A 57671-nucleotide genomic window follows, 5' to 3' on the forward strand; every position below is an offset into this window, starting at 1 on the left:
GCGCCCGGCAGACCGTGGTCGAGCGTCACGTCCACGGCGAGCCCCGGCCCGGTGACGTACTGGACGATCACATCGTCGGCGCGCGAGACGAAGACCCGGCTGCGCCACGACTCGCAGCCGGCGGTGATCTCACCGGTGGCGAAGTCGACCGCCCGGCGGTAGCCCGCGGCCGGGTCGGCGGCGTTCCCGGGCACCGGCCGGACGCGGGTTTGGAAGGCCGGGTGGAAGGGCTGCACCCACACCAGCGGCCGGCCCGCGCCGAAGTGCTCCGCCGCCCCGGTGTCCCCGGCGAGCAGCGCGCTCTGGACCCGGCCCAGCCGGTCCGCCAGCTCCGGCGGCCGGACGTGCCGGCTGCCGTTGGGCCGGACCAGGGTGTGGTGGTTGACGATCACGCGGTCGTCGGCCGGGTCGCCGTACACCATGGCGCCGTGCCGGCCGTTGCCGCCGAGGAAGGCGTCCTCCCAGCGGGCGGCGGGGCGCGGCTCCCAGGTGGAGTCGATGTCCGTACGCGCGGTCACGGCGCGGCTCTCCGCAGCACCGCGACGCCGTAGCGGCCGAGCGCGATCCGGTCCGTCACCGCGCGCCCGGTGAGCAGGTCCTCGTACCCGCCGGGCACGGTGACGGTGACCATCTCGCGGCGGTGGTGCAGCAGGAACAGCAGCTCGCCCCGGCGCACCGCCTCCACCCCCTCGGGCAGCCCGGCGAGGACCGGCTCCACCCCGGCCTCCCGGACCACGCCGGACAGCAGGGCCCGCAGCGCCGGGGGCTCGGGGAGCGTCGACACGTACACCGCGCGGCCCCGGCGCAGCACGGCGGGCAGCCCGGCCAGCTCGCCGTCCCGGTAGGCGGCCAGCACCTCGGTGCCCTCGGCCGCCTCCAGCTCCTCGGACCACAGGGTGCCCCGGAAACCGTCGCACTCCACGGTCTCGTCCGCTTCCAGCGGCCACCACTCGTGCAGGGTCGCGATCCCGAACAGCTCCCGCAGCCGGGCGTCCATCCCGCCCGGCCGGATGCGGTCGTCCACGTCCGCGATGCCGCTGAAGAACCCGCACACCAGGCGCCCGCCGCCTCGTACGTACGCCACGAGGTTGCCGACCGCCGTGTCGTCGAGGAGGTAGAGGTGCGGGACGAGGACCGCCTTGTACCGGCTCAGGTCGGCGTCGGGGCGGGCGAAGTCCGTGGGCGTGCCGTTCTCCCACAGCGCCCGGTGCCAGCTCCGGATCACCTCCGGGTAGTCGAGCAGCGCGGACGGGCCGCCCTCCTGGGCGCCCGCCCACCAGGCGTCCCAGTCGTGCAGGACGGCCACCTCGGCGGCCACGCCCGTACCGGACACGGCGGCGCCGATCGCGGCCAGCTCGCCGCCCAGCCGCCGGGTCTCGCGGAAGGCGCGGCCCTGCTCACCGGCGTGGCCGACCATGCCCGAGTGGAACTTCTCCGAGCCCTGCCGGGACTGCCGCCACTGGAAGTAGCAGATCGCGTCGGCGCCGCGCGCCACCGACTGGAGCGACCAGAGCCGGTTCAGCCCCTCCGGCTTCGGGTGGTTGACGCCCCGCCAGTTCACCGCGCCCGCCGCCTGCTCCATCAGCATCCACGGGCCGTCCGCCTGCGAGCGCGTCATGTCGGCGAGCATCGCGTTGTACTGCCCGCCCCACGGGTCGCGCGGGTCCGGGTAGACGTCGACCGAGACGATGTCCTCCTCGGCCGACCAGGCCCAGGCGTCCTGGCCCGACCACAGCGGCATGAAGTTGGTGGTCACCGGGATGTGCGGGGTGTGCCGGGCGACGATGTCGCGTTCGGCGGTGAAGCACTCCATCAGCGCGTCGGACGTGAAACGTCTGAAGTCCAGCACCTGGGTGGGGTTTCTCATGTACTGCGCCTTGCGCGGCGGCAGGATCTCCGTCCACGCGTCGTACCGCTGGCTCCAGAAGGCCGTACCCCACGCCTCGTTGAGGGCGTCGAGCGTTCCGTACCGGGCACGCAGCCAGCGGCGGAAGTGGCCCGCCGTCTCGTCGCACCAGCAGTGCGTGCAGTACTCGTTGTTGATGTGCCACACGGTGAGCGCCGGATGCTCCGCGTACCGCGCGGCCAGGTCCTCGGTGAGCGCGGCGGCGTAACGGCGGTAGACCGGTGAGCTGGCGCAGAACTGCTGGCGAGAGCCGTACCAGACGATGGACCCGTCCTCCGCGCGCGGCAGCGTCTCCGGGTGCCGGGCCCCCATCCAGGGTGGCGGGGACGCGGTCGGGGTGGCGAGCACGACGCCGATGCCATGGGCGTGCATCAGGTCCATCAGCCGGTCCAGCCAGTCGAACTCCCTCGCCCCGGGGCGGGGTTCGATCTTCGCCCAGGAGAAGACGCCGAGGGTGACGGAGTTGACGCCGGCCTCCTTCATCAGCCGGACGTCGTCCTCCCACACCTCCTCGGGCCACTGCTCGGGGTTGTAGTCGCCTCCGAAGAGGATGCGGCCACGGGCCGCGTCGCGCAGGGACGGCATGGCGTCTCCGGTTCTCCTGGGTGGGGGTTCAGGGGGGTGTCTTGCCGATCAGGGCCGGGTCCACGACGCTGATCGACAAGACACCCCCCAGGGGTGCGGGGCCGGTCAGCCCTTCACGGCGCCGGTGAGCATGCCCTTCTGGAAATGCTTCTGGACGAACGGGGACAGCACCGCGACCGGGATCAGCGCGAGGATCATCACCGCCATCTGCACCGCGAGGCTGTTGATCTGGCCGCTGCTGACGGCCGCGCCCATCGCGCCCGGCGGTACCTGGTGCTGGAGGACCAGCTGACGCAGGATCATCTGCAAGGGGTATTTGTCGCTGTCCTGGATGTAGAGCATCGCGTTGAACCACTGGCTCCAGTAGCCGACCGCGTAGAACAGCGAGATCACCGCGATCACCGCACGTGACAGCGGCATGATGATCTGTAGCAGGATGCGCCACTCACCGGCCCCGTCGATGCGGGCCGCGTCGATGAGTTCGGGCGCGGTGTCCATGAAGAAGCCGCGCAGCACCAGCACGTTGAACACGCTGATCGCGCTCGGCAGGATCATCGACCAGTAGCTGTCGCTCAGCCCGATCCCGGTGACCAGCAGATACGTCGGGATGAGGCCGGCGCCGAAGAACATGGTCGCCATCAGCGTCATCAGCAGCGGGCGGTGCGCGTACGAGTCGCGGCGGCTGAGCCCGTACGCGCAGAGGATCGAGACCGCCATGCTGACGGCCGTACCGACGACGGTCAGACCGACGCTGACGGCCGCCGCGCGGGTCACCGCGCCCCCGCTCAGCAGCTCCTTGTACGCGACGAAGGTGATGTGCTTCGGCCAGACGACCAGGCCGCCCGCGTCGTTGATGGTCCTGGTGTCGGAGAGGCTGGTCACCAGCACCACCCAGATGGGGACGATGATGACCGCGCAGATCGCGACGAGCCCGAAGCCCTTGAAGGCCAGCCCGGCCTTCGTCGGCTCCTCCTCCCACACCGGGCGCGGTTCGATGCGCAGGGCGCGCTGGAGGCATGTCTCGGTGTGGGGCGCCGGCTCCGCCCGCTGGTCCAGGAGAGTTGTCATTTCTTGGAGTACACCCCCTGCTCGCCCAGCATGTGGGCGACCTTGTTGGCACCCAGCACCATGGCGACGCTGAACAGCCCCTTGAAGATGCCGGCGGCGGCCGCGTAGCCGAAGTCGCCGGTCTTGATGCCCGTCCACCAGATGTAGGTGTCCAGGATTTCCGAGGCCCCCGCGCCCACCTGGTCGCGCTGGAGCAGGATCTGTTCGAAGTCGAGGTTGAGCGCGCTGCCCACCCGCAGCACGAGCAGCAGCGCGATGACCGGGCGCAGCGCGGGCAGCGTGACGTGCCACATGCGGCGCCAGCGGCCGGCCCCGTCGACGGCGGCGGCCTCGTACAGATCGGTGTTGACGGCGGCGAGCGCGGCCAGGAAGACGATGACGCCCCAGCCGGCGTCCTTCCACACGGCCTGTGCGCTGACCAGGAACTTGAAGAAGCCCGGATCGGTCATCAGGTCGAAGCCCTCGTGGCCGTGCTCGCGCAGCCACTGGGCGACCAGTCCGGCGCCGCCGAACATCTGCTGGAAGACGGTGACGACGAGCACCCAGGAGAAGAAGTGCGGCAGATAGACGACCGCCTGCACCCAGGCCCGGACCCGGGTGCTCATGATCGTGTTGAGCAGCAGCGCGATGGCGATCGGGATCGGGAAGAACAGGACCAGCTGGGTCACGAAGATGACCAGCGTGTTCACGAGGACTTCCCAGAAGCGGTAGTCCTCGAAGATCCGGGTGAAGTTGTCGAACCCGACGAACGGGCTGCCCGTGATGCCCAGGTCGTACACGTCGTAGTCCTGGAAGGCCACGATGTTCCCGAGCAGTGGGATGTAGTTGAAGATCAGCAGCAGCGCGATGGCCGGCATCGTCATCAGGATCAGCGTGCGGTCGCGCCGCAGCCGCTGCCGCCAGGTGATCCCGTCCCGTTCCCGCCGGGGCCCGCCCCCGGCCCGCGTCCTGCCCGCGCTCCTCGTCTCCCCGTCGTCGCCGTCCCCGGCGCCGCTCCCGCCGCCCGGGACGCCCGCCCCGCCGGCGGGGCGGTCCGGGGCGGCCGCGACCGTGGCCCGTGCCTTCACCCTGTGCTCCCCATGTCGTGCTCGTGACCCCGGCCGCCGGGCTGTGCGTGCCCGGCGGCCCTACCTCTCGTACGTACGCGTCAGTTGCCGGAGCCGTTCTTGTCGAGGATGTCCTGGTACCAGTCGCGCAGCTTGTCGCCGCCGCTCTTCTTCCAGGTGTTCACCGCGTCCTCGACGTCGGCGACCTTCTTGCGCCCCCGGCGGATGTCCTTCTGGAGGTCGTCGAAGGGGGTGTACAGGGAGGCGTAACGCTGCGGCTCGACCACCTGCATGCCGAAGAAGAGGGGCTTCTTGATGTGCGGCGCCTGGCGTGCCATCCAGCCCGCGTAGTCCCTGGCCAGCTGCGGCTGGTCCGGGTAGGCGATGGAGGTGGGCGGCGAGGCCACGAACAGGAAGGTGGAGGGCTGCGCCTCCTCGACGCCCTGCGGGGTGTACGTCGGGGTGCCGTCCTTGATCGTGTAATGGGTGCCCTTCACCCCGTAGTTGGTGAGCATGAACTCCTCGGTGCCGAACGGCGCGGCCGCGTAGTCGGCGATCGCCAGGAACTCCTGGATCCTGTCCTTGGAGAGGTTCTTGCTGAGGAAGGTGAAGATGCCCGCCGGGTCGTCCTGCCACAGGACCGGCTCGCCGCCGTCGTGGTGGAAGAAGTCCAGCGCCTGCATGTCGAACTTCGGGTTGGCGGCGGCCTGTTCGGTGACCATGCCCTTCCAGCCGCCGGTACCGTCGTTGTACATGACGACGTGTCCGCTGGTGAAGCGGATCTTCGCGTCGGCGTCCTTGTTGGCCTCGGCGTCCGGGTGGACGTACCCGCCGTCGTGGAGCTTACGGGCGAAGGCCAGCGCCTCCCGGTACTCCTGCGTCTCGATCTTGTGGACCAGCTTGCCGTTCTCCAGCTGCCAGTAGTGCGGCGCGTCCGGGAGCAGCCCGAATATCTTCTGGATGCAGGTCCACAGGTCGTCGAAGGCCCACACCTTCTTCCTCGGGGCGGTGTACTCCTTGCCGAAGGACAGCAGGTCGTCGGCGCTCGCCGGGACGGCGCCGGAGCCGGTCAGGTCCTTGCGGTAGAAGATCGCGTTGCCGATGACCGGCGTCGGCATGGGCAGTCCGCGCAGCTTGCCGCCGAAGACCGAGTACTGCCAGGCCCCGGTGGGGATGTTGGCCAGGTTGGGGTACTTCTTGACGGCGTCACCCGCGAGATACGGGGAGAGGTCGGCGAACTTCGCGGTGATGGCGTTGCGGATCTGCCCCTGCATGTTCCAGCCGGGGATCGTCATGACGTCCGGGATGTCCGAGCCGGCGAGGACCGCGCCGATCTTGTCCTGGTACGTGTTGCCGTCCTGCGGGTCGAAGTTCAGCGTCGCCCCGACCGCCTTGTTCACGGCCGTGTAGTACGGGTTGTTCTTCTTCGGGACCGTGCCCCACAACGGGGTCATCACCCGGAACTCCGAGCCCTTGCCCGGCACCGACTTGACCGACACCACCAGCGGGTCGGGGAGCTTGGTGAAGCCCGGGCTGGAACCGTTGACGCCGGGGACGTCCGGCTCGACCAGATTCAGCGGCGCATAGCTCGGCACGACCTTCTTCAGGGCCTTGCCCGTGGTCGTGCCCTCCTTGCTTCCGGCGCCGGAGCCGGACCCGCCGCACGCGGCGAGCAGCGGCACCCCGCCGGCCACGGCGACGGCCGCCACCGCGCCCGTGGCGAGGAAGCTTCTCCGGCTCGGGGCGGAGGCGGAGGGGGAGGAATGTGGCGTCATTGCGTCAACCCTTCGAGGCGCACCAGGTGCGGCGGTTCAACGGGGAGGCGTCCTACGGTGTCGCCGTCCCGGGGGATCAGGGGCGAGGGAGCCCCTTCGCAAGTCGGTCGAAGCTCTGTCGAAGCGCTTCGATGTTGCAGCGAGGTTAAGTGAAGGGTCCCGGCCGCACAAGAGTCCGTTTACAGATTCCTCCGACCTGTTTTCCCGCCTCCCCTGGTGCAACGAGGGCGTGCAGGCGGCGGAGACCGGGGGCGGCCCCTTGACATGCGCGGGGTCGTCCGTCGAGCATCGAAGCGCTTCGAAAGATCGTCCGAGGCTGCTCCGTGGCCCGCACGACGCGCCGGCACCGCCATACCTCCCACCTTTGACGAAGGACCCGCACGTGACGGAACAACCGCAGCCCTTCCGCGACCCGCGACTGCCCTTCGCGGAGCGCGTCGACGACCTGCTCCGGCGGCTGACCCCCGACGAGCGCGTCGCGATGCTGCACCAGTTCGCCCCGGCGGTCGACCGGCTCGGGCTCGCCGCCTTCCGCACCGGCCAGGAGGCCCTGCACGGCGTCGCCTGGATGGGGCAGGCCACGGTCTTCCCGCAGGCCGTCGGGCTCGGCGCCACCTGGAACGACGACCTGGTCCGCCGCGTCGGCGAGGCCGTCGGCGACGAGGTCCGCACCAAGCGCGCCCACGACGACCGGGTCGGGCTCAACGTCTGGGCCCCCACCGTCAACCTGCTGCGCCACCCGCTCTGGGGGCGCGGCGAGGAGGGGTACTCCGAGGACGCCGGGCTCACCTCCGCCATCGCCGTCGCGTACACCCGGGGCCTGCGCGGCGACCACCCGCACTACTGGCGCACCGCCCCCGTCCTCAAGCACTGGCTCGCCCACAACAACGAGACCGACCGCGACACCTCGTCCTCCTCGGTCCGCCCGAGGGTGCTGCACGAATACGACCTCCGGGCCTTCCGCGACGCCGTCCGCGCCGGCGCGGTGGCCGGGGTGATGCCCGCGTACAACCTGGTCAACGGCCGCCCCAACCATGTGTCGCCGCTGCTCTCCCGGCATCTGCGCACCTGGACCGAACAGCCCCTGGCCGTCTGCTCCGACGCCGGAGCGCCCACCAACCTGGTCGACTCCGAGCACTACTTCGACACCCACGAGGAGGCGACCGCCGCCGCCCTGCGCGCCGGCGTCGACAGCTTCACCGACCACGGCCAGGACTCCTCCGTCATGACCGCCCGCATCCAGGGCGCCCTGAAGCGCGGCCTGCTGGACGAGCAGGACATCGACACCGCCGTCCGCCGCCTGCTCCATATGCGCTTCGCCCTCGGCGAGTTCGACCCCGGGCTGGACCCGTACGCGGACACCGGCGCACTCGACACCGAGGAGCACCGGGCGCTCGCCCGGGAGGCCGCCGAGCAGGCCGTCGTGCTCCTCAAGAACGACGGGCTGCTGCCGCTCGCCCCGGACGCCGGCCGGACCGTCGCCGTCGTCGGGCTCCTCGCGGACGCCTGCAAGCTCGACTGGTACAGCGGCACCCTGATCCACCGCGCCACCCCGCTCGACGGACTCCGCGAACGCTTCGGCGCCGACCGGGTGATCCACGCCGAGGGCGCCGACCTGGTCCGCGTCAAGTGCGCGGACGGCTGGCTGCACATCCCCGAGGCGGACCCGGCCGGTGACGCGGCGCGGGGCGCGGAGGGCGCGCTCGACCCGGCACTGCTCGCGGGCCGCACCGACCTGCCCCCGCTGACCTGCGCCGACACCCCGTCCGAGCTGGCGCTCGTGGACTGGGGCGGCGGTGTGATCACCCTGCGGGAGCCGGCCGGCCGCTATCTCTCGGTCGCCGAGGACGGCTTCGTACGCGCCTCCGCGGACGAGCCGGGCGGCTGGATCGTCCAGGAGACCTTCCGGCGGGAGGCGGTGGAAGGTCATGCCGGCGGTCACCGCCTTCTGCACATCGGAACGGGTGGGTATGTCTCAGTCGCCGCCGACGGCGTAAAGGTTGCCGCCCCGGACGAGAAAAATTCCGCGGCCGCCGCCACCGTCTTCGAGACCGAGATCACCGAGCGCGGCGAGGACGCCGTCGCCCGCGCCGCCGCTGCCGCCGACACCGTGATCGTGGTCGTCGGCAACGACCCGCACATCAACGGCCGCGAGACCGAGGACCGGGCAACCCTCGACCTGCCCGCCCAGCAGGAACGCCTCTGGCGCGCCGCCCACGCCGCCAACCCGCGCACCGTCCTGGCGGTCACCTCCGCCTACCCGTACGCCCTGACCGACGCCGCCGCCACCCTGCCCGCACTGCTGTGGACCGCGCACGGCGGCCAGGCGGCGGGCACCGCGCTGGCCCGCGTCCTCGCCGGCGACGTCTCCCCGGCCGGCCGGCTCCCGCAGACCTGGTACACCTCCGACGCGGAGCTGCCCGGCCTCCTGGACTACGACATCATCGGCTCCCGGCAGACCTACCTGTACTACGAGGGCACCCCGCTGTACCCGTTCGGCCACGGGCTCACCTACAGCGACTTCACGTACAGCGACCTGACCGCCGTACGCGAGGGCGAGCTGCTGCACGTCTCGCTGAACGTCACCAACACCGGCGCCGTCGCCTCCGACGAGGTCGCCCAGCTGTACGCAAGGGCCGTGGCCCCGTCCGTACCCCGGCCGCTGCGCCAGCTCGTGGGGCACCGCAGGCTGCACCTGGCCCCCGGTTCCGCCGAGCGCGTCGCGTTCACCGTGCCGGTCGAGGAGCTGGGCCACTGGGACGTGGCGCACGGCCGCTGGGCCGTCGAGCCCGGCGCGTACGAGCTTCGGGCGGGCGCCTCCAGCACGGACATCCGGGACGTCACGGTCGTCACCGTCGGCGGCGAACCGGCCGGGCCGCGCCCGGTCCTGGTCCGGGGACTGGAGGCGGCCGACTACGACGAGCAGCTGGGCACCGCGATCGTGGACCGGGCGAAGACGGACGGCGACGCGGTCACCACCATCGCCGAGACCAACGAACTCCTGTACCGCCGCTGTGACTTCGGCGCCGGTACGAGCGGCGTCGAGGTGCTGGCCGCCGGTGAGGGGGCCGTCCTGATCACCGCCGACGGCGCCACCGTCACCGTCCCGGTGCCCGCCACGGACGGACCGTACGACCACCGCACCCTCCGCGCCGGTCTGACCGCCTCCGGCACCGGCGACCTGCGCATCTCCCTGCGCGGCACGGTCCGGCTGGCCCGGCTCGGCTTCACCGGGGCCGGCGCGTGAAACGCCGCAGCCTCCCCGTTCCCCCTTCCGATGCCCCCGGCAAGGAGTCCGCATGAAGTTCACCGACGGCTTCTGGCTCATGCGTGAGGGCGTACGCGCCTCCTACGCGACCGAGATCCGCGATCTGCGTGTCAGCGCCGACCGTTTCACCGCGTACGCGGCGGTGAAACGGGTGGCCGCGCGCGGTGACACCCTCAACACCCCGCTCATCACCGTCGACTGCTTCTCCCCGGCCGAGGGGATCATCGGCGTCCGCGCCACGCACCACGCAGGAAAGGCCCGCCGGGGACCGGACTTCGCCTTCCCCGGGCTGGACCCGGCGGGCTCCGGCGCCCGCACCCGGCAGGACGGCGGTGTCACCGAACTCACCAGCGGCCCGCTGACGTTGCGCATGGACGGCGAAGGGCCCTGGGGCCTCTCCTTCCTCGACGCCGAAGGCCGCCGCCTCACCGGAGCCGACGCCAAGGGCACCGCCTTCGCCACCGCTCCTGGCGGCGCCCACCACATGATCGCCCAGCTCACCCTGGACGTCGGCGAGAACATCTACGGGCTCGGCGAGCGCTTCACCCCGTACGTGAAGAACGGCCAGAGCGTCGACATCTGGCAGGCCGACGGCGGCACCAGCAGCGAACTCGCCTACAAGAACATCCCGTTCTACCTCTCCTCGCGCGGCTACGGCGTCTTCGTCAACCACCCCGGCAAGGTCTCCTTCGAGGTCGGCTCGGAGTCGGTCGGGCAGGTGCAGTTCAGCGTCGAGGACCAGTCGCTGGAGTACTACATCGTCGCCGGTCCGACCCCGAAGGAGGTGCTGGCCCGCTACACCGCGCTGACCGGCCGCCCGGCGCTCCCGCCGGCCTGGTCGTTCGGCCTGTGGCTGACGACGTCCTTCTGCACCTCGTACGACGAGGAGACCGTCACCTCGTTCGTGGAGGGGATGGCGGAACGCGACATCCCGCTCTCCGTCTTCCACTTCGACTGCTTCTGGATGCGCGAGTACCAGTGGTCGGACTTCCTCTGGGACCCGGACGTCTTCCCCGACCCGGAGGGCATGCTCGGCCGGCTCAAGGAACGCGGGCTGCGGATCAGCATGTGGATCAACCCGTACATCGCCCAGAAGTCGGCGCTGTTCGCGGAGGGCGCCGAACTCGGCCATCTGGTCCGCCGCCCCAACGGTGACGTCTGGCAGTGGGACCTGTGGCAGCCCGGCATGGCCCTGGTCGACTTCACCAGCCCGGCCGCGCGCGAGTGGTACACCGGCAAGCTGCGGCTGCTGCTCGACCAGGGCGTCGACTGCTTCAAGACGGACTTCGGCGAGCGCGTCCCGACCGATGTCGTCTGGCACGACGGCTCGGACCCCGAGCGGATGCACAACTACTACGCGCAGCTCTACAACAAGACGGTCTTCGAGCTCCTGGAGAAGGAGCGCGGCCACGGCGAGGCGGTCCTCTTCGCCCGGTCCGCCACGGCAGGCGGCCAGCAGTTTCCCGTGCACTGGGGCGGCGACTGCTTCGCCTCGTTCACGGCGATGGCCGAGTCCCTGCGCGGCGGCCTCTCCCTTTCGCTCTCCGGTTTCGGCTTCTGGAGCCATGACATCGGGGGCTTCGAGGGCACCCCGGACCCGGCGGTCTTCAAGCGCTGGCTCGCCTTCGGGCTGCTCTCCTCGCACAGCCGGCTGCACGGCAACGTGTCCTACCGGGTGCCGTGGGAGTTCGGCGAGGAAGCGGTGGACGTCGCCCGCGAGTTCACCCTCCTCAAGCACCGGCTCATGCCGTACCTGTACGGTGCCGCCGCCACCGCCCACCGCACCGGCATCCCCGTGATGCGGCCCATGCTGCTCGAATTCCCGGACGACCCGGCCGCCCGCACCCTGGACCGGCAGTACATGCTCGGCCCCGACCTGCTGGTCGCCCCGGTCTTCACGGAGAGCGGCGAGGTGGAGTACTACGTCCCCGAGGGCACCTGGACCCACCTGCTCACCGGTGAGACGGTCACCGGCCCCGCCTGGCGCCACGAGACCCACGGCTTCGACAGCCTCCCGGTCCTCGTCCGCCCCGGCGCGGTCCTGCCCTGGGGCGGCGACGACCGGCGCCCGGACGGCGACTGGCTCGACGGGCTCACGCTGCGGGTGTTCGGGGAGGGCGACGGTACGGAGGTGACCGTGCCGGACCACACGGGTGCCACGGCCGCCACCTTCCGGGTGGCGCGCGACGGCGACACCCTGACCGTCGCCTCCGAGCGCATCGACCGCCCGTACCGCGTGGTCGCCGAGGCGACGGGGGCGACGGGGGAGGGGAGGGGGACGGTGACGGTACGGGGGGCGTAACCGTTCCTTGAGCCCTTTCGTATTTGCCTAAGGCCCTTAGGTGCGCGCATCATGGCCGTCCCCGGACGAGGAGGCGACCATGGTGCGCGCGGGTCTGACCGCCGAACGCCTGACCAGGGCGGGAGCCGAGCTGGCCGACGAGGCCGGCTTCGACCGGGTGACCGTGTCGGCGCTGGCACGGCGGTTCGACGTCAAGGCGGCGAGCCTCTATTCGCACCTGAAGAACTCCCACGACCTGAAGACCCGGATCGCCCTGCTCGCCCTGGAGGAGATGGCCGACCGGGGCGCCGCCGCCCTCGCGGGCCGGGCCGGCAAGGACGCGCTGAGCGCCTTCGGCGATGTGTACCGGGACTACGCCCGCGAGCACCCCGGCCGTTACGCCGCGGCCCAGATGACGCTGGACCCCGAAACGGCGGCCGCGAGTGCCGCCCCGCGGCACTCGCGGATGACCCGGGCCATCCTGCGCGGCTACGACCTGACCGAGCCGGACCAGACGCATGCCGTACGGCTCCTGGGCAGTGTGTTCCACGGATTCACCACCCTGGAGGCGCAGGGCGGGTTCAGCCACAGCGCCCCCGACTCGCAGGAGTCCTGGTCCCGCACCCTGGACGCGCTGGACGCCCTCCTGCGTAACTGGCCGGCGCCGGGGTCCTCGTGACCGTGACTCGGGGTGGGGTCACCCCAACCCCCGTAACGCCGCCGGACCGGCCCCCGGGGCAGGGGCCGGTCCGGCGGTGGGTGCGCCGTCAGGCGCCCGGCGGCAGGTGGGCCGGGCGGCCCCGGCCCCGCGTCACCGAGTAGCCGAAGACGCCCGCGAGGGCGGCGAGTATGCCGCCGCCGGCCGTCCACAGCCAGCGGCTGGTCCACCAGCCGGATGACCAGCCGTCCTCGGGCTCACCGGCCATGGCGACCGGCTCGGCGGAGGCGTCCGTGCCGTCGTCCGAAGCCTGCTCGGCCGAGGAGATCCCCGGGACCAGCGGCTTCGACAGGCTGCCGTCCACATCGGCGGACCCGCCCTGGTCCTTCGAGTCGACCTCCACCTCGGCGCGCACCGGCAGACCGAGGTCGGCCTGGGCCAGGTCCACGACCGTGAGGCGGACGTAATAGCTGCCCGGCAGCGGGTCGTTGGCCCACGGCTCGGCGTTGGCCCGGACGGTACGCAGCACACAGGTCAGCTCGACCGTGGCGGCGTCGGCCGCGGCGGTGCCGGTCTGCTTGCCGTACATGCACGCCTGGCGGCGGCGCAGCCCGTCGTACACGTCGACCTGCCAGGTCTGCGCCCCGTGCCGGGCGGCGCTCTCGGGCAGCGTGACCTTCGCCGTCACCGTGGCACGCTGCCCGGCGTCGGCCGGGAAGACCCAGTACAGGTAGTCACCGGTCGAGGCCCCGGCGGTGGCGGTCTCGCCCTGCTGGAGCGCCGTGGCGGTACGGAAGGCGGTGCCGGCCTCCGTGGGGCCCGAAGCGTCGCCGGAGGCGCTGGGGCTCGGCGACGCGTCGTCGGCCGCGGCGGCGCCCGCCCCGGACAGCACGGCCAGGCCGGTCAGCAGCGCGCCCGCGAGCACACGTCTCGTACGGGACATCAGCGGGTCCTCCAGACAGCGATACGCCAGCGTGAGATCCAGCCGAAGAGCAGACCCACGATCAATCCGGTCAGGGCGAGCAGGCCCAGCAGCCACCAGCCGTGGCCAAGACCGAACGCGGCGACGTCCGCCGCCTCGTCCGGCGCGTCCACCACGTCGACGGTCAGCTCAAGCGGCATGCCGGGGGCGGTCTTCACCGAGGCCGGGGCCGAGAACGAGTTGCCGACCTGGAGGCACACGGTCTCCGGGGTCTGCTCGTCGTCGTCCTGCTCGGGCTTCGGATAGCGCAGCCCGGACGAGATGGCGTCGGTGCGCCCGGTCCCGGACTCGGAGCCCCGGACGATCTCGCGGCCGTGCGTGGTCACCGCGCGCAGCAGCATCCCGTAGTCGTTGTTGACGGCGCGGTCGGCGAACACGCTGACCGAGGCGCGCAGTTCCTGACCGGGCTTCACCTCGACCTTGTACCAGCGGTGCTCGGCGAACTTCTCGCGGTCGGTGTAGAGGCCCGGCTTCAGCTCGGGCGCGTCCGTGCAGCTGTCGGCGCCCTTCGTGGCGACCGGGGTGACCACGGGCTCGGCCGCCCGGTCCACCAACTGCTTCACACGGCCCGACAGTTCGTCGGTGTGCTGGACGGCCGTGTAGGTGCCGCCGGTCGCCTCGGCGATGCAGGTCAGCTGCTGACGGATCTTCGCGTTGGGCACCAGGCCCAGCGTGTCGATGACCAGGTGGATGCCGCGCGCCGCGATGTCGCGGGCGACCTCGCACGGGTCGAGCGGGCCGCAGGTGTCCTCGCCGTCGCTGATCAGCACGATCCGGCGGGTGGAGTCGCCGCCCTCCAGATCGTCGGCGGCGCCCAGCAGCGCGGGGCCGATCGGGGTCCAGCCGGTGGGGGCGAGCGTGGCCACGGCGGTCTTCGCCTCGGTGCGGTCCAGCGGGCCGACCGGATACAGCTGCTTGGTGTCCTTGCAGCCCACCTTGCGGTCGTCGCCCGGATAGTCGGCGCCGAGGGTGCGGATGCCGAGCTGCACCTGATCCGGCACCGCGTCCAGCACCTCGTTGAACGCCTGCTTCGCCGCGCTCATCCGGGACTGGCCGTCGATGTCGCGGGTCCGCATGGAACCGCTGACGTCGAGGACCAGTTCGACCTTGGGGGAGGCTTGGGTGGGGGTTTCGTCGGCCGATGCGGGCAGCGCCGAGCCGAGCCCGGCGGTCAGGGTGGCGAGCAGGATGCCCACCCCGACCGTCAGCCTTCTTCTTATGATCATCGCCGGATAGTAGTGAACATCAGTTCGCTATCCAAAACGGCTGGTGGCCGCCGTGCCCGCGCACAGCTGCCTTTGACGGCCGGTCAGCCGGTACGGTCCCCGCCGAGCAGCGGCCCGGCCGCCCGTTCCAGTACGGAGCCCACTCGCTCCCACGCCGTCAGATCCCGCTCCACCGCCTCCAGAAGCAGGTCCGCGCCGGTGTCCCAGCCCGCCGCGACTGCCACCGGGTCCGCCCCCGTCGCCGCCGAAGCGGCGAGCGCCGCGGCCCCGAGCGCCACCAGCTCCCCGGCCCCCGGCACGATCACCGGCCGTCCGGACAGCCGGCGTACGGTCTCCACCCACACGCGCCCCTGCGCCCCGCCGCCGATCAGCCGCAGCGGACGGGCCGCCACCTCGGGGTCCGCCGGGTCGAGCCCGCAGGCCCGGGACAGCTCGTCGAGCGCCCGCAGCACGGTCACCACCGCGCCCTCGTAGGCGGCGCCGAGCAGCTGCCGCGGGGTCGTGTCGTGCCGCAGTCCGGTGAGCAGACCGGCCGCCGTCGGCAGGTCCGGGGTGCGCTCGCCGTCCAGGTACGGCAGCAGCACCGCCTCGCCGCCGGGCACGGCGTCATCGCGGTCCAGGCCCAGCAGGGCGGCCACCTTGTCCACGGCGAGCGTGCAGTTGAGGGTGCAGGCCAGCGGCAGATACGTACCGTCCGCCGCCGCGAACCCGGAGAGCGCGGCCGAGGCCGGCCGGGTCCGGGAGGCCGCGAAGACCGTGCCCGAGGTGCCCAGGCTCAGCACCGGGTGGTCCAGCAGCCCGGCGCCGCCCAGGCCCAGCCCGACGGCGGCGCTCATGTTGTCCCCGGTGCCCGCCGCGACGGCGATCCCGGCGGGCAGCCCCAGCGCCTCGGCGGCCGCGTCCGTCAGCGAGCCGACCCGCGCCCCGCCGCTCGGCGCCACCTCGGGGAGCAGCGCCGGGTCGAGGCCGATGAGCGCCAGCAGCTCCGGGTCGTAAGAGCCGGTCGCGGTGGAGTACCAGCAGGTGCCCGAGGCGTCGCCCGGATCGGTGACGGCCCGGCCGGACAGCCGCTCGGTCAGGAAGTCGTGCGGGAGGCGTACGGCGGCGGCCGCCTCGGCGGTCTCCGGCTCGTTCTCCCGCAGCCACTGCCACTTCGACGCGGTCATCGCGGCCACCGGGACCGAACCGGTGCGCGCGGTCCAGGCGTCCGGTCCGCCGAGCGCGGCGGTGAGCGCGGCGGCCTGCGGGGCGGACCGGGTGTCGTTCCACAGCAGGGCCGGGCGCAGCGGACGGCCCCCGGCGTCCAGGACGACCAGGCCGTGCTGCTGGCCGGCGACCGCGATGCCGATCACGTCCGCCGGGGCGGTTCCGGACTCCTTCAGCCCGGCGGCGACCGCGTCGCGCAGGGCCCGCCACCAGACCTCGGGGTCGCTCTCGCGCGCACCGCCCTCGCCGGTGACCACATGCGGGGCGCGGCCGACGGCGAGCAGCCGGCCGGTGGCGGTGTCGGTGAACGCCGCCTTGGTGGACTGGGTGGAGCTGTCCACACCGATGACGACGGTATGCGGCGGCATGGCTGACCTCATTCGCTGATGTATTTGATCGTACGCAAAACAAATTACGTGATCGAGCCCGTCCGGAACAGGCCCGGTTCCGGGTTCGCGGCGATCGCGTGCGGACGTCTCCGCTCCGGGGGCTTTACGTCGCCCGGGGTGCCCGTGCATGATTAGTCATGACAGTGAACAAATTGAGGTTCGGCCGCCCGACCGGCTGCGGACCCAAGGCCCCGAAGGCGGCACCACCATGACGGAACGCTTCGCACCGACCCCCGAGGACAAGTTCACCTTCGGCCTCTGGACCGTGGGCTGGCAGGGCCGCGACCCCTTCGGTGACGCGACGCGCGCCGCGATCGACCCGGTCGAATCCGTCCAGCGCCTCGCCGGGCTGGGCGCGTACGGCGTGACCTTCCACGACGACGACCTGATCCCCTTCGGCTCCTCGGACACCGAGCGCGAGGGCATCGTCAAGCGCTTCCGTCAGGCGCTCGACACGGCCGGTCTCGTCGTTCCCATGGCCACGACGAACCTCTTCACGCACCCCGTCTTCAAGGACGGCGCCTTCACCGCCAACGACCGCGACGTCCGCCGCTACGCCCTGCGCAAGACCATGCGCAACATCGACCTCGCCGTCGAGCTGGGCGCCACCACCTACGTCGCCTGGGGCGGCCGGGAGGGCTCCGAGTCCGGCGCCGCCAAGGACATCCGCAGCGCGCTCGACCGCATGAAGGAAGCCTTCGACCTCCTGGGCGACTACGTCACCGAGCAGGGCTACGACCTGAAGTTCGCCATCGAGCCCAAGCCCAACGAGCCGCGCGGCGACATCCTCCTCCCCACCATCGGCCACGCCCTCGCCTTCATCGAGCGCCTGGAGCGCCCCGAGATGGTCGGCGTCAACCCGGAGGTCGGGCACGAGCAGATGGCCGGGCTGAACTTCCCGCACGGCATCGCCCAGGCCCTGTGGGCGGGCAAGCTCTTCCACATCGACCTCAACGGCCAGTCCGGCATCAAGTACGACCAGGACCTCCGCTTCGGCGCCGGCGACCTGCGCCAGGCGTTCTGGCTGGTCGACCTCCTGGAGAACTCCGACTACGCCGGCCCGCGCCACTTCGACTTCAAGCCGCCGCGCACCGAGGACTACGACGGCGTCTGGGCCTCCGCCGCGGGCTGCATGCGCAACTACCTCATCCTCAAGGAGCGCGCCGCCGCCTTCCGCGCCGACCCGGCCGTCCAGGACGCCCTGCGCGCCTCCCGCCTGGACGAGCTGGCCCGGCGCACCGCCGAGGACGGCGTGGCCGGCCTGCTCGCCGACCGCTCCGCGTTCGAGGACTTCGACGTGGACGCGGCCGCCGAGCGCGGCATGGCCTTCGAGGCCCTGGACCAGCTGGCGATGGACCACCTGCTCGGCGTCCGCTGACCCCACGGGGCAACAGGAGAGGGGGCGGACGCACCGTGCGTCCGCCCCCTCTCCTTTGTTACGTGTCTCAGGTCATCTGTTACGTGTCTCAGGTCATCGCCGGACGCGCGTACGCCACCGGGTCGGCCAGCACATCCGTCATCACCAGCGCCGCCGCACCCCGCGCCGCGTCCCCCGCGACCGACGACGCGCGCAGCCGCCCCCCGCCGGGCGCCCAGAGCCCGGACACCACCCGGCCCGTCAGCTCCTCGTCGGCCGGAGCGGCCAGCCACGGCATCAGGTTCCGGTAGATCCCGCCGAGCACCACCGCGTCCGGGTCCAGCAGATTGACCGCCCCCGACAGCACCCGGCCCAGCATCCGTCCGGCCTCCGCGACCGCGCCGACCGCCCGCTCGTCGCCCGCCCGCACCCGCTTCTCCAGCTCCGCGACCCCGAGCCCGCCGCCCCCGTCGACCCCGGCCGCCCGCAGCAGCGCCGCCTGTCCCGCGTACTGCTCCAGGCAGCCGCGCGAACCGCACCGGCACCGCGGACCGCTCGGGTCCACCACCACATGGCCGATCTCCCCGGCGAAGCCGTGCGCCCCGCGCAGCAGCTCGCCGTCGATGACCAGCGCACCGCCCACGCCGATCTCACCGGTCAGATAGAGGAAGCTGCGGATGCGCTCCAGGCCGCCGAACCACAGCTCGGCCAGGGCCGCCAGATTCGCCTCGTTCTCCGAGCGGACCGGCAGCTCCTGACGACCGGGGTGCTCCGAGGCCAGCGCGGCGGCGAACAGCTCCTCGGCCGGGACCTGGTTCCAGCCCAGGTTCGGCGCCTGGCGCACCGCGCCGCCCGAGACCAGGCCCGGCAGTGCCAGGGCCACACCGACCGGATACAGCTCCTGCTCCCGCGCCGAGTCCAGGGTGCGCGCGGCGATCCGGGCGGCCCGGGCCAGCACCTCGGCGGGCGGGGTGCCCCGGTTGTCCAGATGCTCGGTGAGACGGACCCGGCCGGTCCCGGCCAGGTCGACCACGCACACCGACACGTAGTCGATGTTGACCTCGACCCCGAGCCCGGCCGGCCCGGTGCGCGCCGTCTTGAGCGCGGTCCCGGGGCGGCCGGCCTGCCCGCTGAACGTCTTGCCGGACTCGGTCAGGAACCCGGTTTCGAGCAGCTGCTCGACCAGCGAGGACACGGCGGCCCGGGTCAGCCCCACGCGCGCGGCGACCCCGGCCCGGGTCGCCTCGCCCTCGCCCTCGTCGCGGACGGCCCGCAGCACGAGGCTCAGATTGCTGCGCCGGACGGTGTCCTTGTCGGCCTTGGGCCCCAGCGGTGTGAGGTTGCTCTTCATATCGGTCCTGAGCCTATGCGATTCCGTACGCCAGTACGGTCGTGCAAGGCCGGGGCCACCCGGCCCCGGCCCGCCTCAGGACGCGGACGCCCCACGCTCCTTCAGCATGTCCGCCATGAGCGCGATCTCCGACTTCTGGGCCAGGGCCATGCCCGACGCCAGATTCCGGATCTGCTCGGTCTTCGCCGCCGAGGCCGCCGCCTGGGCCATCTCGGCGCCGGACTCGTGGTGCGCGGTCATCAGCTTCAGGAAGAGGATCTCGGCGTCCCTGCCCTTGGCCGCCCGCAGCTTGTCCAGCTCGGCGTCGGTGGCCATGCCGGGCATCAGCGCACCGTCACCGCGCGGGGTGAAGGTGTGCCCCATCCAGGCCATGGGCGGCCCGGGGGAGCTCTTCGCCCGGCCCCACATCTCCAGCCAGCCGAGCAGCATGCCGCGCTGGTTGGCCTGGGTGTTGATGATGTCGAACGCCAGCCGGCGCACCGCCTCGTCCGAGGTGCGGTCCCGCACGATGAACGCCATCTCGACCGCCTGCTGATGGTGCACCGCCATATCGCGCGCGAACCCCACATCGGCCGAGGACTCGGCCGGCGCGGACACGGAGGCCGCCGCGGGAGCCGACGTCGACGGGCGTACGAAGGTCAGCGCGATCAGCGCGAGCGCCAGCAGCAGCACCGCACCGCCGGCCAGCACCAGGGGCCGCGAGGTGCGCGGGCCGGCCGTCACTTGGCGATCCCGCCGGTGCAGGCGGCGCCCGGCTCCGGGGTCTGCGGGCCCTGCACGTACTTCGTGAAGAACTGCGCGACGCGCGCGTCCGTGGCGCTCTTCACCGTGACCTGCTTCCCCCAGGCGCTGAGCATCAGCGGCGCCTCCTGGTCCTCGACCGGGCTCATCAGCGAGTACGGCGTGCTCGACACCCGCTCGTTCAGCTTCTTGACGTCGGCGGGCTTCGCCTTGCTGGTGTACGTGACCCACACCGCGCCGTGCTCCAGCGAGTGGACGGCGTTCTCCTTCGGTATCGCCTGGGTGTAGACGTCACCGTCGCAGTTCATCCACACCGGGTTGTGGTCGCCGCCGACCGGCGGGTTCATCGGGTAGTCGACCGTCTTCTCCACATGGTTCTGCGTGAGCTTGTCCCAGCTCTTCTCGCCGGTGACGGGCGAGATCTTGGCCTCGGCCTCGGCCTTGTCCTGCTCATCGGCCGCGTTCATCAGATAACCGCCCCCGACGACGAGACCGGCGACCACCAGCACGCCGACGGAGAGCGTGATGACGCGGGAGCGGCGCTCACGGGCCCGCTCCTTACGACGGGCCTCGTCCAGCTTGGCGCGACGGGCGGCGGTGGGGCTGTCGGGCTTGGCGGTGTTCTGCTTGTTGGCGGAAGCCATGACGGGTCCTTGGGTTCAGTGGGGCGCGGGACGGAGTGCGTACGGCAGAGGGGGAGCCGCCGCACCCGGGAACGGGCACGGGGCATCCCCGGCCGTCCTAGGTCCGCTGAACCTGGAGGCGCAGGGGGTCGACCTCGCCGACCGCGTCGTTGGAGGGACCCCGGATGGACCCGCCGCCGGTCAGGGGGCGGTGCGGGAGAAGCGCCACGGCCGCCGAGGGGACCGCCGCCGGGCCCGGCGGGGCGGGCAGCACGACGGGCGGCGAGTGATCCGAGGCGTCGTGGCAGGAATCACCCACGCCCCGGTCGCGCGGGGTGTCGGCCACCACGACCCGGACCACCGTGAGATCGGTCAGCGTCGCGAGGGCCGAGGCGGGGGCGTACTCGGGGGAGGAATGGGGGCGTACGGACTGCGGCGCGCAGCACGAGACGAGCGCGACCAGGACGAACAGCCAGGCGAGCACGACCGGCGCACCGGTGCCGCGCAGCCGCTCCGGTCCCTCGCTCACCCTGTTCATCCCGCACATCGTACGTGGCGCGTTGAAGATTCAAGTAGTGCATGGGAGGAAGGGGTGAAACTGTGGATCCACGGACGGCAGGACCGATTTCGGCCATGGCGAGATAGTGTGCCCCGGTGACCACGCACTCGAACGTATCTGCGGGCTGGTATCCGGATCCGCATGGCGCCCCTCAGCTGCTGCGCTACTGGGACGGTTCCCAGTGGACGGAGCACACCCACGCCGCGGACGGCCAGGCCCCGGCCCAGGCCCCGGCGCAGGTGCCGCAGCAGCCCGCGGCCGTACCCCAGCAAGCTGCCCCGCCGCACCCGCAGCACCCGCAGGGCGGCGCCCCCGGCGGCTCGCTCTTCAGCCAGCAGGTCCTGGTCGTGAACCAGAAGGCCAAGCTGATCGAGCTGACGAACGAGTACAGCGTCTTCGATCAGCACGGCAACACCATCGGCTCGGTCGTCCAGGTCGGCCAGGGCGCCATGCGCAAGGTGCTCCGGTTCCTGACCAGCATCGACCAGTACCTGACCCACCGCCTTGAGATCCGCGACGCGTACGGTCAGCCGCAACTGCTGCTGACCCGCCCCGCGAAGTTCATCAAGTCCCGGGTCGTCGTGGAGCGCCCCGACGGTCAGCCGGTCGGCGAGATCGTCCAGCAGAACGCCATCGGCAAGATCAACTTCGCGATGATGGCCGGCGGGCAGCAGATCGGCGCGATCAAGGCCGAGAACTGGCGCGCCTGGAACTTCGCGATCGTCGACCACAACGATCAGGAGATCGCCCGGATCACCAAGACCTGGGAAGGGCTCGCGAAGACGCTGTTCACGACGGCGGACAACTACGTCCTCCAGATCCACCGCCAGCTGCCCGAGCCGCTGCTGAGCCTCGTGGTGGCGACGGCCCTGACCGTGGACACCGCCCTCAAGCAGGACGCCCGCGGCCTCGGCTGAGCCCGGCCCCGTACGCCCGACCGCCCGCGCCTCTCGTCCGAGGAGCGCGGGCGGTGTCGTGTCCGGGGGCGCTGTGTCCAGGGGGCCGTGTTCGGGGACCAGTTTCGATCCAGGTGTTTTACTTGTGTAATACCTGTTAAAGTAAATGAGTGAGTGATACAACCATCAGGTCCGCCAAGCCCGCCGGGCCCGCCGTCCGCAGACTCCCGCTGACCGGCCCGCTGCGTCTGAACCGGCCGTCCGACCTGTGGTTCAAGCCCGCCACCAGCGTCGTCGTGGCCACCGCGATACCCAACCTGGTGCTACTCGCCCTCGGCCGGCTCGACCTGGTGATGTACACGATGGCCGGCTCGCTCTGCGCGCTGTACGGCCACCACCTCCCGTACGCCCGCCGCGCCGGCACCGTCGCCGGGGTCGTCCTCGGCATGACCGCCGGGCTCGGCGCCGCCCTCGTCGTCGCCTCGCTCACCACGTCCACCGCCGTGCTCATCGCGGTCGGCGCGCTCCTGGCCGCCGGCCAGAAGCTGCTCTGCGACGCGACCCGGATCGGCCCGCCCGGACCGGTGATCTTCACCTTCGTGAGCTCCGCCGCGCTCTTCGTCCCCCAGACGCTCGCCCAGGTCCCCGGCCACCTCGCCCTCACCCTCGGCGCGGGCGCCGTCGCCTGGCTCGTCGCCGTCGTCGCCCCCGCGCTCGTCCGCCGCGACGGCCCCGAGCGCCGCGCCACCGCCCGCGCCCTCGACGCCGCCGCCGCGCACGCCGCCGACCCCGGCCACGCCACCCGCCGAGCCGCCGTCACCGCCGTGCACGCCGCCTGGCAGACCCTCCTCGCCACCGGCCGCCCCACCCCGGCCCGCCGCGCCCTGGAGCGCCTGGCCGTCCACGCCGAGACCGCCGTCCTCGCGGGCGAACCCGACCCCGCCGATGCCGGCCGGCTCCGCGAATGGGCCCGGCTCACCCGCGCCCGGGGCCCCGTCCCCACCCCGCCGCCCGCCCCCGGCACCGGCGCCGAACTCTTCGGCCTCGACGCCGAACGCGCCGCCCGCCGCAGCGGGTTCCGTACGCTGCTGCGCGGCCTCGCCCCCGGCTCCCCGCTCCTCCCGGTCGCCGCCCGCACGCTCGTCGGCTGCGCCCTGGCCGGGTACGTCTGCTCGGCGGTGGGCGTCGGCCGCCCGTACTGGGCGCTCGTCACCGCCGCGTCGCTCTACCAGGCCAACGTCACGCTCTCCTGGAACCGCACGCTCCAGCGCACCCTCGGCAACCTCATCGGCGTCCTGGTCTTCGCCGCCGTCCTGCCGGCCGCCCGCGCCACCCCGCTCGCCCTCATCGGCTTCTGCCTCCTCTTCGCCTTCGCGGCCGAGGCGCTGATCACCCGCAACTACTGGCTCGGCTCCGTCGCCGTGACCCCGATGGCCCTCCTCGTCCTGGAGTACGCGGGCAGCCACCCGGCCGGCGAGCTGATCGGCGACCGGGTTCTGGACACCGTGATCGGCGCCGCCGTCGGCTTCCTCGCCGCCGTCCTGGTCACCAACCGCCGCGCCACCGGCCGCGTCGAGCGCGCGCTGGCCGACGCCGAACGCGCCCGCGCCCACGCCGTACGGACCCTCGCCGCGCCGGAGCCCGCGCCCGCCGCCCTGGACGCCGCCCGCCGCCGTCTCACCGGCACCCTGGTCGAACTGCGCGAGGCGGACGACACCGCGGCCGGCGAGTGGTGGCAGCCCGCCCCGATCCGCGATGCGGTGCTCACCGCCGAACAGGCCGGACACCGTACGCTCGCGGCGACAGCGCAACGGCGGGGGCAAGGTGTGCCCGCCCAGGAGAACGGAGCGGTGTGACCGACGACATCGTCGCCTCGGTGGTCCGGCAGTGGCAGGCCGTGAACCCGGAACTCGACACCGGGCCCATGGAGCTCATCGGCCGGATCAACCGCTGCTCCGCGCTCCTCCAGCAGGCCGAGGACGCCCCGCTGAGGGCGGCCGGGCTGACCCGCGCGGAGTTCGACCTCCTCGGAGCCGTACGCCGTACCGGCCGCGAACTGACCCCCGGCGAACTGGCCCGGGAGACCTTCTCCTCCGGCGCCGCCGTCACCAAACGGCTGCGGGTCCTCCAGGAGCGCGGCCTGATCACCCGGCGCGGCGACGAGCGCGACCGCAGGGTCGCCCACGTCCGCCTCACCGGCGAGGGCCGCGACCTGGTCGACGGACTGCTGCCCCGGCAGCTGGCGTACGAACGCGCGGTGCTCTCCGGCCTCGACCCCGAGTCCCGCGACCGCCTGAGCGCACAGCTCAGCGAGCTCCTGGTGCAGTTGGAGGGGCGCATCGGCGGCGCCCGCCAGTAGCGGCCCCCGCCCGGCACCACTCGTACGGGCACCTTCGTTCATATGTGCCCATCTCTCGCCCCGTGGGGCGATTCTTCCTTATTCCTCCGCCCCGTCACTCCCCGCACACGTCTGAAGGCGGTGCGTGCAAAAACTCGTGAGCGTACTACCGCGGGAGCGCTCGCGCAGGGGGTTGGAGGAATGTGCGAAAGCGCTGATTCGATCTGACTAAGCTCACGCGCAGTGAAGCCGAGTTGAGATGAATTCGCGCGCTTGTTCGCTATGTTCAGGCAGGCGCCGAATCTCCGGAATACATCCCGAATCAACCGCCAGAGGTTCAGATGGCCCGTGTTGAATCACCGCCGGCCGGCCGGGAAGCCCCCGTCGCCCGCGCCCTGTTGCTGCCCGTCGTCGTGATGGCGGGAGCAACCGCCGCCGCGGCGGCGCTGGTTGCCGAGCCCGCGCGGATACCAGTCGTCTGGTGCGGAGCATTCGCCACCGTCGTGGTCGCCGCGCTCGCCGTGGAGATCGCCCGGCGCGGTCGCACGATCCGCCGCCGCAACACCGAGTACCAACAGCGCGTCACCGCCCTGGAACGGCGCATCGCCGACCACGACGAAGAGACCGTCCGCATCAGCAAGGAGCTGCTGCCGTCCGCCATCCACCGGCTGCGCGTGGGCAATTCGCCCGACGAGGTACTGCGCGACGTGGTGGACTCCGACCCGGTCTACCGCTACCTGCCCGACTCCCAGCGCTCCCTCGTCTACACGGTGCTCGACATCATCGACAACGAGGAGGCGACCCGGGACTCCGCGCAGCGCGCCTTCGTCAACGTCGCCCGCCGGGTCCAGGCGATCGTCCACCGGCAGGCCAGTGAGCTCCGGGAGATGGAGGAGCACCACGGGCGCAACCCCGACGTCTTCGACGACCTGCTCCGCATCGACCACGGCACCGCCCTGATCGGCCGCCTCGCCGACTCCATCGCGGTCCTCGGCGGCGCCCGCCCCAGCCGCCAGTGGCCCAAGCCCGTACCGCTGTTCAGCGTGTTGCGCGGCGCCATGTCGCGCATCCTGGAGTACCCGCGCATCGATCTGCACTCGATCGCCAAGGTCGCCATCATCGGCACCGCGGTCGAACCGCTCATCCACGCCTGCGCCGAACTCCTCGACAACGCCACCCGCTACTCGCCCCCGCAGACCCGGGTGCACGTCACCGCGGTCGAGGTACAGACCGGCATCGCCATCGAGATCGAGGACGGCGGCGTCAGCCTCAGCGAGGAGGCCCGCGCCCGCGCCGAGAACATGCTCGCCCGGGCCCAGGCCGGATCCAGCATGAACGACCTCGGCGAGTCCCCGCGCCTCGGCATGGCCGTCGTCGGCCGCCTCGCCCGGATGTACGACCTCCAGGTCTCGCTGCGCCAGTCCGCGTACGGCGGCGTGCGCGCCGTGCTCATCGTGCCCCGCGCCATGATCACCACCGGCCCGGCCCCCGGCATCGCCCACGGCATCGGCGCCACCTCGCGGCCCACCAGCGACATCGACCTCGACGACATGAAGCACGTGGTGCCGCCCCGCGGCAAGCGCCGCAAGCCCAGCCCCGTCGCGGCCCGGCCCGCGACCGGCCCGGTGGTCTCCGAGCCCCGCCCGGCCGCCCCGCCCACCCCGGCCGTCGCCATGCAGGACGACGTGCCCATCGTGACCGAGTGGACCGCCGGCGGACTCCCGCAGCGCCGCAGCCGCGGCCGCGCCCCGCTCGGCTCGCACAACCTTCCCGCACAGGCCGCCGACCCCACCGGCGGGCGCACCAACGGCCACGGCCACAACTACGGCCCGGCCCAGAACAACGGCACGGAACCGCCCCCCGGCATCTGGCTGGAGGCGTTCACCAAGGCCGCCAACGGCGTGCCCCAGGAGCCCAGGGCTGACGAAGACTCTGACGACGCGTGGGACAAGGGAGATCAGCGGTGATCCAGCAGCGGGGCAACATGGACTGGATGCTCAAGGAACTCGCCGACGACGTCCCGGACATCCATCAGATCGTCGTGCTCTCCGCCGACGGACTGCGCATCGCCCAGCACGGCGGCGACCCCGACGTCGCCGACCGGCTCGCGGCCGCCTGCGCCGGACTCCAGAGCCTGGCGGCGGCCGTCGCCTCCGAGATCCCGTACAGCGACGGCCGGATGCGGCTCGTCGTCATCGAGGTCACCGGCGGCTTCTTCTATCTGATGGCCGCCGGCGCCGGCGCCTATCTCGCGGTGCTCGCCGGCGAGACGGTGGACGCCGGGCACGTCGGGGCGCGGATGCGCGACATGGTCGTACGCATCGGCGGCCACCTCACGAGCCCGCCCCGCCACGACGGGCAGGCCGGATGAATTCTCCCCGACGAGAACGCCGCAAGGCCGACCCGGCGCTGAGCGATCCGGAGAGGCTCTACGTCATCACCGGCGATCCCGACGGCAGCGAGCGGGCAGCGCTCGACCTGGTCACGATGATTGTCTCGAAGTCGGAGCCGTCCCCGACGGTCCAGCCCGAGCAGGCCGTGATCCTCCGGCTCTGCCAGGCCCCGTTATCGGTCGCCGAACTCTCCGCCTATCTCAGCCTGCCGTTCAGCGTGGTGACCTCGCTCCTCACCGAACTCCTCGCCACCGGTCTGATCGAATCGCGCGCGCCGATCGTCCGCGCGACCCTCCCGGACCGGTCCCTCCTCGAAGCGGTGATGCATGGACTTCAGAAACTCTGACACGATCACGGGCCCCCGCAGCGAGGATGTCCTGCCCACCACGGCCACCGCCGCGGTGAAGGTCGTGATCGTCGGCGGGTTCGGGGTCGGCAAGACGACCATGGTCGGCTCGGTCAGCGAGATCCGGCCCCTGACCACCGAAGAGACGATGACGCAGGACGGCGTCGGCGTGGACGACAACTTCGGTGTGGAGAGCAAGACCGCCACCACCGTCGCCATGGACTTCGGCCGGATCAGCATCAGCGATGAGCTGATCCTCTACCTCTTCGGCACCCCCGGCCAGGAACGCTTCTGGTTCCTCTGGAACGGCCTGTTCGAGGGCGCCCTCGGAGCCGTCGTCCTCATCGACACCCGCCGGCTCGAAACCAGCTTCGACGTCATCGGGCGCCTGGAGGAACGCGGGGTGCCGTTCGTCGTCGCCATCAACACGTTCCCCGAGGCGCCGAAGTACCCCGTCGAGGCGCTGCGCGGCGCGCTGGACCTCGCGGAAGAGGTCCCGATGATCGACTGCGACGCCCGGCTGCGCGGCTCCAGCCGCGATGTGCTGATGACCCTGATGCGCTATCTGCACGGCCTCTCCCTCCCGATCGGCTGACCGCGCACCCTTTCCGAACCCGTTCCGCGCGCCCCCACCGCGCCCCCGACCGTCCGGCCCCCGAGGCCCGACCCCTGGAGCGATCGTGACAACCCCCTTCCCCTACGAGCACGGCCAGGTCCCGCCCCCCGAGTGCCCGGCGCACGGCCTGGGCGTCGGCCCCGGCGGCCTGCGCCGGCTCTACGGCCCCGAGGCCGAGCAGGACCCGCACGGCCTGTACGAGAAACTGCGCGCCGAACACGGCACGGTGGCCCCGGTCCTGCTGCACGGCGATGTGCCCGCCTGGCTGGTCCTCGGCCACAGCGAGAACATGCACATGACCCGTACGCCCTCGCAGTTCTCCCGGGACTCGCGCCGCTGGCGGGCCCTCCAGGACGGCAGCGTCGCCCCCGACCACCCGCTGGCGCCGATCTTCACCTGGCAGCCGATCTGCGTCTTCGCCGACGGCGCCACCCACGAACGCCAGCGCGGCGCCGTCACCGACTCCATGGCCCGGATCGACACGCGCGGCGTGCGGCGCCACGTCAACCGGTACAGCAACCGGCTCGTCAACGGCTTCTGCCGGGAGGGCCGCACCGACCTCGTCGCCGAGTTCGCCGAACGGCTGCCCATGATGGTCATGTGCGCCATCCTCGGCATGCCGGAGGAGTACAACGACCGGATGGTCGAGGCGGCCCGCGACATGATCAAGGGCACCGCCACCGCCGTCCAGAGCAACGCCTATGTGGTGGGAGCGCTCACCCGGCTGGTCGAGCGCCGCCGCCGCGAACCGGCCGACGACTTCGCGACCTGGCTGGTCGAGCACCCCGCGAACATGAACGACCAGGAGGTCGCCGAGCATCTGCGGCTCATCCTGATCGCGTCCTACGAGGCCACCGCCAACCTGATCGCCAACGTGCTGCGCATGGTCCTCACCGACCCGCGCTTCCGGGCCCGGCTCAGCGGCGGCCACATGACCGTCCCCGAGGCGGTCGAGCAGACCCTGTGGGACGAGCCCCCGTTCACCGCCGTCTTCGGCCGCTGGGCCGTCGGCGACACCGAACTGGGCGGGAAGCACATCAAGGCCGGCGACGCCCTGATCGTCGGCATCGCCCCGGCCAACACCGACCCCGTGGTCCGCCCCGACCTGGCCGCCAACATGGAGGGCAACCGCTCGCACCTGGCGTTCAGCGGCGGCCCCCACGAGTGCCCCGGACAGGACATCGGCCGCGCCATCGCGGACGTCGGCGTGGACGCCCTCCTGATGCGGCTGCCCGACCTCGAACTCGCGGTGGACGAACACCAGCTGCAATGGGTCGGCAACTTCATGAGCCGTCACCTGGTGGACCTCCCCGCCGAATTCGCCCCCCGCTCCCCGCAGGACGACCGGGAGCCGCCGTCCATGGGCCGGCCCAACGCGGCCCGCCAGGACTGGGAGGTCCAGTCCGCCGTACGCCACACCGCCCCGACCCCGGTCCGCGCCCCCCTGGACGGGGCCCACGCGCCGTCCGCCGCCGCCCCGGCCGGGGCGACCGCGACGGCCGACGGCTCGGCGGACGCGCTGTCCGGCCCGGCGGGTGACGGCACGGCCACCGGCCGCGTCCCACGCCAGCGCAAGCCCGGCGGCCCCGCCCGCCTCTGGCGCGTCGTGACCCGCTGGTGGAACGGCGACTGAGGCCCTCATGAGTACGGGGCGCCCCCGGGGCGCCCCGTACCATGCGGAAGCGTGAAGCTGACAATTCTGGGCGGCGGCGGATTCCGGGTTCCACTGGTGTACGGGGCGCTGCTCGCCGACCACGCCGAGGGCCGGGTCACGGCCGTCACCCTCTACGACACGGACACCGACCGGCTCACCGCCGTGGCCCGGGTCCTCGCCGAGCAGGCCGCGCCCCTTCCGGACGCACCCGCCGTCCGTGCCACGACCGACCTGGACGAGGCGCTGCGCGGCGCCGACTTCGTCTTCTCGGCGATCCGGGTCGGCGGCCTCGCGGGCCGGGCCGCCGACGAACGCGTCGCGCTGGACGAGGGCGTCCTCGGCCAGGAGACGGTCGGCGCCGGCGGCATCGCGTACGGACTGCGCACCGTGCCCGTCGCCGTCGATCTCGCGCAGCGCATCGCCCGGCTCGCCCCGGACGCCTGGGTCATCAACTTCACCAACCCGGCCGGGCTGGTCACCGAGGCGATGTCCCGGCACCTCGGCGACCGCGTCATCGGCATCTGCGACTCACCGGTCGGCCTCGGCCGCCGCATCGCCCGGGTCCTCGGTGCCGATCCGGACCTGGCCCGCGTCGACTACGTCGGGCTCAACCACCTCGGCTGGGTGCGCGGGCTGTACGTCGACGGCCGCGACGAACTCCCGCGTCTGCTGGCCGACCCCGGACTGCTGGGCTCCTTCGAGGAGGGGCGGCTGTTCGGCGCCGACTGGCTGCGCTCGCTGGGCGCGGTCCCCAACGAATACCTGCACTACTACTACTTCAACCGCGAGGCGGTCCGCGCCTACCAGGAGGCGGCGCAGACCCGGGGCGCCTTCCTCCGCGAGCAGCAGGAGGGCTTCTACGGCCGGATGAAGGACCCGGCGACCCCCGCCCTGGCCACCTGGGACCGCACCCGGGCGGAGCGCGAGGCCACCTACATGTCGGAGAACCGGGACGTCGCCGGGGCCGGCGAGCGCGAGGAGAGCGACCTCGAATCCGGCGGCTACGAACAGGTCGCCCTCGCCCTGATGCGGGCCATCGCCCGCGACGAGCGGACCACCCTGATCCTGAACGTCCGCAACCGGTCCACCCTTTCGGTGCTGGACGCGGACGCCGTGATCGAGGTCCCCTGCCTGGTCGACGCCAACGGCGCCCGCTCCGTCTCCGTCGACCCCCTGCCGTACCACGCGGTGGGCCTGGTCACCTCGGTGAAGGCCGTCGAGCGCGCGGTGCTGGACGCGGCGGCGAGCGGATCGCGCGCGGACGCGGTCCGTGCCTTCGCCCTGCACCCGCTGGTCGACTCGGTCTCCGTCGCCCACCGCCTGGTGGACGGCTATGTGAAGGCGCACCCGGAGCTGGCGTATCTGGGGGCCGTACGGTCATGACGCGGCGCCCCCGGCCGGGACGCCGCCCGGATCACGGAGCGGGGACGGCTCGGGGCCCGTACGCCTGGGTCCACGACGGCGTCACGCCCGTCACCTGGCAGACCATCAGGAACAGCGGGATGGGCGGGGTGTAGGGCGTGCGGCTGTCGGGCTGGTGGATGAGCCGGGGGCGTACCGCGGGCACGCACGCCCCGCGCGCGTACGCCACCTGCTCGGGCCAGTCCAGGTCCAGGTCGGAGCCGGCCGGCACGATCCACCACCAGCGCTCACCGTCCGCGAAGACGCAGCCGGTGCGCGGCAGATGGGACATCAGCCGGAAGCCGTGGCGGGCGGGCACCCCCACCGCGTCGTAGCCGAGGCTCGCCGAGAGGGTCGTGGGCAGCGGCAGCTGGACCCGGCCGCCGGCGCCGGGGGAGCCGGCGGGCTCGCGGGAGCGGCGGTGTCCGAGGAGGTGGTTCATGGCGTTCTTCAGCATGAGTGCTCCGAGCCGTGCGGCAGTTCTGCCCAGACGATGCGGCCCGAGCCTTCCCCGGCGTCGCGAAAGCCCCAGGAGCGGGCCAGTGAGTCGACGAGCAGCAGGCCGCGTCCGTGCTCGTCGTCCGCCCCTCTGCCGAGACGCGGACCGTCCGGCTGGTGCCCCTGGTCCTGTACGGAGACCCGCAGCCGGCCGTCCAGGCACCGCAGTTCGCACAGGACCCGTGCGCTGGTGGTGTGCACCACCGCGTTGGTGACCAGTTCGGACACGATCAGCACCGCGGCGTCGAGAATGCCGCCGCCGGTGCGCCACTCGCCGAGCCGGGCCTTCGTCAGGCGCCGGGCGGTGGCGACCGATTCGGGATGCGCGGGCAGCGCGAAGCAGTACCGGAGCGCTTCGGTCCCCGGGCCGGTCTCCACGAGCCGGGGGATGAGCGCACTGCCAGGTGCCACGACCGAATCCTCACAGTGGGGGCTGCGTCACGCTTCGCGATCTTCGAAAAGGCCGAGGGCGCGACAGGTCAACTGGTTTCGCACCCCAACTCTCTACCTGTCACGAACACTTGGCAAGGGGCACTCTGAAAATTCCAGAGTGGCTGTGTCTTTGACAGCAGGCGCATGGCACACTGCACCCACATACAGCGCGTGGGGGAGGTCTGAAGTGAGCGAACCGCGGTCCGCCCCGACCGTGGGCCAGGTCGTTCTCGGCAAGCGTCTGCAGGAACTGCGGGAGCGGGCCGGCCTGAGCCGGGACCAGGCCGCCAAGGTGCTGCGTGTGACCGCGGCGACGGTCCGCAGGATGGAGACGGCCGAGGTCGCGCTCAAGATCCCCTACGTCCAGGCGCTGCTGAAGGCGTACGGGATCTCCGACGCGGAGAACGACGCGTTCGTCGAGCTCGCGGAGGAGGCCAACAGGCCGGGCTGGTGGCAGCGGTTCCACGACGTGCTGCCGGACTGGTTCAGCATGTACGTCAGCCTGGAGGGGGCCGCGAGCCTCCTGCGCATGTACGAGCCGCACTTCGTCCCCGGACTGCTCCAGACCGAGGACTACGCGCGGACGGTGATGCGCACCGGAGCCGTCGGCCAGACCCGGCCGGAGGACATCGAGCGCCATGTGGCGCTGCGGATGGAACGGCAGTCCCTGCTGACCAGACCCGACGCCCCACGCCTGTGGGTGGTGATGGACGAAACCGTTCTGCGCCGCCCGGTGGGCAGCGCCGAGATCATGCGCGCCCAGGCGGACAAGCTCCTGGAAGCGACGGCGATGCCCAACGTGACCTTGCAGATCGCGGAGTTCTCCACCGGTCACCACCCGGGGACGTACGGGCCGTTCGTGCTCTTCCGGTTCGCCGTCCCCGAACTGCCCGACATGGTCTACAGCGAATATCTGACCGGAGCCGTCTACTTCGACGCGCGGCAGGAGGTGGCCTCGTACCTCGAAGTCATGGACCGCATGGCGGCCCAGGCCGCGACTGCACAACGCACGAAGGAACTCCTCCGGGACTTCCGCAAGGAGCTGTGATGACACCCATATACAACGGCATGCCCGCCGGTGACCTGGGCTCCGAGGGCTGGTACAAGCCCTGGAGCGGTGGCAACGGCGGCAACTGCGTCGAGGCCATGAAACTGGCCGACGGGAGAATCGCCATGCGCCAGTCCGCGGACCCCGAAGGTCCGGCCCTCATCTACACCCACCACGAGATCGCCGCGTTCATCCAGGGCGCCAAGGCCGGCCAGGCCGACTTCCTGCTGACCTGAGCCGCGGAAGGCCCTCCGTCGGGCCCGCGCGTCAGCGCACGTCACAATGGGACCCATGTCCCGACGCACCTCCCGCTCCCGGCGCCCGTCCGCCGCGAGCCCCCGCACCACCACCCCCCGCCCGGAGATCAGCGCGGCTTCGCCGTGCCCCTGCGGGCTGCCCGCCGGCTACGCCGAGTGCTGCGGCCGGCTGCACGCGGGGGCCCCGGCGGCCACCTGCGAGGCGCTGATGCGGTCGCGGTACGCCGCCTTCGTCGTCCGGGACGCCGGGTATCTGCTGCGCACCTGGCACCCGGACCACCGCCCCGACGTCCTCGACCTCGCCCCCGGGCAGCGCTGGCAGGGCCTGGAGGTCCTGGAGACCACGGAGGGCAGCGCCTTCCACACCACCGGCACGGTCACCTTCCGTGCCCACTACACGGTGGGCGGGCGCGCCGGCTCCCTGCACGAGAAGAGCCGCTTCGTCCGGTACGAGGGCGCCTGGGTGTACGAGACGGCGGTCTTCGCGGACTGAGGACGCGGGCGGGGCTCAGACCGGCGCGCCCGCCGGGGCCACCGGTGCCAGCTCCTGCGTCAGGTCCTCCGCCAGCAGCCGCTTCGCGATCACGTCGACCGCCGCGCGCAGCCGGGTGTCGTCCGGGCGCTCGCCGTCCTCGCCCAGCTGGTCGTTGAGCCAGCGCGCCCAGGCGTCGTTGATGGTCCGGGCCTCGCGGCTGCCGGCCGCGGTGTGCTGGAACAGATGGCCGTCCCCGGTGAGGAAGCCCTCCTCGATCATGCGGTCGAAGACCGGCACCAGGACCTCCGGCGGAATCCGGTGCCGGGACGCGATCAGCCGGAGCCCCGCGTGGCCGACCATCCGCGTGAACAGCTCGACCTGCATCACCGCCCAGGCGCCCGCCATGTCGAGCCGGGTGTCCGACTCCACGACGATCCGCCGCGCCGTCTCCGGGTCCACCCGCCGCAGCACCTTGGCCACCGAGAACTCCAGCAGCCGGGCCGAATCCTGGGTGTTCGGCGAGGCGAAGCCCTCACCCATGTCCGTCGAGCCCGCCCGTACGGTGTCCCGCAGCTTCACCTGCTTCAGGAACAGCGCGACGACGAACCCGAGCAGCGCCACGGGCACCGTCCACAGGAACACCGTGTGCAGCGTGTCCGCGTAAGCCTGGGCCAGCGGCTCCGACTGGGCGGCGGGCAGCGAGTGCAGCCCCTCCGGGCTCTGCGACGCCTTCGCGAGGACGGCCGGATCGCCGCCCGCCCGCGCGGCCTCGGCGATCCCGTCCCTGAGGTGCGGGCCGAGGGCGTTCGCGTAGATCGTCCCGAAGACGGCGGTGCCGAAGGAGCTGCCGAGCGTACGGAAGAAGGTGACGCCCGAGGTCGCCGTGCCCAGGTCCGCGTAGTCCACGGTGTTCTGCACGGCGATCGTCAGGACCTGCATGGAGAGCCCGATGCCGATGCCGAGCACCAGCATGTACAGCGACTCCAGCCAGACCCCGCTGTCCGGGCCCATCCGGGAGAGCAGGAACAGACCCGCCGCCATGACCAGCGAGCCGATGATCGGGAAGATCCGGTAGCGGCCGGTCTTGCTGACCACGTTGCCGCTGAAGATCGACGCGGCGAGCAGACCGACGACCATCGGCAGCGTCCGCACCCCCGAGAGGGTCGCCGAGTCGCCGTCCACGTACTGGAGATACGTCGGCAGGAAGATCATCGCGCCGAGCATCGCGAACCCGACGATGAAGCTGAGGATCGAGCAGACCGTGAAGACCGGGTTGCCGAAGAGCCGCATCGGCAGCATCGGTTCCTTCGCCCGGAACTCGACCAGGCAGAACAGCGCGAGCGCCACCAGCCCGAGGACGAACAGGCCGATGATGACCCCGGAGCCCCAGGCGTATTCGTTGCCGCCCCAGCTGGTGGCCAGGATCAGGGCGCTGGCCCCGACCGTGACCATCGCGATGCCCAGGTAGTCGATGACCGGCCGCCCGGCCGCCTTCACGGACGGGATCGTCCGGGCCGCCGCGATGACCACCACGATCGCGATCGGCACATTGACGTAGAACGCCCAGCGCCAGGTCAGATGGTCGGTGAACAGCCCGCCGAGCAGCGGGCCGATCACCGTCGACACACCGAAGACGGCACCGATCGCGCCCTGGTACTTGCCGCGGTCGCGCAGCGGGATGACGTCGGCGATCAGCGCCATCGAGGTGACCATCAGCCCGCCCGCGCCGATGCCCTGGAGGCCGCGCCACACGATCAGCAGCGTCATGTTCGTCGCGAGCCCGCAGAGGAACGAACCGGTGATGAAGATGACCGCGGACAGCTGGAAGACGATCTTCCGCCCGAACAGGTCGCCGAACTTGCCGACCAGCACCGTCGCCACGGTCTCCGCGAGCAGATAGGCGGTGACCACCCACGACATATGGGCGGCGCCCCCGAGGTCCGAGACGATCGTCGGCAGCGCGGTGCCCACGATCGTCTGGTCCAGCGCGGCCAGCAGGATGCCCAGCACGATCGTGGCGAAGACGATGTTGCGGCGGCGCGGATCGAGCACGGGCGGCGCGGCGGCACTCTGCGCGGCGGGGGCGGTCTCGCTGGCAGTGGTCACCTTCGCACCCTCACATCGCGTCGCGTCACCCGCATGCGGGGCACGTCCGGACGTGTCAGCCCAGGAGGTCCCGCAGCGAGGCCGTCATCCGGGCGGCGAATGCCTCCCGCACGGGGGCGGGTACCCGGTCCAGCGACAGATACGGGTTGAGGTCTTCCAGTTCTACGAGGAGCAGCCGGCCGTCCGCCGTGCGGCAGGCGTCCACCCGCTGGATGCCGTGGTCCAGGGTGTTCCACTCCACGAAGGACCGGGCGAACGCCAGGTCCGCCGCGCTCGCCGGGTACGGCTCAAGGACCCATCGCCGCTCCGGGTCCGGGGCGTGCAGCGCGTACTGGAAGTCGTGGTCGACGTAATAGAAGGACACCTCGTAGCGGAAGTCGATCCGGGGCTGGACGAGCAGGGTCCCGTCGGCGCCCGGGTCGAGCCGCGGCGCCGTCACGAAGCGCAGGCCCACCGAGTCCGCGCCCAGCTTCGGCTTGACGACATAGCCCTCGGCGTCCGGCAGCAGCCCGAGGTCCGCCGCCCGGTCCACGGTGGGTATGACCGGGTATCCGGCCCGGCTCAGGTCCACGAGGTACTGCTTGCCCGCCATGTCCCCGCGCCCGGTCAGCGGGTTGTAGACCCGGCTGCCCAGCTCCCGTGCCCGGGCGCGGAACGCGTCGTACGCCTCCTGGTAGTGCAGGACCGGGCCGCTGTTGCGTACGACGACGGCGTCGAAGCCGTCCAGCAGGGCGGCGGCGTCGCGCGGGTGGCAGAGCGCGAGGTCGAAGCTCTCGCGCAGCCGCGCCGTCAGTCCGATGTCCTCGTCGCAGTAGCGCCGGCCGCGCGCCTCGTAGGCGAGGTCGGTGACGAAGAGGACGGACGGGCGCGGGACGGCGGGCATGACGTTTCCCCCGGGTGCGGCGGTGGTACGGACCCGCCCATCCTCGCCGGACCGTCCTCGCGCCCGCCCGCCGCCCCCGCGCTCAGCGGATGTGCCGCCCCGAGATCGCCCGCGCGATGACCAGGCGCTGGATCTCGCTGGTCCCCTCGAAGATCGTGTAGATCTTCGCGTCCCGGTACATCCGCTCCACCGGATGCTCCCGGCTGTAGCCGGCGCCGCCCAGGATCTGGACGGCCTTCTCCGTGGCGGCCACCGCGAGTTCGCCCGCGCGGAGCTTGGACATGGAGCCCTGTCCGGCGTCGAAGGTACGGTCGTTGCGGGCCATCCACGCGGCCTGCCAGATCAGCAGCCGTACGGCCTCGATCTCGGTACGCAGATCGGCCAGGGCGAACGCGATCGACTGGTTCTCGATGATCGGCCGCCCGAACGCCTCGCGGTCGCCCGCGTACTCCAGCGCGTATTCGTACGCGGCGCGCGCGATGCCGAGCGCCTGGGCGCCGACCGTGGGGCGGCTGACCTCGAAGGTGGCCATCGCGGCCTGCCCCTTGGCGGTGGAGCCCTCGCGGGCGCGGGCGAGGCGGGCGTCCAGCTTCTCCTTGCCGCCGAGCAGGCAGTGCCCCGGCACCCGTACGTCGTCCAGGAAGACGTCCGCCGTGTGCGAGGCGCGCAGCCCCAGCTTCTTGATGGTGCGGCTCGCCGCCAGGCCCTCGGTGCCCGGGGGCACGATGAACGCGGCCTGCCCGCGCGCGCCGAGCGCCGGGTCGACCGAGGCGACGACGACATGGACCTCGGCGATCCCGCCGTTGGTGATCCACGCCTTCTGGCCGGAGATCACCCACTCGTCCTTCGCCTCGTCGTACCGGGCCTTCGTGGCCATCGCGGAGACGTCGGAGCCGGCCTGCGGTTCGGACACGCAGAACGCCGCGACCTTCGGGTCGTCCTCGTCGCCGTAGCACTGCGGCACCCACTCGGCGAGCTGGTCCGGGGTGCCGGAGGCGAAGATCCCGGCGACGGCGAGCGAGGTGCCGAACAGGGCCATGCCGATGCCGGCGTCGCCCCAGAACAGCTCCTCGTTGGCTATCTGGAGGGAGAGCCCCGACGGGTCGCCGTACATGTCGGCCAGCGATTCGAATCCGTAGAGGCCGATCCGGGCGGCCTCCTGGATGACGGGCCAGGGCGTCTCCTCGCGGGCGTCCCACTCGGCCGCCGCCGGGCGCACCACCTGGGCGGCGAAGCCGTGCACCCAGTTGCGCAGGTCCTGCTGCTCCTCGGTGAGCGCGAGGGAGAAGTAGCTCATCGGCTCACGCCTTCGGGATGTCGAAGTAGCGCGTGAGCCCCGAGGCCAGGCCGACGTCACCGGCCACCTTCAGCTTGCGCATCATGAACATGGTGATGGGGTTGCCGTTCCCGGAGACCAGCTTCAGGAACTCCGCGTCCGCCATGACCAGCGTCGTACGCGGCTCCGCGGCCGAGCGGCCCTCGCTGACGGCACAGCGGCCGTCCGCGATCGAGGTCTCGTAGACCACGTCCGTGTCACCGGTGATCTTCCAGCGGATCAGCGCCGTGAGCGCCCCGGCCGCCTCCGGGCGGAACTGCTGCTTCATCCGGCCGAAGACCTCGCCGAGCACCCGGGTGCGCAGCTCCCCGTGCATGACCTCGGCGAGCTGCTTGGCGGACAGCCCCTTCACGATCCGCGCGAACTCCTCGGGGGAGACGGCCGCGAAGTCGAGGGCGGCCAGTTCGCCGGTGACATTGCCGCTGCTGTTGTCGGCCACGCCAGTTCCTTACTCTGGAGTAAACTTACTTTTGAGTAAGGTAAGGGCGTGGCGGCCTCTTCGCAAGGTGCGGGAACGCGGCACCGCACGGGTCACCAGGCGGAACAGGGGCGCACCACCAGCCGGGGGTGGTGGGCGGCGAGCACCTTGTTGGCGCGGGCCAGCTCCGACAGGGCGAGCTCGCGGTCGGCCTGGTCCTCGATGCCCAGCCGGGGCCCCCGGAACCTGCGCACCTCCCGCGCGGCGCAGTCGGCGTCGAGCTCGGCCCGGAGGATGTGCGCGGGGGTGCAGGCGCCGATCAGCGCGGCGATGCGGTCCGGGATCGGGACGGGGACGAGGAGGTGCGAGGCGGTCATGGGGGGTTCCCTCTCGATGGTGGCCAGGAGGTCGGGCGTCGGGCCGCCGGGTGGGCGGACCGACTCCACTCCATATAACGAGACGCAGTTCCTGGTTTCTCGTTGAGTACGTCTCCGTGTGGCAACCGTTTGGGAATGACCGGCTTTTTCCCCTTACCTGCAAGTAGGTTGACTTCGCGTGAGGTGCTCGTCGGGCCGAAGGTGCGTCGCGCGCTGTTCAGATGGGTGTGTCGTTGCTGCGAGCCCGCAGCTGCATGGCGCGGAGCACGGTCTCCGTCGAGAACCGCGCCTCCGGGTCGACCAGTTGATCGCCGAAGATCGATTCCAGATTGCGCATCCGGTAGCGGACGGTCTGGGGGTGTACGTCGAGCAGCTCGCCCATCTGGGCCGCCGTGCCCCGGGTGTCGAGCCAGATCCTGAGGGTTTCGATGAGCCGTTCGCGCCGGTTGGCGCTGATGTTGGCCATCGGGGCGAGTTCGCGGCGCGCGAGCTGGTCGAGCAGGACCGGGTCGGAGAGCAGCCACAGGGTGATGAGGTGGTCGTCGCAGAGGATCGCCGGCGCGTCCTCGATGACGCCCGCGTCCACGAGTTCCAGCACCCGCCGCGCCCAGCGGACCGAGTCCGATGCCAGCGACGAGGGGACGGTCAGGCCGATGGCGGCGCGGACGCCCGGCAGGGCGTGTTCGAGCATGCGTCTTCGCATGTCGTCGAAGGGGCCCGGGATCAGTAAGTGCGGCTGCGGATCGGTGAAGTCGACCAGTACGTCGCGGTCGATCGCCAGCCGGTCCAGATCGGGGGACGGGCGCACCGCGACGAGCGTCACCTCGTCCGGCAGCGTCCAGCCGGTCTGCTCGCACAGCTCCGCGATGGCCACGCGCGGCACCGGCCGCCCGGCCAGGATCAGATGCAGCAGCCTGCGCCGCAAGGTGTCCGTGTGGTCGTCGGAGGCCGACCTCACCTCCAAGTACCCTTCGCGCGACAGGGCTTCCAGCTCGTCCACGTAACTGAACAGCGCGTCCGCGAACGTCAGCATCATGGTGGGGGAGAGGTTGTAGCGCCTGCCGATCTTCTTCGCCCGGCGCAGCGCGACCCGGGCGCCCAGCCGGTAGGCCCCCTGCAACTGGTCCAGGCTGCGCCCCTCGTACGCCTCGAACCGGCCGAACCTGCGGCACATCTCGTCGCGCAGCGCGGAGGGGGCGGCCGGCTCGGCCACCTGGTCCACGAACACGGAGATGCTCTGTTCGACGCCGACCCGGATGCCCTGGCCGTACGGGCCGTCGAGGAGTCGCGCGTACTCGGGATAGGCGCGGGTGACCTCAAGGCCGATCTCCTTGATGAGGCTGGGCAGTTCGGGCCGCACGATCGTGGCGAACTCCTGCGGCAGCGGTCCCAGCGGCTCTCCCAGCTCCGAGGGCTGCGCGACTCCCGGCATACCTTGACCCCTTCTTGCTCTTCTTCTTGCTCTTCGGCGCCCGATGGGGGGTGACGGACGGGAGAGCGCTCCCACCCGTCCTCAGGTGCGTACCAACATCGGCTGCCGAAGATAGTCCACGTATGTGGCTCTGAACACAGGCAGGACAAGACGAAATGTATGGGCCATGTATCGGCTGTTTTCAGCCACCGCTTCGGTGCGCCTCCGCGCTTGGGGCCGGCTCGCGGATCACTCGTGCGGTGCTGATGCGGGAGGTCGGATTCCGGTAATGCGGCGGTGGCTCCGACGCGTGCTTCCGGCGTGCTTCCGGGCTCCCCGGACAATGCCGCCTGCGCTATTCGCGGTGAATTCCACTGCGTCGGCAGGGGGAAGTCAAGAGTGCGGAGGTGTGCCGGGGGAGCTTGTGCGGCAGGGCTGTGACGTGGGGCGTTGGGCTGCGACGGGGGTCGTACCCTCACCGGGTGAGCAGGGGTGGGAGCGTCCGCCTCGGCGGAACTGCTCACTTCTCGATAAAAAATCGGCGGACCGTACTCGCCCCGCAAGCAATTTCTGAGAGAGAACGATGATTGTGGAGATTCTTTGTTCCAGCGTGTTGCGGAGCGACATTACTCGCCCGTAGCGTCATCGCCGAACGCAAGAGGTCGAGCAGCCCGTCAGGTCGGACTGCCACATTCCTGTCTCGTGACCCCCCACTCCGGGAGCGCCCCTTACCCGGCCGGAAGTGGCCCCCCGGTGTAGGTCACACACCCTCGAAGGGAACCGGATTCCGTGAACACCCTTGCACGTAGAGCCGCACTCGTCACCGCCGCCGCCGCCGCTGCCCTCGGGATGGCGGTGACCACGGCCTCCGCCGGCACCACGTCCTCGTGGTCGGCGACGCCCAGCGGCGCGTACACCGCCCACGCGGACTACCCGACGCTGGACGTCCCGCTCGCCAACCTGGTGTGCGACTCGTCCGACGTCAACACGGGCGACATCAACGCCAGCAGCGCCACCGGTGCCAACATGGCCACCATCACCGACATCGACTTCACCAACTGCACGGTCGCCGGACTCAGCTTCGACGTCACGATGACCGCGACCCCGTGGACGATCAACGTCACCGGTGTGGACCCCGCGAACGCCAACCAGGTCAAGGGCAACGTCACCGGCATCGCCGCCCACATCGAGGGCTTCGGCTGCTCGGCCGACTTCGCCGGCAAGGTCTACGGGTACTACGACAACAGCTCCGGGGACCTGGTCATCGACGGGACCGGCACCGAGCTGACGGCGATCGACGCCGACTGCATGGGCCTGGTCAACATCGGCGACGTGGCGCTCTTCAACGCTTCGTACCACGTCGACGTCACCTCCACCCACACGTCGCCGGTGATCACCACCCCGTAAGTCCGCTGGAGCACCACAGGTACGGGCCGGGCGCGGAGCCTCTCCGCGGCCGGCCCGGCCTTCTCGTTACGGGCGTCATGCGAGGCGCCCCGATCGTGAGGAAGTGAACGCGTGAAACGTCGTACGCGAAGATCCGCCGCCGTCGTGGCGGCCGCCCTCGCAGTGGCCCTGGGCACCGCGGTCGCCCCGGCCGCGGCGGGAACCGCGTCCGTCCGGACGTTGTCGCCGCCCGGACCGTACATCGCCCATTCCTACGACCTGACTGCGCAGATGGCAGGCGCGATGACGTGCGACTACTCCGAGGCGGGCGGCTGGCTCGCCGCCACCGGCCCGGTCGTCGCCGATGTCAGCTCCTTCATGGCCACCAACTGCGCGATCGTCGGGATGCCCGTCGATCTGCTGGTCACGTCGAGTCCTTGGCAGGTCGTCGCCCAGGGCCCGAGCACCTCGAACCCCAACGTGGACCTGGTCCTCGTCCAGGGGGTCGCCATCCACGTCGAGGGCCCCATCTGCTCCGTCGACCTCACCGGCTCCCTCGACGGGGCCTTCGACACCACCACCGATGTCCTGACCGTCGACGACCAGCTGTCCGCGTCCGACGCCGACTGCCTCGGCCTCGTCAACGACGGTGACCTGGTCCCGGTCACCGCCACGTACCAGGTCGTCGGCTAAGGGGTGTCCCGCAGGGCGAGTTCCGAAAGCCCCGCACATCGGCCCCGGTACGCACCACCCGCTCGCACCTCGTGGAGGACACCCCCGATATGTACACCCAGAAACCCGTGACCCGTGCGGGGCGTTCCGTGCGGGTCGCCTCCGTCGCCGGACTGGCCCTGCTCGCCGGGCTGTTGTCCGGCGCGGGCTCGGCCGCCGACGAGAACGCGGAGCCCGCCGGCCTCGCGGCCACCTGCGGAACCGAGGACGGCGGCGAGGCGGCCGCGGCGGCCTCGGTGGCCCTGTCGGTGGACGTACCGGCGACCGGCGAGGTCGACCGGCCCGTGCAGCCGGGCCCGGTGACCCTCACCCTGACGCTCGCGCGCTCCGGTCTCGCCGGACTGCTGCCGGAGGGAACCGAAGCCGTCGTGAGCCGGGCGGCCCTCACCGTGAGGGTCGCCCAGAACGGCGCGTCGGCCGAGGCGCCATGGCAGCTGACGGCCCCCAGCACGCCCCTCGGGCCCGACGACGACCTGGTGCTCGTACACACCGGCGAGGTCCCCCACGTCACCTTCGGGGCCGCGGGCGACGTCGACTTCTCCCTCGGGGAGTTCACCGTCGAACTGCTGACGGCCACGGCGACCGGGGCAGAGGCCCCGCCGACCCTCGCCACCCTGACGTGCCGGCTGAACGACGGGGAGGACGGACATCTCGCGACCACGCGGGTGACCGACGGCTCCGGCACCCGGCCGTCCGGCACCCCCGCGACGCCCACCGACCCGGCAGGCGGCGCGGGCCGGGCGGAGCGGCAGGACATCGCGGTGGAACCGGCGGCGGCGGCCGACGGCGACGAGGAGCCCGACTTCTGCCCGGTGGAACCCCCCGTGGGTGAACTGGACGCGAGCGAGGCACCCCAGCCGCCACCGGGCGACCCCGTCCGCATCACGGTCATCCCCACCGGCGGAACGTTCAGCTGCGCCAACGCGCTGGGGCTGGCCAACGTGCACAAGCTGAACGGGGCCATGATCATCAACGACCCCGATGCCCCGGCGCTCATCAGCGTGCTCGCGACGCAGCGGGTGGCGACACGTGCGACGAACGCCCAGGGCGGGCCCTACACCCGTATCGACTCGCTCGCGAACCTGGATCTGCCGGACGCCGAATCCACCTTCCTCACCTTCGGGTTCCAGCCGGTGACCGCGAAGGTGTCGTTCGAGAACGGGCCGATCACCATCTCGACCGGCAGCTACGGCGTGCCGCCCAACAGGGTCTCCTTCTCCACCGCCTACTTCACCCAGTCCCTGCGGCTCCACGACGTGAAGGTCAACGGCACCCCGCTGGACGTGGGGAACGACTGCAGGACGTCGAAGCCGTTCAAGGTGGTGCTGGACGGCGGCGCCAGCTACACGAACGTGGCGCTGGGCGGCATCCTGGAGGGCGAGGTCGACATCCCGGCCTTCACCGGCTGCGGCACGGGCGGCGAGGACCTCAACCCGCTCTTCACCGCCTCCATCTCGGGCCCCGGCAACCGGGTCTTCATGAACCAGGCGCCCACCTGCATTCCGGCCAACCCCACCCGGTCGTACTGCCCGCCGCCGCTGCCCACGCTCCCCGGCTCCGAGTCCTGAGCGCCGGCCGCGAGCCCGGAACACACCGAAGGGGCCACCTCCGCGAGGAGGCGGCCCCTTCGGGGCTCCACGGTACGGGGGCGGCTACCGCACGGCCGAGTGCCAGTACTGCGACAGCAGCTTGCCCGCGTCGGGCGCGGTGTCACGCGGCTTGTTCATCGTCGCCACGTACGTCTGGGCGTCGTCCAGCGTGACGTGGTTGTCGCCGGAGGCCGAGGGCAGGCCGGTCTTGAGGTTGACCGCCCAGTTGAGCGAGCCCAGCAGCCCGCAGCCGTTGGTGCCGGGGACCGCGTACGTCGTGTCGGTCTGGGTGGCACCCAGGAGGCTGAGCCGGTTCAGCGGTCCGGCCGTGTCCGAGGTGCCGTCACCGGCGAACTTCTGGCTGCCGACGGCCGGCTGTGTCAGGTTCTGCGGCTTGAGCAGGATCGGGTCCGAGGCGGAACCGATGTAGCACTTGTCACCCAGGAGCGGGTTCTCCAGGTGGATGCGGACGGGGAGGGTGAGGATCGGCTTGCCGGTCGTTGTCCCGGCCAGGAGCTGGAAGCCGGTCGGGTTGTTGACCGACTCGATGGTCGCCGTCACCCGGTTCAGGCCGGCGTCGGTGAGGGTGTTGCAGAGGCCCGTGATGACCGGGACGTCGTTCGGGCACATCAGCCCGAGCAGGCCGCCCGGCACCTTCGCGGAGTCGGCGATGAGCGCGCCGCCCTTGGGGGAGATCACGGTGGACGTGCCGCCCGGGTGGTTGATCACACCGACCTGGAGGTCGCTGGCGCCGACCGGCACCTCGGTGTTGCCCAGTTTGATGGAGCCGCTCGCCGAGTGGGACGACACACAGATGGCGGTGTCCGTCGCCCCGTCCACCGCCAGCATGGCGGGGTCGTCGACCGGGCAGCGGCTGAAGGGCGCCCAGTTGCCGTTCAGCGTCGTGGCGGCCGTGGCCGAGCCGATCGACGCGACGGCGGCGAGCGCGGTGAAGGAGGCCAGCAGCCCCACACGTACCCGGTTCGAGGTTCTCATGTCTTCCCCTTGTTTCCGATGTGCGCAGCGAATTGAGCACGGAATGCGGAATGCGGGTGCCGGGACGGCGTCGGACGGGGCCGGTACGAAATCCCATTCACCGAGCCGTGAGGTTACTGGCGGGAAACACCGGGGCACAATGCCGCCGTATGAGATTCTGTGGACGGCATGTGCATCTCCGTCAGGGGTGAGTACGGAATCCGGCCGTCTTGTCACTTCGTGCGCAGACTCGCGCCGGCACCGCGGTGACTCCGGCCCGCCGGATATCCGGAATCCTGCCCGCCGCTTGTGTATTCGAGCCGGTCGCGAGCGCTTCTCGATGCGCTGCGCGGCGTGCGGATGCCGCCGGCCGGGCCCGGAACTTGTCACCCGGCGACAGTTTTTCCGGCCGCCCTGCTCAGTCGATGAGGAAGAACCGACCCCTTCGCGCTCTCGCGGGAAAACTTGATGACCTGGTATTGCGGCCCAGGTTACCCACCCGTAGCGTCGCCTCCGTCAGCAACTCCTCCGGCGCGTCCGGAGGTTGCCCACCCGTCGGCGGGGAGCCCGGACGCAAATCCGGCCCCCTGGGCCGCGGGGTTCCGGCCTGCACCGACGGACGGCAGTGCGCAGTACTTCACAAGATCGGAACCAGGATTTGTCATCCGATGACAAACGGACCGGATCTTTGCGAATGGGCTGCTCAAGGGCTTGTCCTGGCGGTGCCGGTGAACTTAACGTGCGCCCCTCGGCGCATTTCTGTCACTTCGTGAGCGCACGCAGGAGGTGGGATGGGAATCGAAGTAGTGGTCGAAGGGCTTACCAAGTCTTTCGGCAAGCAGAACATCTGGCAGGATGTGTCGCTCACGCTTCCCGCAGGCGAGGTCAGCGTCATGCTCGGCCCGTCCGGGACGGGAAAGACGGTGTTCCTCAAATCCATCATCGGCCTCCTCAAACCTGAGCACGGGCGCGTTCTCGTCAATGGCGTCGACATGGTGAACGGGTCCGAGCGGGACATCATGGAGACACGCAAGCTCTTCGGTCTCATGTTCCAGGACGGCGCCCTTTTCGGCTCGATGTCCCTGTTCGACAACATCGCGTTCCCGCTCCGGGAGCACACCCGTAAGAAGGAATCCGAGATCCGCCGCATCGTCATGGAGCGGATCGACGTCGTCGGCCTCCTCGGGGCCGAGAACAAGCTCCCCGGCGAGATATCCGGCGGCATGCGCAAGCGCGCCGGCCTCGCCCGGGCCCTCGTCCTCGACCCGCAGATCATCCTCTGCGACGAACCGGACTCCGGCCTCGACCCGGTCCGCACCGCGTACATCTCCCAGCTCCTCGTCGACCTCAACGCGCAGATCGACGCGACGATGCTCATCGTCACCCACAACCTCGACATCGCCTCCACGGTGCCCGACAACATGGGGATGCTGTTCTGCCGCAACCTCGTCACCTTCGGGCCGCGCGAGGTGCTGCTCACCAGCGACCTGCCCGTCGTCAACCAGTTCCTCGCCGGCCGCTGCGAGGGGCCGATCGGCATGTCCGAGGAGAAGGACGCCGCCACCCTCGCCGCCGAGGAACTGAACGGCTACGGACAGGGCATCAGCTCGGCCAACGCCCCGCGCACCGTCGTCCCCCAGCTGGAGCCCTCGCCCGGCCTGCCGGTGCGCCAGGGCGCCCTGCGCCGCCGGGAACGCGTCATGTCGATGCTCGGCGAGCTGCCGGAGGCGGCCCGTACCGCCATCCTCAACAGCTACAGCCCGGCCGTGGGCGGTGGACGCCTGTGACCGCCCCGATGCCCGTACGGCCCCCCGGCGAACCGGAGCCGGTGGACCGCGCCCCGGAGCCCGCGAAGGCGCCCGAGGCCCCGCGCCCCAGCAAGCTCGCCGCACCCCTGCGCGAGACCGGGCGGCTGTTCGCGCTGGCCGGGACCGTGACCCGGGAGACCTTCCGACGGCCCTTCCAGGTACGGGAGTTCATCGAGCAGTTCTGGTTCGTCGCCAGCGTCACCATCCTGCCCGCCGCCCTCGTCTCCATCCCGTTCGGCGCGGTCATCGCCCTCCAGGTCGGCTCACTCACCCAGCAGCTCGGCGCCCAGTCCTTCACCGGCGGCGCCAGCGTCCTCGCCGTCATCCAGCAGGCCAGCCCGATCATCGTGGCCCTGCTGGTCTCCGGGGCCGCCGGGTCCGCGATCTGCGCCGACCTCGGCTCCCGCAAGATCCGCGAGGAACTGGACGCCATGGAGGTCATGGGCGTCTCTCCCGTGCAGCGCCTGGTCGTCCCGCGGGTGCTCGCCACCATGCTCGTCGCCGTCCTGCTCAACGGCCTCGTCTCGGTCGTCGGCACCCTCGGCGGCTATTTCTTCAACGTGATCCTCCAGCACGGCACCCCGGGCGCGTACCTCTCCAGCTTCTCCGCCCTCGCCCAACTGCCCGACCTCTACGTCAGCGAGGTCAAGGCGCTGATCTTCGGTTTCATCGCGGGCATCGTCGCCGCCTATCGCGGCCTCAACCCGCGCGGCGGTCCGAAGGGGGTGGGCGACGCGGTCAACCAGTCCGTCGTCATCACCTTCATGCTGCTGTTCTTTGTGAACATGGTCCTCACGGCGATCTACCTTCAGATCGTCCCCGCGAAGGGGAGCTGACCCATGTCAATGCTCGGCTGGCTCGACAGATCCGGTGACCAGCTCACCTTCTACGTACGGGCACTGATCTGGATCCCGCGCACCCTGCGCCGCTACCTCAAAGAGGTCCAGCGCCTCCTGGCCGAGGTCGCCTTCGGCAGCGGCGGCCTCGGGGTCGTAGGCGGCACCATCGGCGTGATGATCGCGATGACCCTGGCCACCGGCACGGTCGTCGGACTCCAGGGCTACGCGGCCCTCAACCAGATCGGCACCGCCGCGTTCACCGGCTTCATCTCCGCGTACTTCAACACCCGCGAGATCGCCCCGCTCGTCGCCGGACTCGCCCTCTCCGCGACCGTCGGGGCCGGCTTCACCGCGCAGCTCGGCGCCATGCGCATCAACGAGGAGGTCGACGGCCTCGAATCGATGGGTGTGCGCTCCATGCCCTACCTCGTCACCACGCGCATCATCGCCGGGGTCGTCGCGATCATCCCGCTGTACGCGATCGGGCTGCTCTCCTCGTACGTCGCGTCCCGCTACGTCACCGTCCTGTTCAACGGACAGTCCGCGGGCACGTACGACCACTACTTCAACCTCTTCCTGTCCCCGGCGGACGTGCTCCTGTCGGTGCTCAAGGTGCTGATCTTCAGCGTGATGGTGATCCTCGCCCACTGCTACTACGGCTTCCACGCCACCGGCGGGCCCGCCGGGGTGGGCGTGGCCGTCGGCCGCTCCGTGCGGAACGCGATCGTGCTGATCAGCGTCACCGACTTCTTCCTCTCGCTCGCCATCTGGGGCGCCACGACGACGGTGAAGGTGGCCGGCTGATGACCACACGCACCACCCGGGCCACCGCCCGCAGAACCGCCGGAATCGCCTTCTTCCTGGTGCCCGCCGTCCTCATCTGGGTCTCGGTCGCGGTGTACGAGAAGGACTTCACGCACGACGCGACCGTCACCGTACGCACATCCAGCGTCGGCAACGAGATGCACGAGAACGCCGACGTGAAGCTGCGCGGCGTCGTCGTCGGCCAGGTACGCGACATCGCCGCCGACGGCGAAGGGGCCCGGCTCACCCTCGCCATCAAGCCGGACAAGCTGGACCGCATCCCGGCCGACGTCACCGCCCAGATGCTGCCCACCACCCTCTTCGGGGAACGGTTCGTCGCCCTCGTACCGCCCCCCGTGCCCTCCACGAAGACGCTCGGCGCCGGCGACGTCATCCCGCAGGACCGGTCCAGCAACGCCATCGAGCTGGAAGAGGTCCTCGACAACGTCCTGCCGCTGCTCACCGCCGTGAAGCCGGAGAAGCTGTCCGCCACCCTCAACGCGGTCTCCACCGCACTGGAGGGCCGGGGCGAGAAGCTCGGCGACACCCTGGTGAAGCTGGACGCCCACCTCAAGAAGTTCAACCCCCAACTCCCCACGCTCAACGAGGACATCAAAGAACTCGTCAAGGTGAGCCGGCTCTACGCGGACGCCGCCCCCGACGTCCTGGACGCCCTCACCGACTTCACCACCACGAGCGGCACCCTCGCCGAACAGCAGGCGAACCTCGCCAACGTGTACGGCTCCACCACCGCGTCCGCCCGCGACGTCACCGCCTTCCTCCAGCGCAACAAGGACAACCTCATCCGGCTCGCCGCCAGCGGCAGGCCCACCCTGGAGACCCTGGCGAAATACGCGTCGGAGTTCCCCTGCACCCTGCGCACCGTGGCCAACTTCGTCCCGGCCATGGACAAGGCGCTCGGCAAGGGCACCGACCAGCCCGGGCTGCACGTCACCCTCAAGACCGTGCCGTCCAAGGGCAAGTACGTCGCCGGCAAGGACACCCCGGTCTACAACGCGACCGGCGGACCGCACTGCTACTCCATCCCGTACGTCGGCCAGACCGTGCCCACCGCCGACGCCAGGACCACCGCCGGCACCGCCCCGGCCGGCCCGGACCCGGCCACGCCGGTCGAGGTCCCGGCGGCCGACCCGTCGCTGGGCATGCCCAACTCGCCGCAGGAGAGCCGGCTCGTCAACGAGCTGGTCGCTCCCTCACTGAAAGTCCGGCCGCAGGCCCTGCCCGAGTGGAGCAGCGTGCTCATCGGACCGGCCTTCCGCGGTGTGGAGGTGAAGCTCAAGTGAAGCGCCGTTCCATCGCGGGACCGCTCGCGAAATCGATCGTGTTCATCGTGGTGACGAGCCTGGCCACCACGGTCCTCGCCCTGTCCATCGCCAACACCGGTGTGGGCGACACCCGTTCGTACAAGGCCCGGTTCACCGACGCCACCGGGCTCATCGTCGGGGACAGCGTCCGCGTCGCCGGCGTCAAGGTCGGCCAGGTCGAATCGGTGAAGGTCGCCGACCGCAGGGTCGCCGAGGTCTCCTTCAGCGTCCGCAGGAGCAAGAAGCTCCCGGCCTCCGTGACCGCGTCGATCAAATACCTCAACATGGTCGGCCAGCGCTATATCGACCTGGACCAGGGCGCGGGCCCCGTCGGCGAGTCCTTCGCCCCGGGCGCCACGATCCCGCTGTCGCGCACCACCCCGGCGCTCGACCTGACCCAGCTCTTCAACGGCTTCCAGCCCCTCTTCGAAGGGCTCTCGCCGCCCGACGTCAACGAGCTGGCCGGCTCCATCGTCCAGGTGCTCCAGGGCGAGGGCGGCACCGTCGACTCCATCCTCCAGCACGTCGGCTCGCTGACCGGCACGGTCGCCGCCAAGGACAAGGTGATCGGCGAGGTGATCAAGAACCTCAACGCGGTCCTGAAGACGGTCAACGACCGGGAAGCCGGCTTCAACGACCTGGTCGACACCCTCCAGGCCCTCGTCACCGGCTTCGCGGGCGACCGCAAGCCGCTCGGCGAGGCCGTCACCGCGATGGGCGCGCTCACCACGGTCACCGCCGGCCTCTTCGAGGACGGACGCAAACCCCTCAAGGACGACATCAAGCAGCTCGGCCGGCTCTCCGGGAACCTGGCCGACAACACCCCGAAGATCGAGAACTTCCTCCAGAAGACCCCGGCCAAGATGGAAGCCATCAGCCGCCTCACCTCGTACGGCTCCTGGCTCAACCTCTACCTCTGCGAGGCCAAGGTCAGCGGCGTGACGACGAGCGACGGCAGCACCCCGCCGACCGGCATCGAGATCACCCAGCCGAGGTGCCTGTCATGATCAAGCCGATACGCCACCGCAACCCCGTCGCCGTGGGCATCGTGGGCCTGCTCCTGCTCGCCCTCATCGGATTCGGCGCCTACCGGGCCGACTCGCTCCCCTTCATCGGCGGCGGCACCAGCTACAGCGCCGACTTCACCGAGTCCGCCGGACTCGGGACGGGCGACGAGGTCCGCATCGCCGGCGTCAAGGTCGGCAAGGTCACCGGCGTCTCCCTGGACGGCGCCAAGGTGAAGGTCACCTTCAAGGTCAAGGACGCCTGGATCGGCAACGCCAGCACCGTGGGCATCGCCATCAAGACGCTCCTCGGCGAGAAGTACCTCGCCGTCGACCCGCTCGGCGACGCCCCGCAGGACCCGGACGAGCGCATCACGGCCTCCCGCACCACATCCCCGTACGACGTCACCCAGGCGTTCAACGGACTGGGCGAGACCATCGGGGAGATCGACACCAAGCAGCTCGCCAAGAGCTTCGAGACGATCTCCGCCACCTTCAAGGACTCCCCGCCCGATGTGAAGAGCGCCGCCAAAGGGCTCTCCGCGCTGTCGAAGACCGTCTCCGAACGCGACGCCCAGCTGGCGACCCTGCTCAAGGGCAGCAAGCAGCTCACCAAGACCCTCGCCAACAAGAAGAGCGGCTTCGAAACCCTCCTGGACGACGGCAATCTGCTCCTCGGCGAGATCCAGGCCCGCCGCGACTCCATCCACCTGCTGCTCACCGGCACCCGCGACCTGGGCACCCAGCTCACCGGTCTCGTCTCCGACAACAACAAGCAGCTGAAGCCGACCCTCAAGGCGCTCGGCCGGGTCACCGCGGTGCTCAAGAAGAACCGCAAGAGCCTCGACCAGGTGCTCGCGCTCGCCGGCTCCTACAACCGGCTCGTCGGCAACACCCTCGGCAACGGCCGCTGGTTCGACAACTACGTCTGCGGTGTCGTCCCGAAGAACTACCTGCCCGCGAACACCCCCCCGGCGACCGGCTGCATGCCTCCGAAGCAGGAAGGCGGGCACTGAGATGAGACTCACCCGCGTCATCGGCATCGGCGCCGGCCTCGTCGTCGTGGCCGTCGCCGCCACCTCCGGGGTCATGGCCCTGGAGGAGGAGGAAGGCACCACCGTCACCGCCTACTTCGACCAGGTCACCGGCGTCTACGCCGGGTCCGACCTGCGCATACTCGGCGTACGCGTCGGCCGCGTCGAATCCGTCGAACCACGCGGCAAGGACGTCAAGGTCGTCCTGCACATCGACAAGGGCATCCAGGTCCCCAAGGACGCGCACGCCGTCGTCGTCGCCCCCAGCCTGGTCGCCGACCGGTACGTCCAGCTCGCCCCCGCCTACACCGGGGGAGCGGCCATGCGGGACGGCGCCCAGCTGCCCGCGGCCGACAACGCGGTCCCGGTGGAGGTCGACCAGCTCTACGCCTCCATCACCGAACTCTCCACCGCGCTCGGCCCGGACGGGGCGAACGCGGAAGGGGCCTTCGCCGGGCTCCTCGACACCGGGGCCCAGAACCTCAAGGGCAACGGCAAGGACATCGGCGACTCCATCGAGCAGTTCGGCAAGGCCACCAAGACCCTGGACAAGTCGAGCGGCAACCTCTTCAGCACGCTGTCCTACCTCCAGACCTTCACCACCATGCTGAAGGACAACGACGGCAACGTCCGCGCCGCCGAGAAGCAGCTGAACTCCGTCACCGGCTTCCTCGCCGACGACAAGAAGAACCTCGGCGCCGCCCTCAAGGAACTCGGCACCGCCCTCGGCCAGGTGAAGACCTTCATCAAGGACAACCGGGGCGAGCTCAAGAAGAACGTGGACGCCCTCGTGCCGATCACCCAGGCCCTCGTCGACCAGCGCGCCTCGCTGGCCGAGTCGATGGACGTCCTGCCGCTCTCGGCGGGCAACGTCCTCAACGCGTACGACCCCGAGCACCGCACGCTCAACGGCCGGACCAACCTCAACGAGCTCAGCATGGGCGGCCCGCTCCTCGAATCGAGCCTCGCCCTCCAGGGGCTCTCCCCGGTGGACGCCGAACGGCAACAGGCGCTTCCCGCACTGCCGCTCCCCGCCGTGGGCACGGTCTACGGCACCCCGAAGGACGCCAAGGAGACGAAGGGGGCGAACCGATGAACCGGCGACCGCGCAGACCCGCGGCCCTCGGCAGCACGGGCGGACCAGTGCTCGTCGCGCTCGGCCTGTGCTGCACCCTCTTCGTCACCGGATGCGGAGCCCCGCACTTCTCCGGTATCGAGGACCTGCCGCTGCCCGGCGGCGCCGACCTCGGCGACCACCCGTACGAGATCACCGCGGACTTCGGGGACGTGCTCAGCCTCTCCCCGCAGTCCTCGGTCAGGGTCAACGACGTCGCCGTCGGCCGGGTCACCAAGATCTCGCTGGCGCCCGACGGCTGGCAGGCCCGGGTCACCATGAAGGTGAACGGCAAGATCGGCCTGCCCGCCAACTCCTACGCCCGGCTGGAACAGTCCAGCCTGCTCGGCGAGAAGTACGTCCAGCTCGCGCCGCCCGCCAAGGGCAAGGAGCAGGGCACCCTCGCCGACGGCGACCGCATCCCGCTCAGCCGCACCAACCGCAACCCCGAGGTCGAAGAGGTCTTCGGCGCCCTGTCCATGCTCCTCAACGGCGGTGGCGTCCAGCAGCTCAAGACCATCACCACCGAACTCAACAAGGCCCTGAACGGGCAGGAACCCCAGGTCAAGTCCATGCTCCACCGGGTCGACAAGCTCGTCACCAACCTGGACGACCACCGCGGCGACATCACCGCCGCGCTCGACGGCGTCAACCGGCTCTCCAGCACCCTCGCCGGCCGCAAACAGCAGGTCGGCACCGTCCTCACCAAGCTCAGCCCCGGCATGAAGGTCCTGGAGAAGCAGCGCGGCTCCCTCATGACGATGCTCCGCTCCCTGGACACCCTCTCCGACGTCGCCGTCACCACCATCAACCGGAGCAAGGCGGACACCATCGCCGACCTCAAGGCCCTCGCCCCCACCCTGCGGGCCCTCGCCGACTCCGGCAACGACCTGCCCGACTCCCTCCAGGTGCTGCTCACCTACCCGTTCACGGACGAGGTGCTGCGCGGCGTGAAGGGCGACTACCTCAACGTGTACCTGGACCTGACGGCCGAACCCGGCACCCAGATCATCCCCGCCTACGACCCGGACCCGGAGACCCCGGCCGCCCAGTCCCAGGCGGTCGCCGGCGCCGGACTGCCGCTGCCCCTTCCCGCGGCCTCGGCGCCGACGACGAGCCGGCCCACGGACTCGAAGGGGAGCAACCGATGATCACCCTCGCCATCCGGCTCAAGAACATCGCCTTCCTCATCATCTCCGTGCTGGTGCTCGCCTACCTCGGAGTGCGCTACGCCGATCTCGGCCATTACGTCGGCATGCGCGACTACTACACGGTCAAGATGCAACTCCCGCGCACCGGCGGCCTCTTCACCCACTCCAACATCACCTACCGAGGGGTCTCGGTCGGCCGGGTCGGACCCATCGAGCTCACCGACGACGGTGTCGAGGCCGAGCTGCGGATCAACAAGTCCGCGCCCCGCATCCCCGACGACCTCAAGGCGGTCGTGGCCAACCTCTCCGCCGTCGGCGAGCAGTACGTCGACCTGCGGCCGACCCGCACCGAGGGCCCCTACCTCGGCAACGGCTCGGTCATCGACCAGGCCGAGACCACCGTCCCGGCGCCCGTGACCGACGTCCTCACCAGCGTCAACGACCTCACCTCCTCGGTCGACCTGGAATCGCTGCGCACCGTGGTGGACGAGTTCGGCACCGCGTTCAGCGGGCGCGGCGACGACCTCCAGGTCCTCCTGGACACCGGCAGCGAGTTCGTGGACGCCGCCGACGACGCGCTGCCCGTCAACACCCGGCTGATGGAGGACGGCAGGACCGTCCTGCGCACCCAGGTCGAACAGGGCGAAGCGCTCAAGGGGTTCGCCTCCGGCGCCAAGGAACTGGCCGCCCAGCTCAAGGGGTCCGACACCGATCTGCGCAAGCTGATCGCCGCCGCTCCCGACGCGACGAACCAGATCAGCGGACTGCTCCGGGACGTCGAACCCAGCTTCGGGGTCGTCGTCGCCAACCTCCTCACCACCTCCGACGTCGCCGTCACCCGCCAGCGCGGCCTGGAGGAACTGCTCGTGAAGCTGCCCGCCGTCGCGGCCGCCGGGTCCAGCGCGGTGGACGAGGACGGCGCCCGGTTCGGCATGTCCATCACCTTCTTCGAACCGCTGCCCTGCACCGCCGGCTACGAGGGCACGACCTACCGCAACGGCCTCGACCTCTCACCCGCCCCCGCCGTCAACACCAAGGCCCGCTGCACCGCCTCGCCCGGCACCGGCATCGACGTCCGGGGCAGCGCCAACGCCCCCACGGGCGGCCCGCTGCCCGCACCGGCGAAGGCCGGCGCGCTGCTCCTCGGGGACGGCAAGGGGGACCGGCTGCCCGGCGTGCTCGGCGCCGCGGCCGACGCGGCACCGGGGGCCCGGGGCATGGCCGGGCTGCTCGGCCTGGGACAGGAGGACGGCGAGTGAACCCCCGTACGCGAAGCCTCGGCGGCTGGGCCGTCCTGCTGATCGCGGCCCTCGTCTGCGCCCTGGGCGGCTGGTCGTACGCCCAGGCGCGCGGCGACGACGACCTGGCCTACGCCAAGAGCCGGGACGCCGCCCTCGCGGACGGCCGGCAGGCGCTGGCCCGGCTCAACACGCTGGACGGCAAGGACGCGACGAGCGTGGACGCGGGCCTGGCCGGCTGGCTGGAGTCCGCCACCGGCCCGTTGCACGACCAGCTGAAGCGGACCCGGAAGAAGGACGCCGCCGACCTCAAGGCGTCCGGTGCCACCGCGCGCGGCAAGGTCACCGACGCCGCGCTCACGGAGCTGGACGAGCGGACCGGCACCGCGCTGATGATCGCGACCGTGGACGTCGAGGTCACCCCGCGCACCGGCAAGGCGGGCACCGAGCGCAAACGTTTCGAGGCCACGCTCGCCCGGACCGGGGACGGCTGGAAGATCAAGGCGCTCACGGCGCTCGGCATAGGAGGCGGCGCATGAACACGGACGTCGAGGAGAAGCCGGCGGCAGCCGTCGAGCCGCCCGAGGACGCCGACGACACCGAGGACACCGGTACCCGCCCCGCCCGCCGGTGGCCGCGCGTCCTGGCCGCGGTCCTCGTCGTCGCCCTGCTCGCCGCCGGGGCCGTCATGTACGTGGCGGGGAGGCAGCTGCGGGACACGCCCGCCACGTCCAACCGGGCGCTGACCGACAGCGCGGCGACCGCCCAGGTGGCCGGCGAGGTCACCAACGCGCTCGGCAAGGTCTTCTCGTACAGCCCCGACGGCACCGCCGCCACCAAGGCGTCCGCGCAGAAGCTGCTCGCGGGCAAGGCGCTCCAGCAGTACGCGGCACTGTTCGGCCAGGTCGAGAAGCAGTCGGCGGACCAGAAGCTCACCCTCACCACCCATGTCGTGCGCGCCGGGGTGACCCGGCTGACGCCGGACAGCGCGCACCTGCTCGTCTTCCTCGACCAGGTCTACGAGCGCAAGGGCAAGGCGGCGAGCAAGGCGGCCGCGCAGCTGTCCGTCACGGCCCAACTGCGCGAAGGCCACTGGACGATCGTGGAGATCACCTCCCGGTAGCCCCCGAGAAGCAGCACCGCAGCACCGAGCACGGACAGCACAGCACGGCGGGACCGCCGGCAGGGAGAGGCAAGCGATGGCACGGGTAGCGATGACGAGGAATCCGCTGGTGGCGGCGGCGATCGTGCTGACGGTCGCGGCGGCCGGCGCCGCGGGCTGGGGCGGGGTGTCCCGGTACCGGGCGGGGCACGACGGCTCTGCCGCGTACGCCCAGACCCGCGACGAGGTGCTGGCGGCGGGGGAGCAGGCCGTGCAGAACATGAACACGCTCGACCACGCCCAGCTGGAGAAGGGGCTCGACAGCTGGGAGGACTCCACCACCGGGGACCTGCACCGGCAACTGGTCGACGGGCGGGACGGGTTCGTGAAGCAGATCCAGGAGGCGAAGACCGTCAGCACCGCGAAGGTGCTGGCCGGCGCGGTCACCGAGCTGGACGACCGGGCCGGGAAGGCCGGGGTCATGGTGGCGCTCCGGGTGACCGTGACCGCGCCCAAGGGCAAGCCCGCGGTGAAGGAGAGCCGGATGCTCGGCCAGCTCACCCGCACCCCCGACGGGTGGAAGCTCAGCGCCCTCGGCCAGGCGCCCGTCGGCAACACCGCCGGCTGACACCCCCGCCCCCGCACCGAGAGGAACCCGGACATGTCGACCACCCGTCACCTGGTCAACCGGCAGCGCCGCCTGGCCACCGTCGCCGCCGCCGAACGCGCCGCGACGACCGCCCCGCCCCGCCCCGGGCGCGGCCCGGACCCGGAAGAGGCAGCCGCCACGCGGGAAGAGGCGGTTCCGGAAAGCGAGGAGAGCGAGGAGAGCGAGGAGAGCGAGCAGGACGAAGGGGAGGCCGAGCCCGAGGCCAGGAAGGCAGCCCCCCGGCGCCGCCCCGGCCTCAGCCTGCCCGCCGTCCTCTGCGTCCTCACCCTCCTCCTCGGCGCCGTCGCCGCCTGGGCGTTCACCTCGGCGGCGAGCCTGCGCGACGACCCCAGCCGGCAGAACACCGCCCTGACCGACATCAGCCGCACCAGCGAGGTGAAGGGCCAGATCACCGAGGCCGTCGGCGCGGTCTTCTCGTACGACTACGCCTCACCCACCAAGGCCGAGGCGGCGGTGACGAGGTATCTGACCGGCAAGGCGGTCCAGCAGCACGCGGACATGCTCGCCGAGGTCCGGGAGCAGGCGCCGAAGCAGAAGCTGGTCCTCACCACGACCGTCACCGACAGCGGCGTGGAGATGCTCGACGGCGACCGCGCCCGGCTGCTGATCTACGCCGACCAGCGCAACACCCGCACCGGCAAGTCCGAGGAGACCACCTACGCCGCCGCGATGTTCAGCGTGGACGCGGTCCGCAAGGGCGGCAGCTGGCGGATCTCCGCCATTGACACGTTCACCCGGTGACCCAGGCGACCCCACCAAGGAGACACGCATGAGGTTCAACGGCACCATGCGCCGCGGACTCGGCGGCACCGCCGCCGCCGTCGCCGCGATGGCCGCGCTCACGGCGTCCCAGGCACCCCAGCTCGCCGCGCACGAGGAGACCCCGAAGCACCGCCAGGAGGCGGACGACGTGGTCTGGTCAGAGGTCCCCAACGACGACTCGTACCACACCGAACTGCCGCCGCTGAAGAGCCCGGAGCCGCCGAAGAAGGGC

The 57671-nt window shown here is 71.3% G+C and carries 54 protein-coding genes (2 of these 54 cut by a window edge); 33 read left to right on the plus strand and 21 right to left on the minus strand.

Annotated elements, in window-relative coordinates:
* From OG338_RS26660 to OG338_RS26680, 5 genes are all read right to left on the minus strand, one after another.
* On the minus strand, positions 1 to 518 hold the 5' portion of the coding sequence (locus tag OG338_RS26660) for a glycosyl hydrolase family 95 catalytic domain-containing protein (RefSeq protein ID WP_405939767.1). 1720 nt of this gene lie to the left of the window's left edge; the window shows 518 of its 2238 coding nt (coding positions 1–518); it begins with the start codon at positions 516 to 518; the stop codon falls past the left edge of the window.
* Positions 515 to 2491 carry a beta-galactosidase gene (locus tag OG338_RS26665; protein WP_405939768.1) on the minus strand — a complete coding sequence of 659 codons (1977 nt, stop codon included), beginning with the start codon at positions 2489 to 2491 and terminating at the stop codon, positions 515 to 517. The genes OG338_RS26660 and OG338_RS26665 overlap by 4 nt, the downstream gene beginning before the upstream one ends.
* Positions 2492 to 2596: 105 nt before the next feature.
* Complete coding sequence (locus OG338_RS26670) at positions 2597 to 3559, minus strand: carbohydrate ABC transporter permease (protein ID WP_405939769.1); 963 nt, start codon at positions 3557 to 3559, stop codon at positions 2597 to 2599.
* Positions 3556 to 4626 carry an ABC transporter permease gene (locus tag OG338_RS26675; RefSeq protein ID WP_405939770.1) on the minus strand — a complete coding sequence of 357 codons (1071 nt, stop codon included), beginning with the start codon at positions 4624 to 4626 and terminating at the stop codon, positions 3556 to 3558. Before OG338_RS26675 ends, OG338_RS26670 begins: the two co-directional genes overlap by 4 nt.
* Positions 4627 to 4706: 80 nt before the next feature.
* On the minus strand, positions 4707 to 6314 hold the full coding sequence (locus OG338_RS26680; protein ID WP_405940536.1) for an extracellular solute-binding protein: 1608 nt from the start codon (positions 6312 to 6314) through the stop codon (positions 4707 to 4709).
* A 448-nt stretch (positions 6315 to 6762) separates the two neighbouring features.
* On the opposite strand from OG338_RS26680, the gene OG338_RS26685 reads away from it, so the two are divergent.
* From OG338_RS26685 to OG338_RS26695, 3 genes are all read left to right on the plus strand, one after another.
* A complete protein-coding gene (locus OG338_RS26685) occupies positions 6763 to 9627 on the plus strand; it encodes a glycoside hydrolase family 3 C-terminal domain-containing protein (protein WP_405939771.1) in 2865 nt (954 codons plus the stop codon).
* 52 nt (positions 9628 to 9679) lie between these two features.
* Entirely contained in the window at positions 9680 to 11950 is a 2271-nt protein-coding gene (gene yicI, locus OG338_RS26690) for an alpha-xylosidase (protein WP_405939772.1), read from the plus strand.
* 79 nt (positions 11951 to 12029) lie between these two features.
* On the plus strand, positions 12030 to 12608 hold the full coding sequence (locus OG338_RS26695) for a TetR/AcrR family transcriptional regulator (protein WP_405939773.1): 579 nt from the start codon (positions 12030 to 12032) through the stop codon (positions 12606 to 12608).
* 88 nt (positions 12609 to 12696) lie between these two features.
* Here the strand turns inward: OG338_RS26695 and OG338_RS26700 are convergent, their stop codons facing one another.
* The 3 genes from OG338_RS26700 to xylB form a co-directional block, all read right to left on the minus strand.
* Complete coding sequence (locus OG338_RS26700; protein ID WP_405939774.1) at positions 12697 to 13530, minus strand: hypothetical protein; 834 nt, start codon at positions 13528 to 13530, stop codon at positions 12697 to 12699.
* Positions 13530 to 14795 (minus strand): VWA domain-containing protein, encoded by a 1266-nt coding sequence (locus OG338_RS26705; protein ID WP_405939775.1) that lies wholly within the window; start codon positions 14793 to 14795, stop codon positions 13530 to 13532. The genes OG338_RS26700 and OG338_RS26705 overlap by 1 nt, the downstream gene beginning before the upstream one ends.
* A gap of 83 nt (positions 14796 to 14878) precedes the next feature.
* Complete coding sequence (gene xylB / locus OG338_RS26710; RefSeq protein WP_405939776.1) at positions 14879 to 16369, minus strand: xylulokinase; 1491 nt, start codon at positions 16367 to 16369, stop codon at positions 14879 to 14881.
* A 229-nt stretch (positions 16370 to 16598) separates the two neighbouring features.
* Here xylB and xylA point away from each other — a divergent pair, with 229 nt between their 5' ends.
* Positions 16599 to 17768 carry a xylose isomerase gene (gene xylA / locus OG338_RS26715; protein WP_405939777.1) on the plus strand — a complete coding sequence of 390 codons (1170 nt, stop codon included), beginning with the start codon at positions 16599 to 16601 and terminating at the stop codon, positions 17766 to 17768.
* Between the two features lie 88 nt (positions 17769 to 17856).
* On the opposite strand, the gene OG338_RS26720 is transcribed toward xylA, so the two are convergent.
* The 4 genes from OG338_RS26720 to OG338_RS26735 form a co-directional block, all read right to left on the minus strand.
* On the minus strand, positions 17857 to 19098 hold the full coding sequence (locus OG338_RS26720) for an ROK family protein (RefSeq protein ID WP_405939778.1): 1242 nt from the start codon (positions 19096 to 19098) through the stop codon (positions 17857 to 17859).
* 75 nt (positions 19099 to 19173) lie between these two features.
* On the minus strand, positions 19174 to 19821 hold the full coding sequence (locus OG338_RS26725; protein WP_405939779.1) for a DUF305 domain-containing protein: 648 nt from the start codon (positions 19819 to 19821) through the stop codon (positions 19174 to 19176).
* Positions 19818 to 20483, minus strand: coding sequence for a DUF3105 domain-containing protein (locus OG338_RS26730; protein WP_405939780.1), 666 nt, complete (start codon positions 20481 to 20483; stop codon positions 19818 to 19820). Before OG338_RS26730 ends, OG338_RS26725 begins: the two co-directional genes overlap by 4 nt.
* Positions 20484 to 20580: 97 nt before the next feature.
* Complete coding sequence (locus OG338_RS26735) at positions 20581 to 21000, minus strand: hypothetical protein (protein WP_405939781.1); 420 nt, start codon at positions 20998 to 21000, stop codon at positions 20581 to 20583.
* A 116-nt stretch (positions 21001 to 21116) separates the two neighbouring features.
* Between OG338_RS26735 and OG338_RS26740 the strand changes: the two genes are divergently transcribed.
* The 9 genes from OG338_RS26740 (at position 21117) to OG338_RS26780 (ending at position 30647) form a co-directional block, all read left to right on the plus strand.
* Entirely contained in the window at positions 21117 to 21938 is an 822-nt protein-coding gene (locus OG338_RS26740) for a phospholipid scramblase-related protein (RefSeq protein ID WP_405939782.1), read from the plus strand.
* 149 nt (positions 21939 to 22087) lie between these two features.
* Positions 22088 to 23773, plus strand: a complete 1686-nt coding sequence (locus OG338_RS26745) for an FUSC family protein (protein WP_405939783.1) — start codon at positions 22088 to 22090, stop codon at positions 23771 to 23773.
* Positions 23770 to 24276, plus strand: coding sequence for a MarR family winged helix-turn-helix transcriptional regulator (locus tag OG338_RS26750; protein WP_405939784.1), 507 nt, complete (start codon positions 23770 to 23772; stop codon positions 24274 to 24276). Before OG338_RS26745 ends, OG338_RS26750 begins: the two co-directional genes overlap by 4 nt.
* 320 nt (positions 24277 to 24596) lie before the next feature.
* Entirely contained in the window at positions 24597 to 26222 is a 1626-nt protein-coding gene (locus OG338_RS26755; RefSeq protein ID WP_405939785.1) for a sensor histidine kinase, read from the plus strand.
* Entirely contained in the window at positions 26219 to 26626 is a 408-nt protein-coding gene (locus OG338_RS26760) for a roadblock/LC7 domain-containing protein (protein WP_018100234.1), read from the plus strand. The genes OG338_RS26755 and OG338_RS26760 overlap by 4 nt, the downstream gene beginning before the upstream one ends.
* Positions 26623 to 26994: a DUF742 domain-containing protein gene (locus tag OG338_RS26765; RefSeq protein ID WP_018100233.1), complete on the plus strand. Its 372-nt coding sequence runs from the start codon at positions 26623 to 26625 to the stop codon at positions 26992 to 26994. Before OG338_RS26760 ends, OG338_RS26765 begins: the two co-directional genes overlap by 4 nt.
* The gene (locus OG338_RS26770) at positions 26975 to 27589 is read left to right on the plus strand and encodes a GTP-binding protein (RefSeq protein ID WP_405939786.1); all 615 of its coding nucleotides are present in this window, start codon (positions 26975 to 26977) and stop codon (positions 27587 to 27589) included. Before OG338_RS26765 ends, OG338_RS26770 begins: the two co-directional genes overlap by 20 nt.
* Positions 27590 to 27674: 85 nt before the next feature.
* Complete coding sequence (locus OG338_RS26775; RefSeq protein WP_405939787.1) at positions 27675 to 29243, plus strand: cytochrome P450; 1569 nt, start codon at positions 27675 to 27677, stop codon at positions 29241 to 29243.
* Between the two features lie 51 nt (positions 29244 to 29294).
* On the plus strand, positions 29295 to 30647 hold the full coding sequence (locus OG338_RS26780) for a 6-phospho-beta-glucosidase (protein ID WP_405939788.1): 1353 nt from the start codon (positions 29295 to 29297) through the stop codon (positions 30645 to 30647).
* Positions 30648 to 30678: 31 nt separating this feature from the next.
* Here OG338_RS26780 and OG338_RS26785 read toward each other — a convergent pair whose 3' ends face one another.
* Positions 30679 to 31122 carry a hypothetical protein gene (locus OG338_RS26785; RefSeq protein WP_405939789.1) on the minus strand — a complete coding sequence of 148 codons (444 nt, stop codon included), beginning with the start codon at positions 31120 to 31122 and terminating at the stop codon, positions 30679 to 30681.
* Positions 31116 to 31574: an ATP-binding protein gene (locus tag OG338_RS26790; protein ID WP_405939790.1), complete on the minus strand. Its 459-nt coding sequence runs from the start codon at positions 31572 to 31574 to the stop codon at positions 31116 to 31118. Before OG338_RS26790 ends, OG338_RS26785 begins: the two co-directional genes overlap by 7 nt.
* A 208-nt stretch (positions 31575 to 31782) precedes the next feature.
* Between OG338_RS26790 and OG338_RS26795 the strand changes: the two genes are divergently transcribed.
* From OG338_RS26795 to OG338_RS26805, 3 genes are read left to right on the plus strand one after another with little or no spacing between them, the layout of a single operon-like run.
* The gene (locus tag OG338_RS26795; RefSeq protein ID WP_405939791.1) at positions 31783 to 32643 is read left to right on the plus strand and encodes a helix-turn-helix domain-containing protein; all 861 of its coding nucleotides are present in this window, start codon (positions 31783 to 31785) and stop codon (positions 32641 to 32643) included.
* Positions 32643 to 32879 (plus strand): DUF397 domain-containing protein, encoded by a 237-nt coding sequence (locus tag OG338_RS26800; RefSeq protein WP_405939792.1) that lies wholly within the window; start codon positions 32643 to 32645, stop codon positions 32877 to 32879. Before OG338_RS26795 ends, OG338_RS26800 begins: the two co-directional genes overlap by 1 nt.
* A gap of 55 nt (positions 32880 to 32934) precedes the next feature.
* The gene (locus OG338_RS26805) at positions 32935 to 33393 is read left to right on the plus strand and encodes a YchJ family protein (protein ID WP_405939793.1); all 459 of its coding nucleotides are present in this window, start codon (positions 32935 to 32937) and stop codon (positions 33391 to 33393) included.
* Between the two features lie 15 nt (positions 33394 to 33408).
* On the opposite strand, the gene OG338_RS26810 is transcribed toward OG338_RS26805, so the two are convergent.
* The 6 genes from OG338_RS26810 to OG338_RS26835 all read right to left on the minus strand — a co-directional run bounded on the left by OG338_RS26810 (position 33409) and on the right by OG338_RS26835 (position 39927).
* Positions 33409 to 35481: an MDR family MFS transporter gene (locus tag OG338_RS26810; protein WP_405939794.1), complete on the minus strand. Its 2073-nt coding sequence runs from the start codon at positions 35479 to 35481 to the stop codon at positions 33409 to 33411.
* A 55-nt stretch (positions 35482 to 35536) separates the two neighbouring features.
* Positions 35537 to 36364 (minus strand): hypothetical protein, encoded by an 828-nt coding sequence (locus OG338_RS26815; RefSeq protein ID WP_405939795.1) that lies wholly within the window; start codon positions 36362 to 36364, stop codon positions 35537 to 35539.
* Between the two features lie 82 nt (positions 36365 to 36446).
* The gene (locus tag OG338_RS26820; RefSeq protein ID WP_405939796.1) at positions 36447 to 37661 is read right to left on the minus strand and encodes an acyl-CoA dehydrogenase family protein; all 1215 of its coding nucleotides are present in this window, start codon (positions 37659 to 37661) and stop codon (positions 36447 to 36449) included.
* 4 nt (positions 37662 to 37665) lie between these two features.
* Positions 37666 to 38139, minus strand: a complete 474-nt coding sequence (locus OG338_RS26825) for an SCP2 sterol-binding domain-containing protein (protein ID WP_405939797.1) — start codon at positions 38137 to 38139, stop codon at positions 37666 to 37668.
* Between the two features lie 92 nt (positions 38140 to 38231).
* Positions 38232 to 38495, minus strand: a complete 264-nt coding sequence (locus OG338_RS26830; RefSeq protein WP_405939798.1) for a hypothetical protein — start codon at positions 38493 to 38495, stop codon at positions 38232 to 38234.
* Between the two features lie 217 nt (positions 38496 to 38712).
* The gene (locus tag OG338_RS26835; RefSeq protein WP_161208666.1) at positions 38713 to 39927 is read right to left on the minus strand and encodes a helix-turn-helix domain-containing protein; all 1215 of its coding nucleotides are present in this window, start codon (positions 39925 to 39927) and stop codon (positions 38713 to 38715) included.
* 768 nt (positions 39928 to 40695) lie between these two features.
* Here OG338_RS26835 and OG338_RS26840 point away from each other — a divergent pair.
* From OG338_RS26840 to OG338_RS26850, 3 genes are all read left to right on the plus strand, one after another.
* Entirely contained in the window at positions 40696 to 41313 is a 618-nt protein-coding gene (locus tag OG338_RS26840; protein ID WP_405939799.1) for a hypothetical protein, read from the plus strand.
* Between the two features lie 111 nt (positions 41314 to 41424).
* Positions 41425 to 41985, plus strand: coding sequence for a hypothetical protein (locus tag OG338_RS26845; RefSeq protein ID WP_405939800.1), 561 nt, complete (start codon positions 41425 to 41427; stop codon positions 41983 to 41985).
* 89 nt (positions 41986 to 42074) lie between these two features.
* Positions 42075 to 43592 carry a DUF6801 domain-containing protein gene (locus tag OG338_RS26850; RefSeq protein ID WP_405939801.1) on the plus strand — a complete coding sequence of 506 codons (1518 nt, stop codon included), beginning with the start codon at positions 42075 to 42077 and terminating at the stop codon, positions 43590 to 43592.
* 84 nt (positions 43593 to 43676) lie between these two features.
* On the opposite strand, the gene OG338_RS26855 is transcribed toward OG338_RS26850, so the two are convergent.
* Positions 43677 to 44609, minus strand: a complete 933-nt coding sequence (locus OG338_RS26855) for a hypothetical protein (RefSeq protein WP_405939802.1) — start codon at positions 44607 to 44609, stop codon at positions 43677 to 43679.
* Between the two features lie 770 nt (positions 44610 to 45379).
* On the opposite strand from OG338_RS26855, the gene OG338_RS26860 reads away from it, so the two are divergent.
* The 14 genes from OG338_RS26860 to OG338_RS26925 form a co-directional block, all read left to right on the plus strand.
* Positions 45380 to 46375, plus strand: a complete 996-nt coding sequence (locus OG338_RS26860) for an ABC transporter ATP-binding protein (protein ID WP_405939803.1) — start codon at positions 45380 to 45382, stop codon at positions 46373 to 46375.
* Entirely contained in the window at positions 46372 to 47232 is an 861-nt protein-coding gene (locus tag OG338_RS26865) for an ABC transporter permease (RefSeq protein ID WP_018100211.1), read from the plus strand. The genes OG338_RS26860 and OG338_RS26865 overlap by 4 nt, the downstream gene beginning before the upstream one ends.
* Positions 47233 to 47235: 3 nt before the next feature.
* Positions 47236 to 48039: an ABC transporter permease gene (locus OG338_RS26870; RefSeq protein ID WP_026171148.1), complete on the plus strand. Its 804-nt coding sequence runs from the start codon at positions 47236 to 47238 to the stop codon at positions 48037 to 48039.
* The gene (locus OG338_RS26875) at positions 48039 to 49343 is read left to right on the plus strand and encodes an MCE family protein (protein ID WP_405939804.1); all 1305 of its coding nucleotides are present in this window, start codon (positions 48039 to 48041) and stop codon (positions 49341 to 49343) included. Before OG338_RS26870 ends, OG338_RS26875 begins: the two co-directional genes overlap by 1 nt.
* The gene (locus OG338_RS26880) at positions 49340 to 50371 is read left to right on the plus strand and encodes an MCE family protein (RefSeq protein ID WP_405939805.1); all 1032 of its coding nucleotides are present in this window, start codon (positions 49340 to 49342) and stop codon (positions 50369 to 50371) included. Before OG338_RS26875 ends, OG338_RS26880 begins: the two co-directional genes overlap by 4 nt.
* Positions 50368 to 51384, plus strand: a complete 1017-nt coding sequence (locus OG338_RS26885; protein ID WP_405939806.1) for an MCE family protein — start codon at positions 50368 to 50370, stop codon at positions 51382 to 51384. The genes OG338_RS26880 and OG338_RS26885 overlap by 4 nt, the downstream gene beginning before the upstream one ends.
* A gap of 1 nt (position 51385) precedes the next feature.
* A complete protein-coding gene (locus OG338_RS26890) occupies positions 51386 to 52498 on the plus strand; it encodes an MCE family protein (protein ID WP_405939807.1) in 1113 nt (370 codons plus the stop codon).
* The gene (locus OG338_RS26895) at positions 52495 to 53667 is read left to right on the plus strand and encodes an MCE family protein (protein ID WP_405939808.1); all 1173 of its coding nucleotides are present in this window, start codon (positions 52495 to 52497) and stop codon (positions 53665 to 53667) included. Before OG338_RS26890 ends, OG338_RS26895 begins: the two co-directional genes overlap by 4 nt.
* Entirely contained in the window at positions 53664 to 54926 is a 1263-nt protein-coding gene (locus tag OG338_RS26900; protein ID WP_405939809.1) for an MCE family protein, read from the plus strand. The genes OG338_RS26895 and OG338_RS26900 overlap by 4 nt, the downstream gene beginning before the upstream one ends.
* Positions 54923 to 55444 (plus strand): hypothetical protein, encoded by a 522-nt coding sequence (locus tag OG338_RS26905; RefSeq protein ID WP_405939810.1) that lies wholly within the window; start codon positions 54923 to 54925, stop codon positions 55442 to 55444. The genes OG338_RS26900 and OG338_RS26905 overlap by 4 nt, the downstream gene beginning before the upstream one ends.
* Complete coding sequence (locus tag OG338_RS26910; RefSeq protein ID WP_405939811.1) at positions 55441 to 56028, plus strand: hypothetical protein; 588 nt, start codon at positions 55441 to 55443, stop codon at positions 56026 to 56028. Before OG338_RS26905 ends, OG338_RS26910 begins: the two co-directional genes overlap by 4 nt.
* A 76-nt stretch (positions 56029 to 56104) precedes the next feature.
* Positions 56105 to 56635: a nuclear transport factor 2 family protein gene (locus tag OG338_RS26915; protein WP_405939812.1), complete on the plus strand. Its 531-nt coding sequence runs from the start codon at positions 56105 to 56107 to the stop codon at positions 56633 to 56635.
* Between the two features lie 33 nt (positions 56636 to 56668).
* On the plus strand, positions 56669 to 57418 hold the full coding sequence (locus tag OG338_RS26920; protein WP_405939813.1) for a hypothetical protein: 750 nt from the start codon (positions 56669 to 56671) through the stop codon (positions 57416 to 57418).
* A 28-nt stretch (positions 57419 to 57446) separates the two neighbouring features.
* Positions 57447 to 57671, plus strand: the beginning of a protein-coding gene (locus tag OG338_RS26925) for a lytic murein transglycosylase (protein WP_405939814.1). It continues 981 nt past the right edge of the window; only the first 225 of its 1206 coding nucleotides appear in the window; it begins with the start codon at positions 57447 to 57449; the stop codon falls past the right edge of the window.

Origin of the sequence: Streptomyces sp. NBC_00726 (genome assembly GCF_045161735.1) — a bacterium.
Lineage (GTDB): Bacteria > Actinomycetota > Actinomycetes > Streptomycetales > Streptomycetaceae > Streptomyces.

Excerpts from the sequence above, each read along its gene's own strand:
- OG338_RS26890 (WP_405939807.1), top strand. The coding sequence starts at position 51,386 with ATGAGACTCACCCGCGTCATCGGCATCGGCGCCGGCCTCGTCGTCGTG.
- OG338_RS26875 (WP_405939804.1), top strand. The coding sequence starts at position 48,039 with ATGACCACACGCACCACCCGGGCCACCGCCCGCAGAACCGCCGGAATC.
- OG338_RS26755 (WP_405939785.1), top strand. The coding sequence starts at position 24,597 with ATGGCCCGTGTTGAATCACCGCCGGCCGGCCGGGAAGCCCCCGTCGCC.
- OG338_RS26900 (WP_405939809.1), top strand. The coding sequence starts at position 53,664 with ATGATCACCCTCGCCATCCGGCTCAAGAACATCGCCTTCCTCATCATC.
- OG338_RS26705 (WP_405939775.1), bottom strand. The coding sequence starts at position 14,795 with ATGATCATAAGAAGAAGGCTGACGGTCGGGGTGGGCATCCTGCTCGCC.
- OG338_RS26915 (WP_405939812.1), top strand. The coding sequence starts at position 56,105 with ATGGCACGGGTAGCGATGACGAGGAATCCGCTGGTGGCGGCGGCGATC.
- OG338_RS26860 (WP_405939803.1), top strand. The coding sequence starts at position 45,380 with ATGGGAATCGAAGTAGTGGTCGAAGGGCTTACCAAGTCTTTCGGCAAG.
- OG338_RS26665 (WP_405939768.1), bottom strand. The coding sequence starts at position 2,491 with ATGCCGTCCCTGCGCGACGCGGCCCGTGGCCGCATCCTCTTCGGAGGC.
- OG338_RS26670 (WP_405939769.1), bottom strand. The coding sequence starts at position 3,559 with ATGACAACTCTCCTGGACCAGCGGGCGGAGCCGGCGCCCCACACCGAG.
- OG338_RS26910 (WP_405939811.1), top strand. The coding sequence starts at position 55,441 with ATGAACACGGACGTCGAGGAGAAGCCGGCGGCAGCCGTCGAGCCGCCC.
- OG338_RS26835 (WP_161208666.1), bottom strand. The coding sequence starts at position 39,927 with ATGCCGGGAGTCGCGCAGCCCTCGGAGCTGGGAGAGCCGCTGGGACCG.
- OG338_RS26800 (WP_405939792.1), top strand. The coding sequence starts at position 32,643 with ATGACACCCATATACAACGGCATGCCCGCCGGTGACCTGGGCTCCGAG.
- OG338_RS26765 (WP_018100233.1), top strand. The coding sequence starts at position 26,623 with ATGAATTCTCCCCGACGAGAACGCCGCAAGGCCGACCCGGCGCTGAGC.
- yicI (WP_405939772.1), top strand. The coding sequence starts at position 9,680 with ATGAAGTTCACCGACGGCTTCTGGCTCATGCGTGAGGGCGTACGCGCC.
- OG338_RS26870 (WP_026171148.1), top strand. The coding sequence starts at position 47,236 with ATGTCAATGCTCGGCTGGCTCGACAGATCCGGTGACCAGCTCACCTTC.
- OG338_RS26920 (WP_405939813.1), top strand. The coding sequence starts at position 56,669 with ATGTCGACCACCCGTCACCTGGTCAACCGGCAGCGCCGCCTGGCCACC.
- OG338_RS26805 (WP_405939793.1), top strand. The coding sequence starts at position 32,935 with ATGTCCCGACGCACCTCCCGCTCCCGGCGCCCGTCCGCCGCGAGCCCC.
- OG338_RS26815 (WP_405939795.1), bottom strand. The coding sequence starts at position 36,364 with ATGCCCGCCGTCCCGCGCCCGTCCGTCCTCTTCGTCACCGACCTCGCC.
- OG338_RS26830 (WP_405939798.1), bottom strand. The coding sequence starts at position 38,495 with ATGACCGCCTCGCACCTCCTCGTCCCCGTCCCGATCCCGGACCGCATC.
- OG338_RS26785 (WP_405939789.1), bottom strand. The coding sequence starts at position 31,122 with ATGCTGAAGAACGCCATGAACCACCTCCTCGGACACCGCCGCTCCCGC.
- OG338_RS26820 (WP_405939796.1), bottom strand. The coding sequence starts at position 37,661 with ATGAGCTACTTCTCCCTCGCGCTCACCGAGGAGCAGCAGGACCTGCGC.
- OG338_RS26730 (WP_405939780.1), bottom strand. The coding sequence starts at position 20,483 with ATGGCTTCCGCCAACAAGCAGAACACCGCCAAGCCCGACAGCCCCACC.
- OG338_RS26895 (WP_405939808.1), top strand. The coding sequence starts at position 52,495 with ATGAACCGGCGACCGCGCAGACCCGCGGCCCTCGGCAGCACGGGCGGA.
- xylB (WP_405939776.1), bottom strand. The coding sequence starts at position 16,369 with ATGCCGCCGCATACCGTCGTCATCGGTGTGGACAGCTCCACCCAGTCC.
- OG338_RS26885 (WP_405939806.1), top strand. The coding sequence starts at position 50,368 with ATGATCAAGCCGATACGCCACCGCAACCCCGTCGCCGTGGGCATCGTG.
- OG338_RS26850 (WP_405939801.1), top strand. The coding sequence starts at position 42,075 with ATGTACACCCAGAAACCCGTGACCCGTGCGGGGCGTTCCGTGCGGGTC.
- OG338_RS26700 (WP_405939774.1), bottom strand. The coding sequence starts at position 13,530 with ATGTCCCGTACGAGACGTGTGCTCGCGGGCGCGCTGCTGACCGGCCTG.
- OG338_RS26735 (WP_405939781.1), bottom strand. The coding sequence starts at position 21,000 with ATGAACAGGGTGAGCGAGGGACCGGAGCGGCTGCGCGGCACCGGTGCG.
- OG338_RS26720 (WP_405939778.1), bottom strand. The coding sequence starts at position 19,098 with ATGAAGAGCAACCTCACACCGCTGGGGCCCAAGGCCGACAAGGACACC.
- OG338_RS26855 (WP_405939802.1), bottom strand. The coding sequence starts at position 44,609 with ATGAGAACCTCGAACCGGGTACGTGTGGGGCTGCTGGCCTCCTTCACC.
- OG338_RS26695 (WP_405939773.1), top strand. The coding sequence starts at position 12,030 with ATGGTGCGCGCGGGTCTGACCGCCGAACGCCTGACCAGGGCGGGAGCC.
- OG338_RS26770 (WP_405939786.1), top strand. The coding sequence starts at position 26,975 with ATGGACTTCAGAAACTCTGACACGATCACGGGCCCCCGCAGCGAGGAT.
- xylA (WP_405939777.1), top strand. The coding sequence starts at position 16,599 with ATGACGGAACGCTTCGCACCGACCCCCGAGGACAAGTTCACCTTCGGC.